Annotated in this window: 31 protein-coding genes and 2 pseudogenes (1 of these 33 running past the window's edge); 23 read left to right on the top strand and 10 right to left on the bottom strand. The window is 68.4% G+C overall.

Annotated features, from left to right (window positions below; translation table 11 throughout):
• Nucleotides 1–635 carry the beginning of a right-handed parallel beta-helix repeat-containing protein gene (locus AB0H83_RS32000; RefSeq protein ID WP_360101505.1) on the bottom strand. Its footprint begins 2704 nt before the window's first position, so only the first 635 of its 3339 coding nucleotides appear in the window; its start codon is at nt 633–635; its stop codon lies beyond the left edge, outside the window.
• Between the two features lie 164 nt (nt 636–799).
• On the opposite strand from AB0H83_RS32000, the gene AB0H83_RS31995 reads away from it, so the two are divergent.
• The 4 genes from AB0H83_RS31995 to AB0H83_RS31980 all read left to right on the top strand — a co-directional run bounded on the left by AB0H83_RS31995 (nt 800) and on the right by AB0H83_RS31980 (nt 5411).
• Nucleotides 800–1531 (top strand): response regulator transcription factor, encoded by a 732-nt coding sequence (locus AB0H83_RS31995; RefSeq protein ID WP_360101503.1) that lies wholly within the window; start codon nt 800–802, stop codon nt 1529–1531.
• A complete protein-coding gene (locus AB0H83_RS31990; protein ID WP_360101501.1) occupies nt 1528–2658 on the top strand; it encodes a HAMP domain-containing sensor histidine kinase in 1131 nt (376 codons plus the stop codon). The genes AB0H83_RS31995 and AB0H83_RS31990 overlap by 4 nt, the downstream gene beginning before the upstream one ends.
• 34 nt (nt 2659–2692) lie before the next feature.
• Entirely contained in the window at nt 2693–3424 is a 732-nt protein-coding gene (locus tag AB0H83_RS31985) for a hypothetical protein (RefSeq protein ID WP_360101499.1), read from the top strand.
• A 106-nt stretch (nt 3425–3530) separates the two neighbouring features.
• Nucleotides 3531–5411: a BTAD domain-containing putative transcriptional regulator gene (locus AB0H83_RS31980; RefSeq protein WP_360101497.1), complete on the top strand. Its 1881-nt coding sequence runs from the start codon at nt 3531–3533 to the stop codon at nt 5409–5411.
• Between the two features lie 402 nt (nt 5412–5813).
• On the opposite strand, the gene AB0H83_RS31975 is transcribed toward AB0H83_RS31980, so the two are convergent.
• A complete protein-coding gene (locus tag AB0H83_RS31975; protein WP_360101495.1) occupies nt 5814–7868 on the bottom strand; it encodes a PQQ-dependent sugar dehydrogenase in 2055 nt (684 codons plus the stop codon).
• 29 nt (nt 7869–7897) lie between these two features.
• Nucleotides 7898–9376 (bottom strand): SMP-30/gluconolactonase/LRE family protein, encoded by a 1479-nt coding sequence (locus tag AB0H83_RS31970; RefSeq protein WP_360101493.1) that lies wholly within the window; start codon nt 9374–9376, stop codon nt 7898–7900.
• Between the two features lie 297 nt (nt 9377–9673).
• On the opposite strand from AB0H83_RS31970, the gene AB0H83_RS31965 reads away from it, so the two are divergent.
• Nucleotides 9674–10087 (top strand): hypothetical protein, encoded by a 414-nt coding sequence (locus AB0H83_RS31965; protein WP_360101491.1) that lies wholly within the window; start codon nt 9674–9676, stop codon nt 10085–10087.
• 601 nt (nt 10088–10688) lie between these two features.
• Here AB0H83_RS31965 and AB0H83_RS31960 read toward each other — a convergent pair.
• The 3 genes from AB0H83_RS31960 to AB0H83_RS31950 all read right to left on the bottom strand — a co-directional run bounded on the left by AB0H83_RS31960 (nt 10689) and on the right by AB0H83_RS31950 (nt 14523).
• Nucleotides 10689–11837 (bottom strand): ABC transporter ATP-binding protein, encoded by a 1149-nt coding sequence (locus tag AB0H83_RS31960; protein WP_360101489.1) that lies wholly within the window; start codon nt 11835–11837, stop codon nt 10689–10691.
• The gene (locus AB0H83_RS31955; protein ID WP_360101487.1) at nt 11834–13366 is read right to left on the bottom strand and encodes an iron ABC transporter permease; all 1533 of its coding nucleotides are present in this window, start codon (nt 13364–13366) and stop codon (nt 11834–11836) included. The genes AB0H83_RS31960 and AB0H83_RS31955 overlap by 4 nt, the downstream gene beginning before the upstream one ends.
• 80 nt (nt 13367–13446) lie before the next feature.
• Entirely contained in the window at nt 13447–14523 is a 1077-nt protein-coding gene (locus tag AB0H83_RS31950; RefSeq protein WP_360101485.1) for an iron ABC transporter substrate-binding protein, read from the bottom strand.
• 195 nt (nt 14524–14718) lie between these two features.
• Here AB0H83_RS31950 and AB0H83_RS31945 point away from each other — a divergent pair, with 195 nt between their 5' ends.
• Nucleotides 14719–15165: a response regulator gene (locus tag AB0H83_RS31945; protein WP_360101483.1), complete on the top strand. Its 447-nt coding sequence runs from the start codon at nt 14719–14721 to the stop codon at nt 15163–15165.
• Here the strand turns inward: AB0H83_RS31945 and AB0H83_RS31940 are convergent.
• Nucleotides 15155–15325, bottom strand: a pseudogene (locus tag AB0H83_RS31940) (ISL3 family transposase); the annotation flags it as partial. The gene AB0H83_RS31945 and the pseudogene AB0H83_RS31940 overlap by 11 nt on opposite strands.
• A 570-nt stretch (nt 15326–15895) precedes the next feature.
• On the opposite strand from AB0H83_RS31940, the gene AB0H83_RS31935 reads away from it, so the two are divergent.
• The 4 genes from AB0H83_RS31935 (at nt 15896) to AB0H83_RS31920 (ending at nt 22905) form a co-directional block, all read left to right on the top strand.
• A complete protein-coding gene (locus tag AB0H83_RS31935; RefSeq protein ID WP_360101481.1) occupies nt 15896–17074 on the top strand; it encodes a hypothetical protein in 1179 nt (392 codons plus the stop codon).
• A gap of 125 nt (nt 17075–17199) precedes the next feature.
• Nucleotides 17200–17526 carry a transposase gene (locus tag AB0H83_RS31930; RefSeq protein ID WP_360101479.1) on the top strand — a complete coding sequence of 109 codons (327 nt, stop codon included), beginning with the start codon at nt 17200–17202 and terminating at the stop codon, nt 17524–17526.
• Between the two features lie 1528 nt (nt 17527–19054).
• On the top strand, nt 19055–20752 hold the full coding sequence (locus AB0H83_RS31925; RefSeq protein WP_360101477.1) for a hypothetical protein: 1698 nt from the start codon (nt 19055–19057) through the stop codon (nt 20750–20752).
• A gap of 38 nt (nt 20753–20790) precedes the next feature.
• Nucleotides 20791–22905 (top strand): hypothetical protein, encoded by a 2115-nt coding sequence (locus AB0H83_RS31920; RefSeq protein WP_360101475.1) that lies wholly within the window; start codon nt 20791–20793, stop codon nt 22903–22905.
• A 511-nt stretch (nt 22906–23416) separates the two neighbouring features.
• Here the strand turns inward: AB0H83_RS31920 and AB0H83_RS31915 are convergent.
• Nucleotides 23417–24073, bottom strand: coding sequence for a hypothetical protein (locus tag AB0H83_RS31915; protein ID WP_360101473.1), 657 nt, complete (start codon nt 24071–24073; stop codon nt 23417–23419).
• Between the two features lie 137 nt (nt 24074–24210).
• Here AB0H83_RS31915 and AB0H83_RS31910 point away from each other — a divergent pair, with 137 nt between their 5' ends.
• The 4 genes from AB0H83_RS31910 to AB0H83_RS31895 all read left to right on the top strand — a co-directional run bounded on the left by AB0H83_RS31910 (nt 24211) and on the right by AB0H83_RS31895 (nt 36240).
• The gene (locus AB0H83_RS31910; RefSeq protein ID WP_360101471.1) at nt 24211–27030 is read left to right on the top strand and encodes a DNRLRE domain-containing protein; all 2820 of its coding nucleotides are present in this window, start codon (nt 24211–24213) and stop codon (nt 27028–27030) included.
• 33 nt (nt 27031–27063) lie between these two features.
• The gene (locus AB0H83_RS31905) at nt 27064–27582 is read left to right on the top strand and encodes a winged helix-turn-helix domain-containing protein (protein ID WP_360101469.1); all 519 of its coding nucleotides are present in this window, start codon (nt 27064–27066) and stop codon (nt 27580–27582) included.
• Nucleotides 27507–28100: a transposase gene (locus AB0H83_RS31900; RefSeq protein WP_360101467.1), complete on the top strand. Its 594-nt coding sequence runs from the start codon at nt 27507–27509 to the stop codon at nt 28098–28100. The genes AB0H83_RS31905 and AB0H83_RS31900 overlap by 76 nt, the downstream gene beginning before the upstream one ends.
• Before the next feature lie 79 nt (nt 28101–28179).
• Entirely contained in the window at nt 28180–36240 is an 8061-nt protein-coding gene (locus AB0H83_RS31895) for a LamG-like jellyroll fold domain-containing protein (protein WP_360101465.1), read from the top strand.
• A 404-nt stretch (nt 36241–36644) separates the two neighbouring features.
• On the opposite strand, the pseudogene AB0H83_RS31890 reads toward AB0H83_RS31895, so the two are convergent.
• Nucleotides 36645–36884 (bottom strand): annotated as a pseudogene (locus AB0H83_RS31890) (ISAs1 family transposase); the annotation flags it as partial.
• A gap of 219 nt (nt 36885–37103) precedes the next feature.
• A complete protein-coding gene (locus tag AB0H83_RS31885) occupies nt 37104–37838 on the bottom strand; it encodes a group II intron maturase-specific domain-containing protein (protein WP_360101549.1) in 735 nt (244 codons plus the stop codon).
• Between the two features lie 707 nt (nt 37839–38545).
• On the opposite strand from AB0H83_RS31885, the gene AB0H83_RS31880 reads away from it, so the two are divergent.
• The 9 genes from AB0H83_RS31880 (at nt 38546) to AB0H83_RS31840 (ending at nt 57428) form a co-directional block, all read left to right on the top strand.
• Nucleotides 38546–39886 carry a hypothetical protein gene (locus AB0H83_RS31880; RefSeq protein ID WP_360101463.1) on the top strand — a complete coding sequence of 447 codons (1341 nt, stop codon included), beginning with the start codon at nt 38546–38548 and terminating at the stop codon, nt 39884–39886.
• Nucleotides 39883–42108, top strand: a complete 2226-nt coding sequence (locus tag AB0H83_RS31875; RefSeq protein WP_360101461.1) for a CHAT domain-containing protein — start codon at nt 39883–39885, stop codon at nt 42106–42108. The genes AB0H83_RS31880 and AB0H83_RS31875 overlap by 4 nt, the downstream gene beginning before the upstream one ends.
• A 4777-nt stretch (nt 42109–46885) precedes the next feature.
• The gene (locus AB0H83_RS31870; RefSeq protein WP_360101459.1) at nt 46886–47917 is read left to right on the top strand and encodes a hypothetical protein; all 1032 of its coding nucleotides are present in this window, start codon (nt 46886–46888) and stop codon (nt 47915–47917) included.
• A gap of 75 nt (nt 47918–47992) precedes the next feature.
• Nucleotides 47993–48694: a hypothetical protein gene (locus AB0H83_RS31865; RefSeq protein WP_360101457.1), complete on the top strand. Its 702-nt coding sequence runs from the start codon at nt 47993–47995 to the stop codon at nt 48692–48694.
• A gap of 39 nt (nt 48695–48733) precedes the next feature.
• The gene (locus tag AB0H83_RS31860; protein WP_360101455.1) at nt 48734–48931 is read left to right on the top strand and encodes a hypothetical protein; all 198 of its coding nucleotides are present in this window, start codon (nt 48734–48736) and stop codon (nt 48929–48931) included.
• Nucleotides 48932–49243: 312 nt separating this feature from the next.
• Complete coding sequence (locus AB0H83_RS31855) at nt 49244–49771, top strand: sigma-70 family RNA polymerase sigma factor (RefSeq protein WP_360101453.1); 528 nt, start codon at nt 49244–49246, stop codon at nt 49769–49771.
• Nucleotides 49755–50684 carry a hypothetical protein gene (locus tag AB0H83_RS31850; protein WP_360101451.1) on the top strand — a complete coding sequence of 310 codons (930 nt, stop codon included), beginning with the start codon at nt 49755–49757 and terminating at the stop codon, nt 50682–50684. The genes AB0H83_RS31855 and AB0H83_RS31850 overlap by 17 nt, the downstream gene beginning before the upstream one ends.
• 535 nt (nt 50685–51219) lie before the next feature.
• Nucleotides 51220–54573, top strand: coding sequence for a DUF4407 domain-containing protein (locus tag AB0H83_RS31845; protein ID WP_360101449.1), 3354 nt, complete (start codon nt 51220–51222; stop codon nt 54571–54573).
• Nucleotides 54574–55283: 710 nt separating this feature from the next.
• Nucleotides 55284–57428: a tetratricopeptide repeat protein gene (locus AB0H83_RS31840; protein ID WP_360101447.1), complete on the top strand. Its 2145-nt coding sequence runs from the start codon at nt 55284–55286 to the stop codon at nt 57426–57428.
• Nucleotides 57429–57671 lie beyond the last annotated feature (243 nt).

Here is a 57671-nt window from a genome sequence, read left to right as displayed (position 1 = left end):
CCGGCGTCCTCGATGGCGATGGCCGGTTTGGTGGTTCCGGAGACGTCGCAGTCCACCAGCCGACCGGCCGCCGCCCCGTTGGCGCAGAGGCCGTTGCCCTCGGCGTTGCGCAGGGTGCTCGAACGGATCGTGGGATTGGCCCGGTCGCCGAGCACCACGGCGGAGGTGGCCAGGTTCTCCACCACGCAGTCGGTGACCGTGGAGTCGACCGCGGAGGTGATCACGATGCCGGCGCCGCCGGGATTGGTCACCCGGCAGCCCCGCATCGCCAGCGACCCTCGCTCGCGCACCAGCACACCGGCCCAGCCGTCGCCGGCCACCACACAGTTGTCCATCTCGGCCTGGCCGACCGGCACGTCGACGACGGCGTCGTCGCCGTGCCCGGCGACCGTCACCCCGGCCAGTTTGACGCTCTCGGACAGCACGACGACCGCGCTGCCGTGGGCGGGGTGGATGCGCACGGTCTCCGGTCCCTCTTCCGAGGTGATGGTGACGACGGTGGAGATGCGCAGGTTTTCCTCGTAGCGGCCGGGCCAGACGGTGATGATCGCCCCGCTGCGAGCGTCGGCGAGTGCCGCGCCGATGGTCGGGTGGCAGTCCGGCCGGTCGGGACGGACGGTCAGCAGTTGGCGCACGGCGCCCATCCTGCCAGCCGGCGACGAGCAAATCCTGACGGACTCGGCCCGGACCGTCAGCGACTCGTCGGCGCCGGGTTGGCCGGCAATGACATCTGATGGTGCAAATATTTGTGGTGTCAAGGATCGCCGGAAGAACTGAGCGACGGCCTAGACTTCGCGCCATGGCGTTACCGGACCTTCCGCAGGCTGTGCGCCGCCGGCGGATTCTGGTCATCGAGGATGACCCGACGGTCGCCGAGGTGGTTGTCGGCTACCTGCACCGGGCAGACTTCACCGCGACCGTCGCGGCCGACGGTGACACCGGCCTCGAACTGGCCGAGACGCTCAACCCGGACCTGGTCGTCCTCGATCTCATGCTGCCGCGCATGGACGGCATGCGGGTGTGCCGCCGGCTGCGCGGGCGCAGCCAGGTTCCCATCATCATCCTGAGTTCGCTGTCGGCCGAGGAGAACCGGCTGCGGGGACTGACCGCGGGCGCCGACGACTACCTCACCAAACCGTTCAGCCCACGTGAGCTGGTGCTGCGGGTGCAGACGGTGCTGCGCCGGGTCCACACCACCGCGGCGGCGCCCACGGACGAACTGCGGGCCGGGCGCCTGGTCGTCGACCCGTCCGCCCGGGTGGCGAAGAAGGACGGTGTGCGGCTGGCGCTGACGGCCCGCGAGTTCGACCTGCTCGTCTACCTGATGCGCCGGCCCGGGCGGGTGCTGCGCCGGGACGAGTTGATGCGCGGGGTGTGGGCGTACGACTTCGGTGACGCGTCCCCGGTGACCGTCCAGGTGCGACGGTTGCGGGAGAAGATCGAGGACGACCCCGCGCACCCGTCGATACTGGTCACCGTCTGGGGAGTCGGGTACCGGTTCGACGCCGGTCCGTCGGAGGCCGGCGCGTGAGTCGGGACACCGTCGTGATTTTGCTGGTCGCGGCCTCCGACTCACTGGGCGTCGGCCTGCTCGGCATCCTGGTGGTCCGGCTGTTGCGCCGGCACTCGGTCCTGGTCCCGCTCGTCGGCGCGATCGTCATCACCGCGGGCGGGATGGCGGCGGCCACCATCGGCGTCGAGGTGGTGACCGCCCGATCCGGTACCGACCTGTCCACCGAACTGCTGGTCATGTGCGTAGCGATGATCGTGTCCATCGCCGCCGGGGTGGTGATGGGTCGCTCCCTGATCGCCGGCAACAGGCGGCTCACGCTGGCCACCCGGGCGTTACGGGACGACATCCGGTTCCGCGCGCCGGAGGACCCGCCCACCGCCGAGCTGGCCGAGCTGGGCCGGGAGCTGGCGATCACCAGCGCGAAGCTCGCCGCGGCGCAGCGGCGCGAGCGGGCCACCGAGGCGTCCCGGCGCCAGCTCGTCGCCTGGATCTCGCACGACCTGCGTACCCCGCTGGCCAGGCTGCGGGTGATGATCGAGTCCCTGGAGGACGGGGTGGTCGCCGATCCGGCCCGCTACTACGCGGCCATCCGCACCGACGCCGAGCTGCTGACCCACATGGTCGACGAACTGTTCGACCTGTCCCGCATCCAGGCCGGCACGCTGCACCTGACGCCCACCGTGGTGACCCTCGACGACCTGATCTCCGACGCGGTCGCCGGCCTGCACGTGCTCGCCGCCGAGGGCGGCGTGACCCTCGCTGCCCGGCGCCAGGAGCCGGTCGTGGTGCGAGCGGACAGCCGTGAGCTGGCCCGGGCCTTCACCAACCTGCTCAGCAACGCGATCCGGCACACCTCCGCCGGCGGCACGGTCATCGTGGACAGCCGTACCGATGACGACTGGGCGGTCGTGGCGATCTCCGACGGCTGCGGCGGCATCCCGGAGGAGGACCTGCCCGTGGTGTTCGAGGCGGGCTGGCACGGCACCACCGTCCGCACCCTGGAGGGGGTGCGCGGCGGCCTGGGCCTGGCGATCGTGCGTGGGGTCGTCTCCGCGCACGGCGGTACCGTGACGGTGCGTAACGTCGATGGCGGCTGTTGTTTCGAGGTCCGAATACCACGGGGGGTTCCGGCCGGGTATGAGTGATGATTGAAACCTCAACTGTCCAGAGGAGGCGTGCGTGGTCTACCCGTCCGACTGGGCCGATGACGACGATGCAGCTTCGGTTGAGCTCCCCGCCGGGCCGCGACCGCCGAGCATCGTTCTGATCGCCCTGTTGGCCGTCTCCGGAGTCACGCTGCTGCTGGCCCCGTTCGTCTACGCCGCCTTCGTCCCGCGCGAGCCGCTGCACGAGACGCCCGCCGCCATGGTGGCCGACGTCGGCCGATCCCATACCGAGACGTCACTCGCGACGTTCAGCGCCACCGCCGGGCCCGGCTGCCCGAACGCCAGGGCCGCCTCATACCACCGCGTCGGCAGCTTCTTCAAGGGTCAGGTGGGGTGGCTGCACTTCGGCAGCGGATGCGTGGGGCAGACCGACGCGCTCCCGCTCTCCGGAGACGCTCGCACGCCCAACCCCACGCTGTACGCCGAGTGGGACTTCCACACCGACCCGATCGTGCGCGGCTCCTGCCTCATCCAGGTCTACATCCCGGACGTCGACGACATCATCTTCAACGGCGGCGAACCGGCTCACTACCTCGTCTACAGCGCGATCCAGGGCGGCGATCCGGGCCGCCCGTTCGCCGTTGCCCAGCCCCGCAACCGCGGCAGTTGGGTGACACTGGGCGTTGCCCCGATCGTGCACGGGGAACTGCGGATCGTCATCACCAACCAAGGCGAGAACATGATCGGCTCGGTGCCCACCTATCGGCACGTCTCGGCGAGCGCCGTCAAAGTCACCTGTTCGTAATCACTCCGTTGCGCCGGCAGGATTATTTCTTGCGCAATCCTTTCAAGTACATTGCAGCGTTGCGCGTGTGATCTTTACCGGTATGCCATGCACCTAGCCTCGAGTAATGCGGCTCACATTGCTCGGCACCTTCGAGTTGCGGACCGACGACGATCGGCTGGTGCCGGTCGCCACCCGCAAACGCCGCGAGGTGCTGGCGGCGCTCGCCCTGGAACTCAACCGCGTGGTCCCCACCGAAACCCTGCTCACCGCCGTCTGGGGGCAGGAACCGCCGCCCGCCGCCCGCTCGGCCCTGCAGGGCCACATCGCGCAACTGCGCAAGGATTTCGGCGAGGGCATGCGGCTGATCACCCGCCCGCCGGGGTATGTCCTGCAGGCCGCCGACGACGCCATCGACGTGCACCGGTTCACCAACATGGTCCGGCAGGGCCTGGCCGCCGACCGGCGCACCGCGGTCGACCTGCTGGCCGGCGCGCTCGACCTGTGGCACGGGCCGGCACTGTCCGGGCTCGGCGGCGACCGGCTCGGCGAATGGGCGGCCGCGCTGCACGACACCCGGCTGAACGCGCTGGAGGTGCTCAGCGAGCACCTGGTCGCCCTCGGGCGCGGCGTCGAGCGGCTGGCCGAGCTGCGCGAGGCGGCGCGTCAGCAGCCGTTCCGCGAATCGTTGGTACGCCTGCTCATGATGGCCCTGTACCAGGACGGCCAGCAGGCCGAGGCGCTCGCGGTCTACCACCGCACCCGTGCTGCGCTCGCCGAGGAGCTCGGGGTGGACCCGGGGCCGGTGCTGCGCGGCGCGTACGAGGCGATCCTGCGCGGCGAGACCGGCGCCGGACCCGCGCGGGCGATTGCGGCGCCTGCGGTGTCCCCGGCCCCGGCGGAACGGACCCTGACCCAGTTGCCGGCCCCACCACGCGGATTCGCCGGCCGCGCCGCGGAGCTCACCGCCCTCGATGCCGCCGGTGACCTGGTGCTGATCACCGGCCCGGCCGGCGTGGGCAAGACCGCGCTGGCGCTGCAGTGGGCCCAGCGGCAGAGTTGCCCGGACGGCGTGCTCTTCGCCGATCTCCGTGGCTTCTCCACGGATGAACCGGCCGCTCCGGCCGAGGTCCTGGCCGGCTTCCTCACCGCGCTGGGCGCGGACGTACCCGCCGGCCTGGATGCCCGCGCCGCCGCGTACCGCAGCGCACTGGCGGGGCGCAGCATGCTGGTGGTGCTGGACAACGCGTCGTCCGCCGAGCAGGTGCGACCCCTGCTGCCCGGCGCCGGGGTACGCACCGTCGTGACCAGTCGATACCGGCTCGACAGCCTGGTCGTCGGGGAGGGCGCGACACCGGTGTCAGCGGGGCCGCTCGCCGCCGCGGACGCCACCGCGCTGCTGGCCGCGCTGGTCGGCACGCACCGGCTGGACCGCGAGCCGGACGCGGTGCGCCGCCTGCTCGCCGCCTGCGACGGCCTGCCGCTGGCCCTGCGCATCGCCGCCGCCCGGCTGGCGACCCGCCCCAACGAGCCGGTCTCGGCGCTCGCCGACCGGCTCGCCGACGAGTCCACCCGCCTCTCCGTGCTGCGCACCGACGACCAGGCGACGGGCGTGGCGGCCGCGCTCACCCTGACCAGCCGGCACCTGCCGCACGCCCCGGCCCACCTGCTGCGCTGCCTCGGCAGGCACACCACGACGACCATCACGCTGGTCGAGGCGACCATGCTGACCGGCCTGCCGGCGACCGACGTCCGTGAGGCATTCCGCACGCTGGAGGCCTGCCACCTGCTGACCGAACTGCCCGGCGACCGGTACGTCACCACCGGGCTGACCCATCTCTACGCCCGCGATCTGGCCCGCCGGCCGGAGGTGACCGATCTGCCGGTGCGCCGGATCCGCCTTGCCGGGCCGGCCGAGTCGCGCGAAGCCCGGGGGGAGATCCCGGCGCAGCGACCCGGCGTGCGGCGCGCGCACAACCGGCCGCCGGTGGGCGCCACCAGTTCCTGACGGCGCTCCTCCGCCCGCGGCGTCGCAGCGCCCGGGGTCGTGTCCGCGCTGGTGGTCCTGCCCCAGACAGCGGCCGAGCCGGCTCATCGCGGTGGATGGCAGGTGATCGCGCGCCTGCGGCAGCCGCCACCTCCACAAGAGGTAGAAGAATCGTTCCAGGGCACCGATTTCTCTACCCTTTGTCCTGCGGCCGCCGACCGTGCCCTTGCCGAAAATCTCATCCGTGCAGGTCAGGCGGCATGTTGGTATTCGTGGCGGATGCCGCTGAGGATGATGTCGATGCCCGCGTCGGCGAGGATGGCGTCGAACAGTTCGGGTACTTGCCGTCCCGGTCGCGGATCAGGTACCGGGCTCGGGAGCCGGTGTCTTCGAGGTCCATGACAGCGCCAGGGCCTGGCACGCTCATCCGCCGAGCGTCACCCGCAGGATCTTCTCGTTGCTGTTGTCCGGGATGCTGTCCTTGTCGCCGGTGTTGGAGGTGGTGAGCCACAGCGCGCCGTCGCGGGTCGGCTCGACGGTGCGCAGGCGGCCGTAGGTGCCCACGAAGTACTGCTGCTGGCCAGTCAGGCTGCCGGCGCTGGTGATCACCGAGCGGTACATGCGGGTGCCGCGCTGGCACGCGATGTAGAGGGCGTCGCCGACGACGGCGATGCCGCTGCACGAGCCCTGCGCCACGGGGTAGGTGGCCTTCGGGGCGATGTACCCGGCCGTGGCGCAGCTGCCGGTGGTCCCCTCGCAGGCCGGCCAGCCGTAGTTGCCGCCGCGGATGATGAGGTTGGTCTCGTCCATGACGCTGTTGCCGAACTCCTGCTCCCACAGCCGGCCCTGGGCGTCGAAGGCCAGGCCCTGCGGGTTGCGGTGCCCGTAGCTCCACACGGCGTTGCCGAACGGGTTGTCGGTCGGGACGGAGCCGTCGGGGTTGATGCGCAGCACCTTGCCGTTGAGGCCGTCGAGCTTCTGGGCGTTGTCGCCGTTCTGCGCGTCGCCGGTGCTGGCGTACAGCTTGCCGTCGGGGCCGAACCGCAGCCGCCCGCCGTTGTGGTACTTGTTGCGCAGGATGCCGGTCAGCAGCACCTGCGCGGTGCTGGTCACCAGCCGGTCGTTCTCCACCTTGATCCGCACGATGCGGTTGTCGGTCGCGGTGGTGTGGAAGATGTACAGCCAGTGGTCCGTGGCGAATGTCGGCGCGATCTCGATGCCGAGCACACCGCCCTCGCCGTCGGTGCCGGCCACGCCGGGCACGGTGCCGATGACGGTCTTGGCGCCGGTGACCGGGTCGAGGTGGACGATGTCGAACCGGTCCCGCCGCGTGTACAGCACGGTGCCGTCGGGCAGCGTGAGCAGCCCCCACGGCAGGTCCCGCTCGGTCGTGACCTGAGTGACGCCGCAGACGGGGTTCGCACACGACGCCCCGGTCGTCACGGTCACCGCCGCGCTCGGCGAGGACACGTTGCCCTGCGCGTCACGGGCGGTCACGGTGTACGTGTAGCTGGTGCCGGCGGCCAGGCCGCTGTCGGTGTACGTCACCGCGCCGTTGACCGTGGCGACCCGGGTGCCGTTGCGGTACACGTCGTAGCCGGTGACGCCGATGTTGTCGCTCGACGCGGTCCAGCCGAGCGTGACCGTCGTGCCGGCAACCGAGGAGCGCAGACCGGTCGGCGCGGTCGGCGGCTGGGTGTCGGCCTGGCACGGCGGCGGGGTGACCGGCACGGTCGCGCTCGCCTGCGACACGTTGCCGGCCGCGTCCCGGGCGTTGACGTACAGGCCCCAGGTCACGCCGGCCGGCAGGGTCAGACGCACCGAGAGCGTCGCCGGGCCGAGTGAGGTCATCAGCTGCCCGTCGTGGTACACGTCGTAGTAGGCGACGCCGACGTCGTCGGTGGCGGCGTCCCAGGCGAAGTCCACCGAGTTGCAGGTCAGGTTGCTGATCCGGGCGTTCGCCGGCGGGGTCGGTGGCCGGCTGTCGGTGGCGCCCATGCTCCACTGCTGGCTGCCGCGGCCGGTGCAGGTCGACAGGACCACCTGCGTGCCGTTGGCGGTGGCCCCGCCGCTGGTGTCGAGGCACAGGCCGGACTCGACACCGACGATGGTGCTGCCGCTGATCCGCCACTGTTGGTTGGCTCCGCCGTGACAGGTGTAGATCTGTACCTGCGTGCCCGGCCGGGTGCCGTGGGCGACCGCGTCGAGGCAGCGGGTGCCGTCGAACAGCCGCAGTTCCCCCGCCGCCGTCGACTGCCAGGCCTGGTTCGCCGCCCCGGTGCAGTCGCGGATCTGGACCAGGCTGTTGGTGCTGGTGCTGCCGCGTACCCCCAGGCACCGGTGAGACGTGGCGCCCACGATCGGTACACCGGTGGCCGCCGCCGCGTTCGAGGCGCCGGCCAGCAGCCCGGCCGAGGCCGCCACCAGCAGCGTGGCCGCCACCGCCCACCATCGGGTCGCCGTCAGACGTGCTGACATCTGTACCTCCGGTTCTGCACAGGTTCGGGTCAGTACGGGTTGCCGGGCAGGTTGAGGCGCACGCTGTAGATGCCGAAGCCCGCCGAGGGGGTGCCGGAGGTGATGAACAGCGTCCGGCCGTCGGGGCCACCGAAGGCAGCGTTGGTGGTGCTGCGACCGACGGTGATCACGCCCAGCTGCGCGCCGCTCGGCGCGAACACGTGGACCGTGCCCTCGGAGTTCGACGCCCAGTACAGGTTGCCGGCGCAGTCGATCGTCACCCCGTCGGGCCCGTTCATCGACGCGAAGACGCCGCGCTCGCCGATCGTGCCGTCGGTGCCGATGGGGTACCTGTAGATCTGGTTCGTGCCCATCGCCGCGACGTACAGGGTCCGGCCGTCGGGTGACAGGGCGATGCCGTTGGGCTGGCGCAGGCTGCCGTCGACGAGCTGCACCTGGCCGTTGCGGACACGGAAGACACCGGTCATGCCGTCCATCGCGTCGGGCCGGTTGCCCCGCTGGTACGTCGGGTCGGTGAAATAGACGGTGCCGTCGGCGGCGATGGTGACGTCGTTGGGGGAGTTGAAGAGCTGGCCGTTGTAGTTCGCCGCGACCGTGCTGCGGGACCGGTCGGCCAGGCTGTAGGCCGAGACGCTGCGCTGGTCGTGGGTCGCCGCGACGACCCGCGCGCCGTCGGGCGTGACGGCCAGGCCGTTACTGCCGGCGTTCTGGATGAACTGCTCGAAGCCCGCCTGCGGGGAGTAGCGCCAGATCGTCGACGGCTGCACACCCTGCGCCCCGGTGGCGCTCTGCATGTCGGAGAACAGCAGGTATCCGGGGTTGGCGACCCACGTCGGCCCCTCGGTGAAGGAGAACCCGCCCCGCACCAGGCTCGCCGCCACCGACGACGCCGGCAGCGGGTTGACCGACGTGGAGCACGCCGGCGTCGATGGGCTGGAGGAAGGGCTGGACGACGGGCTCGAAGGCGGCGCGGACGACGGTGTCGCCACCGGTGCGGTCCACCGCTGCTCGGCGCCGCCACCGCACGACCACAGCACGACCCTCGTGCCGTTGGCGGTGCCGGCGCTCCTGGCGCTCAGGCACAGCCCGGACTGCACGCCGCTGATCGTGCCGTCGGCGTTGACGTTCCACTGCTGGTTGCTCTGCCCGTTGCAGTCCCAGATCACGATCGACGTGCCGTTGGTGGTGCCCCGCCCGTAGGCGTCCAGGCACTTGTTGCCGTACACCTGCAACTGCCGGCCGGCGGTGTACGTCCAGCGCTGGTTCGCGCCGCCGGTGCAGTCCCACAGCTGGGCCTGCGCGCCGTTGGCGGTGCTCGCGCCGCTGACGTCCAGGCACCGGCCGGACTGCGCACCGACGATCGCCGTGGTTTGCCCCGGCGTGATCGTGGCGGCCAGTGCCGGCGCCCGGGTCGCCAGCACCACACCGGCGAACACCACCGCGGTGGCCAGGCCACCGACCGCGACCGCCCGCCGGGCGCGCCCCGCGTTCGGGTTCGAGCTGGTCATGGTGCTCCCCTTCGACCATGGAAAATGGCGCCGCGATACGGTTTCCGGCCCGCCTCATCCGACGATATTCGTCAATGCCACAGTCTGCTTCGGCGGCCCGGAGACCGTCAAATCGGGCCGGCAACCCCATCTCCGCCCCGGGCGGTATCACCAGCGGTCGACTGAAACTTTCCCCATACCGAGAAAACAAAGAATGCCGTCGGGAAAACCGTTATGCACGACCGTTCCGCAAGGTCAGATGGACGTCATCGCTTCGGGTGTGCTGGGCCGGACCCGCGCAGAAGGACGGAACCCGGCATGACGGCCCTTGCGTCACTGCTGTGCGACAGCATCCCCAATGCTGAACCGGCCACCGACATCGACGGCGTCTGGACCTGGTCTTTCTTCCACCTTCGATATGTGGCGGCATTGAGCGCCGACGGCGAATACTTCCACCGCATCAACGTGGTGGACGACTTCGATGCGACGCTTGTCCGGAACATGGTCCGGCTGCTGCGCGAGCGGCATCCCGGTCCGGCGGCCGCGCCCGTCACGGTGGTCGCAGGGCTGGACTCGCCGGGGTTCGCGTTCGACACGGTCGTCATAGCGGGGCAGGACGTCTGCAACCACGACGAGGTCGGAGTGTCTGAGATCGCGCCGTATTCGCCTTCCCGGCGTGCTCGTGCGAGTTCTCCGGGCGGGAGACGCGTGACGAGGCGTTCCAGCGGTTGATGAGATGACGTCGGTGGCGCAGCTGCGGCGGCCGCGTCGCCGTTCGTGAAACTGTCCCACCGCAACGACGTGCGCGGCAGCTGCACCGACGGCATGGCTCGGGTCTTCCAGCCGTACAGCGTCCTGGTCGCCGAGGTGACCGCGCTGGAAGGTAGCCCGGACGCGTTCGTCGCGTTCGAGAACGCCGCCGGGCGGGTGTGGCGGGTGACGTGGGACGGGCGGTTCACCGTGACCGGGGACGAGGCGGTCCGGCTGGCGTTCCAGCACCGTGATCTGATGGCGCAGGGCAAGGATTTCCACATCCTTATGCCGATCGCTCATCGGCAGCAGCCGCAGCACCGCGAACGCGTTCCGTCACAGCCAGGTAGGCCAGTCGCAGCAGCACGGCAGCCCATCATGCTGCATCGATCAAGCTACGCCCAGGCCCAGCAACCAGATCCACATCTCCGACACCCCACACCGGCCCTCACCAGGGCAGATGGGTTTTCGGCAAGCGCAGGCCCGACGAGCCGGCCGCGCCGAGTGCTCGGCTTCTCCTGGCCGGTGCTGATCGGCCTGGCGGCGCTGGCCGCGCCCAGGGTTGTGCCGCACGACCTCGGTGTCATCGAGGCCGAAGCCGGCGGCCGGCTGCCGTCGTCGGTGGAGTGGGCGTGGGTGGGTCGGGCTGAGTGGAAATCGGCACGTCGTCGGGACGCCAGCCCGGCGCCTGTCGTGCGTAGGCGTGCACGGGTCCGTGCACGGTGACGGTGATCGGTTGTCCTGGGTGGTATGTGGTGGTGCCGGCGGCGCGGGCGCGGATCGTCGCGCCACCGGCGAGTTGAACGGTGACGACCATGTCAGCGCCGAAGAATTCGCACCTGAGGACCGTGGCCGTGGCGTCGGCCGTGGCGCCGGCGTCGGACAACTGGAGCTGTTCGGGGCGGACGAGGATGGTGGCATCGCCGTCGGGGCAAGGCTGGGTGAGGGGCAGGGCACCGAGCGGGCAGATGGCCCGGCCGTTGTCGACCTTGCCGTCCAGGACGCTCGCCGGTCCGAGCAGGAGCGCGGCGTCCGCGGTGGCTGGCCGTGCGTAGAGCTGTTGCGGCGGCCCGGTCTGGGTGAACCTGCCGTCCGTCATGACGGCGATGTAATCGGCCATGGACAGCGCTTCGGCTTGGTCGTGGGTGACCAGGAGGGTGGAGACGTTCTCGGCCCTGAGCGCGGCGGTGACGGCGGTCCGGGTGGCTTCGCGGAGGCCGGCGTCCAGGGAGGAGAACGGCTCGTCGAGCAGGACGAGCGAGGGTTTGCGGGCGAGGGCGCGAGCGAGGGCGACGCGTTGTTGCTGGCCGCCGGAGAGCTGATGGGGGTACCGCCGGGCGAGGGCCGGATCGAGGCTGACCAGTTCCAGCAACGCCGCGGCTCGGTGTCGCCGCAGGTGCCTGCCGGTGGTCAGGTACGGCAGCCCGAAGGTGATGTTGGCCTGGACATCCAGGTGCGGGAAGAGTGCACCTTCCTGCGCGACGTAGCCGATGCCACGTTTGTTGGGCGGCAGGACGCCGCGGCCGCTGGACACGTCCGTGCCGTTGAGGGTGATGGTGCCCGCGTCGGCACGGTCGAATCCGGCGACGATCCGCAGCAGGGTGGTCTTTCCGCAGCCGGACGGGCCGAGGATCGCGGTGACGGATCCTCGGGCGACGTCGAGGTCGATGCCGTTGAGGACAGGTACCCGGCCGTAGCGTTTGAACAGCCCGTGCACGGACAGGGCGGTCATCTTGTGACTCCTCGGACGGATTGGCGCAGCAGCAGGTAGGCCGACGGGAGCGACAGGACGATCATGCAGACGGCGTACGGCGCGGCGGCGGGGTAGTCGATCTCGGCGGCGGCAGACCAGAACTCGGTGGCCAGGGTGTGGGTTCCGGTTGGTGCGAGCAGGATCGTGGCGGTCAGTTCGGTGGTGACGGCGAGTGACACCAAGGCCGCCGCGGACAGCACGCCCGGTGCGGTGAGCGGGACGACGACGCGGCGGAACGTGGCGAACGCGGACTGGCCGAGGCCGCGCGACGCCTCCTCGAGCACCGGGGGTGCCTGGCCGATCGCGGAGCGCAGGTTCACCATCGCCCTGGGCAGGAACAGCATCACATATGCGGCGACCACGAGGATGGTGGTCTGGTAGAGCGGCCGGGCGTAGCGGATCGACACGGTCACCAGGGCGAGGCCGACGACGACGCCGGGGACAGCGCTGGCCAGGTAGGTGCTGCGTTCCAGCACGGTGGTCATCAGACTTCGGTGCCGCACCGACAGCCACGCCAGCGGAAACCCGGCGGCGACGGTGACGGCCGCGGCGAGTGCGGCGAGTTTGGCGGTGGTCGCGAGCACCGGAAGCAGGGCGGAAGGGTCGAACCCGGCGGCGCCGGTGTAGCCGAGCCAGTGGGTGACGCTGTAGACGGGTACGCCGACGGCCAGAACGACCACGGTGAGCGGCACCGCGACGGCCGGCGCGGTGAGGCGGCCGAGCCGGATCGGTGTGGCCGCACGGGCGGCACCGGATCCCAGCCGGGCGGTTCGTGCGCGGCCGCGGGTCAGGACCTCCAGCGTGATGAACAGCAGGCAGCAGGCGATGAGCACGGCCGCGAGCGCGTTCGCCGCCGTGGACGCGAACGTCGACTCGTACTGGGCGATGATCGCGGTGGCGAAGGTGGCGTACCGCAGCTGCTCGATGGCGCCGAACTCGGCGAGCAGGTGCAGCGCGACGAGCAGTGACCCCCCGAGCATCGCGGGTCGCAGCTGCGGCAGCACGACCCGCACCCACATCCTGGCCGGGCCGAGGCCGAGGCTGCGGCCCGTCTCCTCGAGCGCCGGGTCGAGACCGCGCAGAGCCGCGGCGACCGGCAGCAACACGAACGGGTAGTAGGACAGGGTGGTGATCATCGTGGCTGCCCAGAGCCCGTGCAGCTCGGGGGCGAGGCTGATCCACGCGTAGCTGTTCACGAACGCGGGGATCGCCAGCGGGCTGGCCAGCAACGCCAGCCACACACCCCGGCCCGGGAGGTTGGTGCGCTCGACCAGCCACGCCAGGGCCACACCGGCCGTCAGGCAGCAGGTGGTCGTGGTGGCGCACAGCAGGATCGTGTTGGCCAGCAGCTCGCCGATGAGCGGCCGGAACACCAGCGGTTCGACGACGGCCCAGCCGACGTCGAAGCAGTAGTAGACGATGACGACGAGCGGGATCGCGGCGAAACCCGCGATCAGCAGGCACGGCACGAGCAGGCGCAGCGGAGGCAGCGATCGGAGTCGCCGCATGGCTGCGCCTGCTGCCGGCCCGGCAGGGGTCGTGGCTGGAGTCACGGCTGGAGCGTGCGTTTCCGGATTCGGGCGATGCGTCAGATGAGCCCGGCGGCGGTCATCAGGTCGACGACCTTCTTGCTGTTGAGCTTCGACGGGTCGACCTTCGGCGCGCCGAGCTCGGCGAGCGGCTTCAGCGCGGGGTTGGACGGCACGTCCTTGCCGACGCAATACTCGAACGCGGTGCTGTCGGCCAGCAGCTTCTGACCGTCCTTGCCGGTGATGTACTGCAGCAGCGCCTGCGCCTCGGCCGGGTGCTTGCTGGACTTGAGCACTCCTCCACCGGACACGGACACGAACGCGCCCGGGTCCTGGCCACCGAAGAAGTGCAGCTTGACGTTGTTGCTGTTCTCCTTCGTCTTGGCCTGGTCGCCGTACCAGTAGTAGTGGTAGATGACGGCGGTCGTGGACGTGCCGGCGTTGACGGCCTTCATGGCCGCGCTGTTGCCGGTGTGCGCCTGCCCGCCGGTCTTGAGTGCGGCCAGCCACGTCTTCGTGGCCGCTTCGCCCTTGAGTTCGAGCATCGCCGAGACGATGGCCTGGAAGTCCGCGCCCTTCGGAGCGGCGCCGAACTTGCCGCTCCACTTCGGGTCCTGCAGATCCATGATCGACTTCGGCAGTTCCGCCTCGGTGACCTTGGTGGGGTTGTAGGCCAGCACCGTACTGCGGGCGGCGATGCCCACCCAGTTGCCGGTCGACGGGGAGTACTCGGCGGGTACCTGCGCCAAGGTGGCCTTGTCGACCTGTGCGAACAGGCCGGCGTTCTCGACCAGCGACATGGCGGGGGAGTTCTCGGTCAGGAACACGTCGGCCGGTGACGAGGCGCCCTCTGCGGCCAGCTGGTTGGCCATGGTCAGGTCGCTGCCCTGCCGGATCTCGACCTTGATTCCGGTCTTGGCGGTGAACGCCTCCACCCACGCCTTGGTCAGCGTGTCGTGCTGCGCGTTGTACAGCGTCAATGTTGCGTTCCGATCCAGCACCGGGGCGGACGAGCCGGTGGGGGCCGGCGCACCGCTGTCCGTGTCGGTGCTGCCGCATGCGGCCAGCGCCGCCACTGGAATGGTCAGCAGCGCTGCAAGCGCCCGCCGCCGGGTCAAGGTATACGTGATCGACATCAAAGTGGTCCTTCGCTAAGGAGGTCGTGCGAGGCTTACGTTAGGCTAACCTAAATAAGTACGGTAGGGCTGGGTCGCCCCCGGCTGAGCCCCAAATTTGGGGGGTTGTCCGCGGAAGGGGCTGATAGCGCGATGAGCACGGCAACCATGCCTGCCGTATCCGGCGCGTGCCCCGCAGGGCGAGAGCCGCGGACGGTGCTGCTCATCGACGACCACCGGGTCTTCACCGATGCGCTCGCCTTCGCGCTCGACGCCCAACCAGACCTGCGGTGTGTCGCGGTGGCCAATTCGGCGCGGGACGGGCTGGCCAAGGCCGCCGTCTACGACTTCGACGTCGCCATTGTCGACCTGTACCTACCCAATGCCGGTGGCCTGGCCGTCGTCGATGAGCTGCGGGCGATGCGTCCGGCGGCGCTGCTGGTCGTCCTGACCGGGCATCCGCGTGCGGATCTGGCCGCCGCCGCGCACCGTGCCGGTGCGGATGCGTTCCTGGCCAAGGACGACACCCTGAATGCCGTGCTCGGCGTCCTCCGCGGTGCGCCAACGCCCCGACGGCGCCTCGTCGACGCCGCCCGGACCGCAACTGGATCTGGCCCACTTTGGTTGATCGAAGTTAGTCCCTGCTCGGTGTTCAGTGGGTGAGGAGGACGCGTTTGCGGAGCAGGTCGAGTTTGGCGCGGCCGAACATCTGCCTTTTGGTCATTTTGATGCGGTTGACGTGGCCTTCGACAGCACCGGAGCTATGCGGCAGGGTGAGGCGGTTACGGACGGCGTCGTAGTCGCGTCGGAGGCCGTTGGCGTAGGAGTGCAGTTCGGGCAGGTCGCCGGCCTGGACGACGGCGATCCAGGCGTCGAGGCGCCGCCATCACCGATCCGGAATGACCGCAGCAACGGGCAACCGCCAATTCTGACAGCGAAGGACGAGGCTGCTATTCGTGCGGAGCTCAGACGCCTGTGGGCGGATATCAATTATCCGCGGATGCCGGAAAAGCTCGTGGCATGGTCGAATAGTAGTCCTGAAAAATGGCAAACTACCAAGAATCAAGTTAAGGCATTGAGTAATAAGCCGTACATTGCGGACATTACTGGAGCTGAAGTCGATGTGAAGATCTATGGAGGTAAAGAGCGGGTTCGGAAGGTGGTTCCTGGTGGTGGTGAAGCGAGGTTGCAGGGCGCTGCCAAATTTATCGTGGCCCTCGATGTCATCGCGTTTGGTTTGGCAGTCCAGCAATATGGCCTGAAGAAGGCGATCAGCGGGTATATTTACCTGATGATCGGTGACCTCATTTACACGCCACTATGCCCTCCGCCCCCCGGCTATGTGGGCGGGAACTGCGCCGCTTGACACGGACGCGTCAACGGGGGAGTGAGATTGGACCGCATCGAGGCGTTGTTGGTCGCCGTCGACTGGAGCCGAGTTGACGGCGGTCAACTCGGCGACAATATCGGGCCCGTACCCTCGGTGCCCCGAATGGTGCGTGATCTCTGGCACGCCGATCCGGATCGGCGTTGGACCGCTGTCGACTTCCTGGAGAGGGCGGGTCTGCAGTTCGGGCAGTCTCATCCGGCGACGGTGCCTTTGATTCCAGTGATCGTCGCGGTGCTCACCGATGCGCGGTCCGCTAACGTAGGGGTCGCGAGTTCATTCGATCCGCAGTTGCCGTTGCGGGCCCGGCTACTGGAGATGTTGGGCAACGCAGCGACGGCGCCGGCATGGGGAGGCACTGATGAGGAATTGCGGGCGAAGGCAGCGGCTGTCGTTGCCGGTGCCGAGGATCTGCTCTTGGCAGATCTGATCGCCGGGGAAGAGGCGTCTGCGCGACTCGGGGTGCGGGCGATGGCTGGCGACGTGATCGACGCCGTCGTGTCATACATCGATGATCAGGACGTGCGGACTGTCCACGCCGCAATTTTCGCGGTAACCCGATTTGTCCAGTTGCTACTGCCGGAATGCCGTGGCGCCGTTACAGGCGCTGGGGCGGCGGATCGCGTTGCGGTTGTGGTCCAGAGACTGCGGGCGGTCGCCGGTCGCGGTAGCGGTGTGGTGAGTGTCTCGGCTGCGGCAGCGTTCGCGTTGGCTGAGTTGGGTGCTGACACGACAGCCCTCCTCGGCGAGCCAGAGTTGGCCGTGCGGGCATGCGCGGCACTGTCGCCGTCGACTGCTGACGACACTCGTGCGCTAATGGCTTTGGAACATGCATTGCGATGCACCCCGAACAACGACACGTGGCTTTCCCCGGGCTCGAAGTTGGAACGGATGCGGCTATACATCGACTTCGCGCGCGCCGCCAGTTCGCGTGCGCGCAGTTTCAACGAGCTTTGTCCTGGCGCGCTCGTGGTCGCCACGCCCGAAGCGGAGTCAACGGAGGCCGGATGGGGACCGCTGCTGCGCGTGGCATTCTCGCCAGGTTGGCGAAACCGTCCACTAGTTCAGCCACGCCACCGAGATCGCCGCCCGCGGCGGCGAACTGCTCATCCCGGTCAAGCGGAACCAGCCGACCCTGTTCGCCCAGCTCAAGGCCCTGCCCTGGGCCAAGGTCCCGGTCGGTGACCAGGGTCGCACCCGTGGCCACGGCCGTCGGGAGACCCGCACGGTCAAGGCCGTCACCGTGGCCACCCCGGTGGCCTGCTGTTCCCGCACGCCCAGCAGCCGTACGAATCACCCGCACCCGGACCGTGAAGGGCAAGACCAGCCGGGAGACCGCCTACTACACCGTCTCCCTGCCCGCCGGGGACGCCCAGCCCGCCGACCTGCAGGAGTGGATCCGCCGCGAATGGCACGTCGAGGCGCTCCACCACATCAGGGATGTGACGTTCCGTGAGGATCTGCGCCAGGCCCGGACCGACAACGGGCCAGCAGTCCTCGCCACGCTCCGTAACACCGCGATCGGCTTCCACCACATCAACGGCGACACCAACATCGCCCGTGCCACCAGACGCGCCAGCCACCGCCCACACGACCTCATCACGGATATGACCAGCAGCTATCCCAGAACGCAATGACCCTGGCCGGCTCATCGCGGTGGATGGCAGGTGATCGTGCGCCTGCGGCAGCCGCCGCCTCCACAAGAGGTAGAAGAATCGTTCCAGGGCACCGATTTCTCTACCCTTTGTCCTGGCGGCCGCAGACCGGCTGTGTCTGCCGAGCTGCCTTGTTGCTGTAGTTATTACAGTGTCTTGAATTGTCTTTCGTTTCCTATCTAGCCGATTGGAGATATCATTTCGCCGTGGCGAGTCCTGGACCGGCTGGCTCCCATGAGCTCCGGCTCCGCCAGCCGGCCTGATCACGGCTGATCTGGTCGCCGAGGCGATCGACGTTCTCGGCGAGCAGGGCCGGCGCTCGGCCGTCCGCTGGTGGATCGGCTTGAGGTCAGCCAGTGCCACAACATGAAGAATTGCGTCCCGGCTCGGTCGGCACGACTGAAGTTCGGACGATCTTTGCATTCGATCCTGCGCGGCCGCCGATCCGGCTTGGGACAGTGCTGAGCGGATCGCCCGTCGCCGGGAGATGCGTGAACAGACCTCGGCGGTCATCTCGATATCGTTGCTCGCATCGGCAACATTCAGCTCCGCGTCGCCTGAGCCCCGACGGACGCCGCAGCCGGCGTCATGCACGACAGGAGCGCCCCGCGATGGGGTTGAGGGGGTGTGGGTGGAGCGAAGCTCCCCCACCGGGGAGCGCCGGCGGAGCCGGTGCGCGGGGAATCGGGATTTTCAACGGCGAGAGGCCCCCGCCGCGAAGCAGGGGCCTCCCAAAAATCCCGTACGCCGCGTAGGACTTGAACCTACAACCCGCAGATTAAGAGCTAGATTCCGCGCAATTGTCTCGTGATGTCCAGTCCAAACGATCGACTATTTGTCCATTTTATGCGTTTCTTGTTAGTCGGCCGTGCTGGTTGCTGCGTCCGGCCGCCGGTGGGTCCATTGGCGGCCGATCACCCGGGGAGCACCCATATTGCCGTGACGGCGCATAGGTCGGCACCGCCGCGGTCGTCTCGAGGGTCGCGGCGGCAGGCGTTCTGGTGCGCCTGTTCTTGACTTTCTTGTGGGGAAGCGTTGCCGAGGCCGGACGGCTGATTGCGCCCAAGGATGATGATCACTACCGTGTGGCCGTTGTTGCACCGTGATCCACATTTCAACGGGGAGTACAGTGCGCCTTTTGCGCAAATTTGGTGCTGTCCTCACAGCGGCGACCCTCGCCGTGACGGGATTGTCCGGGGTGGCGGTTGCTGCCGAGCCGACCGCTCCGTACGACGCCTTCACCCTCAACGGGTCGGCCTGGAACTACAGCTTCGATAGCAGCAACGCCACCGTCACCTTGGACGGGTGGGGTACGGGTTTCATCATCACGGCGTACACCCTTGGCCATGAACACCTGTTCCGTGCCTTGGTAAGCCCGCCGTCAGGGCAGACACTCGGCGTCGGCACGTTCGCCACCGTCGGGACGGGCGGCGATGGACGCTACAGGCTGGACGTGGGTGGCGATGGTAGGGGGTGCGGCGAAGCAACGGGCTCGTTGACGATCCATGCGTTGACGCGGGACCCGGCGACCGGCGGTATCACGTCGCTCGCCGCCAGCTACTTCCAGGACTGTTATGACGTGTCCGGCGAGATTCGCTGGCATTCGGACCGGCCCTACGTGAACGGTATGCAGTCGGCGGTCAACCGGTTCTTCAATCCGGTCGATCTCGGGCACAGTTCGCCGGTGCAGACGGTGACGATCACGTCGTCGGGCAGTTCGGCGCTGCAGTTGGGCGCCGTCGTGCTCGGCGGGGCCACGCCGGAGGCCTTCACGATTACCGGCGACACCTGCACCGGTGCCAGGTTGACGTATGGGCAGAGTTGCGTGATCAGTGTGATCGGCCGGCCGACGGCGATTGGTGACCAGTACGCGACGCTTTCGCTGACGGACAACACGGTGTCGGGGAAGCGGGCGGTCGAGCTGCGGGTGACCGGGCGCTCCGGCGGCGAAGGCACCTACGTGTCGCTGTTCAGCTCGTCCCGCCTGCTTGACACCAGGGAGGGCAACGGCGCGCCGAAGGCGCCGCTCGGCGGCGGCAAGACGATCCACCTGCAGGTGGCCGGGCGCGGTGGCGTGCCGACGAGCAAGGTGTCGGCGGTCGTGTTGAACATGACGGTGACCAGTCCGACGTCGGCGGGTTACCTGACGGTCTATCCCGGCGGTATCGCCCGTCCGACGGCGTCGAACCTGAACTTCCCGGCAGGGTGGACGGGGGCGAACTCGGTCACCGTGCCGGTCGGCGCCAACGGTCAGGTCGACATCTACAACGCCGCCGGCAACGTGCACGTCATCGCCGATCTGCTGGGCTACTACCTGGCCTACGACGACTCCCACACGCAGGAGCCCGCCGGGCAGTACTGGCCGACGGTGCCGCAGCGTCTGCTGGACAGCCGCGACCCGGCGTTCGGTGGGCCGCTGGGTCCGTTCGAGTCCGTGACGATCCCGGTCGCCTACGGCCCGACGTTCAACTCGCACATCCGGGCTCTGGCCGTGAACATCACCGCGGTCACCCCGACCCAGGGCGGGTACGTGATGGCATGGACCGGGTACGGTCAGCCACCGACCGCTTCGACGCTGAACTTCACCAAGGGTTCGGTGGTACCGAACTTCGCCGTCGTCAAGACAGCGTGGTGCTCCGAGTGCGGTGAACACCCGGCGATCGTCGTCAGCAACTACTCCGGCGGCAGCACGCACATCGTCGTGGACATCTTCGGCTTCTACGACGACGGTCAGGTCCCGGGTGGTCTACGGTTCCGGCCGCTGAACCCGACACGGATCGTCGACACCCGCGACGGGCTGGGCGCGGGCGCGTTCACCGGCACCGGGACAGTCACGGTCACCGCCCCGGCAGCGGTCGCCGGCGACAACACCTACGCGCTGGTGACCAACGTGACCGGGGTCAACCCGGCGAACTCGACCTACCTGAGCCTGTGGGCGACCGGCGAAGACCGGCCGACGGTGAGCAACCTGAACCTGACCCCGCACGAGGTCCGGCCCAACGCCGCCTTCGTCAACGTCGGCCCCGGCAACACCTTCAACATGTTCAACGCGGCATGGAATGTCGACGTCGTCGTCGACGTGTCCGGCACGTTCGAGTTCCTGCCCGGGTCGATCCCATCGGCCCGGACCGCAACCCTCGGCCGGCAGCATTCGCTGCGCTCCGGCCCGACCGGCACACCGCTGCGGCAGACGATGCGGCAGCCGTGACACGCCGCTCAAATCCCCCGACGGACCCCAGGAGTCCCATGCGCTTCTTCCGGACGGCCATGGCCGTGCTCGCGGCGATCGCGCTCGGCGCGGTCACGCTGCCGGCGCGGGCGATCGCGCAGCCGGTCGCCCCATACAACGCGTTCACCGTCAACGGCTACTACAGCATCGCTGTCGACTCCAACATGACAGATGACGTCGTCGGTGTCTGGCTCACCCAGTCCGTGTCGAGCCAGGGAGGCGAGTGGGTCAAGTTCAACGTAAATTGGATGCTGGGTTCCCCGTACGTCGTCATCATCAGCCCGCCGGGGCAGAAGATCGCGCCCGGTACGTATCCGACGTCGCCGAACGGTGACACGCCCGGCACGTACGGCCTGGATCTGCGGGTCTGGAGTCAGCCGTGCGGCGGTGACCATGGAACGCTCACGGTGCTGTCGGTCGGCCGCGACGACGAGGACAACATCACCTCGCTCGCGGCGTCGTACCGCACCTCGGGCTGCGGCCTCCGTGGGTCGGGTTCGTGGGGCGAGATGCGGTTGAACTCGACGGTCGGCTACGCCGACGCAAAACAGGACTACACCGAAATGCCGGGCAGCGGAACGGGTGTGGGGCTCGGCCAGCGGGGCACCACGCAGACCGTCACGTTCACCGGCGTCGGCAGCGAGCCGCTGGAGTTCGGCGCGGTCTCGTTCGAAGGCGAGGGAGCACGCTCCTTCGGCGTCGACACCAACACCTGCACCGGCCGGGCCATCACCTACCAGCAAACGTGCTCGGTCACCGTGTACTCCAAGCCCACCGTGCTCGGCCACCAGCCGGCACTGTTCAAGATCGCCGACAGCAGCGCCATGGGATTCCACGTGATGGCGGTGAACGAGTTCGGCCGCAACACGTCGGCGGGCAACTTCTTCCCGAACGAGCCCACCCGCATCCTCGACACGCGGCTGGGCGTCGGCGCTCCGAAAGGCGCGCTGGGGACGCAGAAGACCGTGTCACTGCAGATCCCACGGATCGGCCGCGTCGCCGAATCCGGCGTGTCGGCGGTGGTGCTCAACATGACCGTCACTAACCCGACGTCCGGGTCGTACCTGACGGTGTACCCGTCGGGGACCACCCGGCCCACCGTGTCGAACCTGAACTTCACCGCCGGCTGGACCGGCGCGAACTCGGTGACAGTACCGGTGGGCGAGAACGGCAAGATCGACATCTACAACGCGGGCGGCTCCGTGGACGTCATCGCCGACATGCTGGGCGTCTACCAGAGCCACGACACCATCGCCTACGGCCTCGGCGGGCAGTACCAACTACACCAGACGACCCGGGTGGTCGACACCCGCGATCCGGGATGGGGTGGGCCGCTGCCCGGCAAATGGTCCCTGACGTCGCTCGTCGACTACGGCACGACCATCAACCAGCACGTGCGGGCCCTCGCCGTCAACATCACCGCCGTCACCCCGACCTCGTCCGGGTACCTGACCACGTGGGCCGGCGGCGGCCCTCCACCGCTGGCCTCGACGCTGAACTTCACGCCGAACTCGATCGTGCCGAACTTCGCCGTGGTCCCGATCATGTACTGCGAACGGACCCCGAGCTGCGCCGGCATACCGCAGATCGGCGTCTACAACGGGTCCTCCGGGGCGGTCCATGTGGTGATCGACGTCCTGGGGTTCTTCGACGACGCCCAGATGGGTCCGGGCTTCCGGTTCCATCCGCTCACCCCGACGCGCATCGCCGACACCCGCGAGAACCTGGGCGGCGCCGGGACGCTGGGACCGAACGGCACCGCCACGTTCACCGCACCGGCACCGGCCGCCCTGGAGGAGACCGGCGCGCTGGTCGCCAACATCACCGGCGTCAACAACGGCAACGGGGGCACGTACCTGACCGCATGGGCCAACGGCACCGCCCGGCCGACGGCCAGCAACCTGAACCTGGCCCCCCGCGAGGTCCGGCCGAACGCGGCATTCATCCTGCTCGGACCGGGCAACAAGTACAACGTGTACAACGCCGGGTCGAACGTCGACGTCATCGTCGACGTTGCCGGACGCTTCGACTACTTCCCCTACCCGCTGCAGCCGGGCGTCATGGCCAGCAGCGCGCCGGCCGAGAACAAGCCCCCGGTCGCCCGGCCGTCGTACCAGTACAGCCGGCAGTAGCGCTGTACCGGACCTGCGAGCCTCCGCCGTCGCCGACGGCGGAGGCCTGCGTCCCGGATGAGTTCGGCGAACTTGTGCCGCAGCGCGACGAGCGTGATGTCGCGCCGGCCGGTGGTCCGCGCGACGAGCTCCGGCAGCGGCGACCGCACCAGGTAACCGAACCGCCCGGGGGTCGGCGGCCGCCCCTTCATAGACGGCCGTCGATGCCTGTACGAAAGCGCGATGGGCTCGGGTCCGGCCGAGACGCTGCCGAAGGGTCGCTGGGCGTTGCACGGCTACTCCTGGGTCACCATCCTGCCCGAGGAGATCGGCCGATTTGGTGTCGCCCTTGCGGCGTACCCCTGCCGTTGGTGCTCATACCGCACCTGCAGCCCCGCCGCGTCTGGCGGCGAATGAGCGAGGTCAGGCCCAGATGCCCGGTACTTGTGGGACGCGTTGCAAGTCGACCATATGTGTGGACCTGCGAGACGCTGAGCAGGGTTGATGCCGGAGGTTTCGCTGCCCGGTGCGTTCAGGCTGCGGACGAGACCGCCGCGCGTGCGCCAGCTTGAATGGTCTGTGGCGAGGTGGCATCGACAACGGTGACGGTGCTGCCTTTGGTGTCGCCGTTGACGGCGAAGTGTCTGATGTTCGGGAATGACGGGAGTCCGTCGATCATTGCGGCGACCGGGATGGGGCCGGCGGCGATGATGATGCTGCACTTCTGGACGCCGAGGGTGTTGTAGTAGGTGACGCCGTTGGCGGGTGTCTGCGGTCCGGTGATGGCGAGGTGCTGGACCTTGACGAGGGTCTCGACGGAGGCCTCCTGCATGCCGGCCCAGACCGCTTTGGCGGTGTCCCCGTTGAGGCCTTGGTCGTCGGTGAGGAGGCAGGCGGTCGTCGCCTTGTACTGGCGTTCGCGTGGTGGTGGCGGTGGTGAGTCGTCGGGCCACAGCAGCCAGATAGTCCCGAGGAGCAGCAGTAGGCAGCCTGCTGCCGCGGCGATGCGTTGCCTGCGGGTCCATGAGTGGATTGCGGCCAGCATCCGGGTGATGGCGTGTGCGATCACGGCTTCACCTCCCCGTTGGGCGCGGCTCGCGGCACGAACATAGCGTGTCGCGTCGATCTCCGGAAGGGTCACGCGATGGATCGCTGAGGTTCGAAACGGACATTCGAGCATCAAGGTCACCGATATTTACGTGCATCTTGTGTTCGCGCGTTCACGCCCCGCAGACTGCTGGCGCCTGCTTGGGCGCCTTTGGTTTACGGGGGAGGCTGGCCGTGCGCGGTCGTCATGCTGTGCCTGTCGGTCGGTTCGCCCGCCGGATGAGCGTCGTTACGGTCGTCGTGTTGGCGCTCAGCGTCGGCCTGCCGTCGGCGTTGGTGCCGTCCGGGCATGGTCTGGTCGGCTGGTCGATGGTGCGGGACTGGCTGGTGGCCGCGCCGTCGTGGGCCAAGGAAGACCCGAAGGTGCCGCAGCAGCAGCGCGGCAAAGGCGTCAACGGGCACTACGTCACCGCGCCGCTGGCGCGCAACGGCGAGTCGAAGCACAAGGTCAAGGGTGAACTCGCCAAGTATCAGGCGTTCCAGCCGACGGTGACGAACAAGAGCACCGGCCCGGCTCGGAAGGGCTTCGACTCGGGGACGAGCAAGCGCGTCGCGGCGATGGGCAACGCCAAGACAGACGTGTTCCAGAACGCGGACGGTTCCTACACCCGGCGGGTCTACAAGAGCCCGGTGAACTTCAAGGCCGCGGATGGTTCGTGGCAGCCGATCGACAGCGTCCTCAAGGTTGGCGGCGACCGCCGGCTGGAGACCACCGCGAACTCGTTCAAGGTGAGTTTCGCCGCTGGCACGGCGAGGAAAGTCGACTCGGAGGGCCTCGAGATCCCGTCCGCTGCCGGTGCTGCCTCCCTGGTGAACGAGGATCTGGTGCGGATGACCCTCCGGCCGGGCGTGGAGCTGGCGTACTCGCTGTCGGGGGCGTCGCTGAACAAGGCGACGACCGAGCGGTCTGTGGCCAGGTACCGCAACGTCTTTCCTGACGTGGACCTGGAGCTCGGCGCGAAGGCGTCCGGCACCAAGGAGAATCTGGTCCTGCGTTCGGCGAACGTGCCGACGGAGTACGTGTATCCGTTGAAATTGAAAGGATTGACGCCGCGACTGACCGCGGCGGGTGAGGTCGAGTTCGTGTCCGCTGGGGGCGTGGTCGAGCTGACGATGCCGGCCGGGTTCATGGAGGACGCGTCCAACAGCCACGCCGGCGCGGGCGAGGTCTCCTACGGGGTCGGGTATGAACTGGTCCAGGTCGACGGCGCTCCGGCGTTGAAGGTGACGATCGACGGTGCCTGGCTGCGGGACCCGGAGCGGAAGTTCCCTGTCGTCCTGGACCCGCAGACCACGCGGACCACCCTCGCCGACACGTATGTGATTAGCACTGACGCGACCGGCACTCGGCACAACGAGCCGACGCTGGCGGTCGGGTCGCACAACGGCACCGAGAAGGCGCGTTCGTTTCTGAACTTCGACAACTTCCCGGCGATGATGGGCGGGTTCAGGCTCGGTTCGGCGCGGTTGTGGCTGTTCATGAGCTACCAGGGCGACGGCGACGCCGTTCCGTGTACCGCCCTGCCGTACAACGTCTACCCGATCACCAGCGCGTGGAACGCGTCGACGGCGACGTGGAACAACCCGCCGGCGTACAGCACCGACGTGAACAAACAGCTCGCGACCGACTCACCGAGTTCCTCCGCGGCGTGCAACAACGACGAGCAGGTCCGCAACGTCGGCGTGTGGTCCACACCGTGGTTGAACACCGAGCGCATGATCGACTGGGCGGCGACCGGCGGTACGTACGGGCTGGCGTTGACGGCCTCGGAGACTGACACCTCGGCGTGGAAGCGGTTCACCTCGTCGAACACGAGCCTGATCTGCCCCAGCTTCTTCGGCAACACCGAATGCGACCCGTTCCTGGAGATCAACTACTCGGACAACGTGGCACCGCAGCTGGACGCGCGCTACCCGGCGAACAATACCGCGGTGAACACGTTGACGCCGGAGCTGTCGGCGAAGGGCAGCGACCCTGACAACTACCCGAACCGGGGTCTGCGGTACAAGTTCCTGTTGTACGACGACCAGGGCCAGCCCCTTGCGACGAACCCGTCCTCGCCGTGGACGGACGGGTTCTGGAAGGTCCCGGCCGGGACGCTGGTGTGGGGCAAGGTCTACCTGTACCAGGTGCAGGTCGACGATCGTTCATCGATCGGCCCGGCGAACCCGGTGCCGTACGCGTTCAGCACCGCCGTGCCGCAGCAGATGGTGAGCTCGTCGCTGGCGCAGAACGGCGGTAAGGGTTTCGAGGGCAGCGTCGGCAACTACACCACCCGGGACGTCGACGCGCAGGTGACGACCGTCGGTCCGGCGTTGTCGATTGCCCGGGAGTACAACAGCTTGGACCTGCGTAAGTCGGCGTTCGGGCAGGGCTGGTCGTCGCTCGTGGACATGCAGGTCCGCGAGGGCAAGGACGCTGACAACGCGTTGCAGACCGCGGCGATCCGGTACCCGAACGGGCAGGAGGTCACCTTCGGCCGGAACAACGACGGGACGTGGACCCCGCCGCCGGGCCGGTTTTCGGTGTTCAAGGCGATCACCGGTGGCTACTCGCTGACCGACAAGGACAGCACGGTCTACGAGTTCACCCAGGGCGCCGGCACCGGCGTGTACGGCCTCACGAAGATCAGCGACCCGAACGGCCGGGCACTGACCGTGCACTACGACGCGAACGGCCGCGCCGACCAGATCAAGTCCCTCGCCTCCAACCGTACGCTGAACCTCACGTGGTCCACGCCGGCCGGCGCCTCCGTCGCGCACGTCGCGACGGTGACCACCGACCCGACCGATCCGCTGGTGCCGTCCAGCACCCTGACCTACACGTACACGTACACCGGTGACCAGCTGACGAAGGTGTGCCCGCCGGGCACCACCACTGACTGCGCCAGATACGAGTACCAGACTGTCAACCAGCACAACAGCACGGTGCTCAACACGGGCCCGTACTCGTTCTGGCGGTTTACTGATGTTCAAGGGTCAGGGTCCGGCGTCGGGCTGCCTTGGTGCCTGTGCGGTATAACGCCCGGTCTGGGGTAGGGCCCGCTCATGAGGTACGGAGATGGCGGCGGGGTGAACCAGGCCGGACGTACCCGCCGCGAACAGATCCGCCAGCAGGCAGCGGCGATGTTCGCCGAAGGGACACCCGCCCCAGAGGTGGCCGCGGCGTTGGAGGTATCCACCAAAGCCGCATACACATGGCGACGGATCTGGGCCGCCGGCGGGATACAAGCTCTGGCGTCCAAAGGCCCGCCCGGCCCCGACCCCAGCCTGTCCGATGCGCAGGTCGAACGGCTCGAACGCAGGCTGGAACAAGGCGCGGCCGCGGCCGGCTACCGCGACCAGCGCTGGACTCTGACCCGGGTGGCGGCGCTGACCGCGACCATGTTCGGCCACCGGCTGAGCCTGCAGACCGTCTCGGTGCTGCTGCACCGCATGGGCTACAGCCCGCAGCAGCCGGTACACCGGGCCGTCGAGCGTGACGAGCGGGCCATCGCCGGCTGGCGGCGCTGGCGATGGCCGGCGGTAAAAGGGTCGCGCGCAGGCTGGGCGCGTGGATCTGCTTCGCCGACGAGTCCGGCCTCACGCTGAGACCAGCCAAGGCCCGCACCTGGGCCCCGCGCGGGCACACCCCGGTGCTCACCGTCGCCGGCCGCGGCGGGCGACGGATCTCCATCGCCAGCCTGGCGTGCTACCGGCCCGGCCACCACGGCCGGCTGATCTACCGCACAATGCGCCACCACGGCCGCCGCGGCGAACCGAAGAGTTTCCGCGCACCGGCCTTCGCCGCCCTGCTCGACGCCGCCCACCAGCAGCTCGGCGCCCCGATCGTGCTGGTGTGGGACCAACTGCCCGGGCACACCTCGACCGCGATGCGCCAGCTGACCGCCACCCGTAGCTGGCTTCGCGTCTACTACCTGCCCGGTTACGCACCCGAGCTCAACCCGGTGGAGAACGTGTGGTCCAACCTGCGCCGCGGGCTGGCCAACCTCACCCCCGGCACCGTCACCGACCTGGCCCGCACCGCCAAGAACCGGCTCAAACGCATGCAGTACCGGCCAGGCCTGGTCGACGGGTTCCTCGCCGCCACCGGACTGTCACCACCCTGACCTCCACATCGGACCCAGACCCTGACCCCTGAACATCAGTAACGACCCCGCGGCCGGCGGCACCCAGGCCCGCAGCGGGGTGCTGTCCAACGACGGCATCGACAACGGCATCTACAGCAACGTCACCCTCGACCAGCCCGCGGCGCTGCCGCTCTCGACATCGAAGTCGGCGGGGTTCAACGGTACGAACGCGTCGGTGAAGCTGCCGGAGAAACTCGCCACGGAGAGCTCCTATCAGTCGATCAGCATGTGGTTCAAAACCACCGCGACGACCGGGGTCCTGTTCTCCTACCAGAAGGACCTGGTCACTCAGGGCGGCACGACGCCGGGCTACTACAACCCGGTGCTGTACGTGGACCAGGACGGCAAGCTGCGCGGCTCGCTGTGGAACGGCACCGTCGGCACGATCACGTCCGGGTCGACGGTCAACAACGGCCAGTGGCATCACGTCGTCCTGGCCGGCAACGGCGGCAGCCAGCAGATGTACCTCGACGGGGCACTGGTCGGCAGTCTGGCCGGTGTCATCCAGCTGCACAACACGGGCCAGGACAAGGTGTACATCGGCGCCGGATACATCGGCGGCGGCTGGCCCGGCCAGCCGAACACGGGCACCGCCACCGCGAACTTCTTCAACGGCTCGATCGCCGACGTCGCCTACTACAACAAGCCCCTGACCCAGGACGTCGTGACGTCGCTGTACACGTCCGGCCAGAACCCGTCGTCGGTGATGACGAAGGTGACCAGCAACGCCGGCCGGGTCCGCGCCGTCGTCGGCTACGACACCGTCTCCGGCCGGGTCAACCAGGTCACCGACGAGGTCGGCGGGGTCTGGCAGGTCGGCCAGCACACCGTCTCCGGGTCCAGCCAGGTCTACGCCTCCACCGTGCTGGGTTCGCAGCCGAGGGAGTACTTCCGGCTCAATGACGTCAGCCTCCCCGTCCACCCGAAGAACCAGGCCGCCTCCTGGTTCAAGACGACGTACAACAACGTCACCTTCGACACCACGCAGCCGAACACGACGAGCCCGTTCAGCGACTCGTACGGCGCCATCTTCAACGGCACCAGCTCCTACGTCCGCTACGACAACGGCGAGGACGACATCGTCGCCTTCCCGTCCATGGGGCGCGCCGCCGTCGAGATGTGGTTCAGGATCCCGGCCGGCTATGCGAGCAGCGGCGTGCTGTTCGGATACCAGGACACGGCCGTGGACGGCTCCACCGCTGCCACGAGCTGGGTACCGGCGCTGTATGTCGGTAGCGACGGCAAGTTGCGTGGCAAGTTCTGGGACGACGGCGCGCCGATCACGACGACGGCGAGCGTCAACGACGGCAACTGGCACCATGTCGTGCTGTCCGCCGAGGACGTGGACTCGTCCGGGCTGGACCGGCAGTCCCTCTACCTGGACAACCTGTTGGCCGGCAGCCGGACCGGTCAGATGACTTCCGCCATGGCCCCGTTCGGCTACATCGGTGCCGGCACCACCAAGGACTGGCCGGGGTCATCCGGAAACGTCAGCTACTTCAAGGGCAACATCGCCGAGTTCGCCTACTACGACCACGGGCTGAGCACCGCTCAGGTCGACGCGCACTTCAAGGCATCGAAGAGCGCGCTGGCGCCGGCGGCCACGCCGACCCTGACGCCCGTCACCTCGGTTGCCGTCACGGACCCGGGCGGCAAGACGGCGCAGCGGGTCTTCGACCTGCTCAACGGCAACCGGCTCATCGCGTCCACCGACACGCTCGGCAACACCACCTCCTACGGCTACGACGTCGGCGGGTTTGTCAACGTCGTGTACGACCCGCTCGGGCAGAAGACCGAGACCGCCAAGGACGTCCGCGGCAACACCGTGCGCACCACGACATGCCGCAACGAGGACTTCTCGATGGGCTGTCAGGACACGCTGTACACGTTCTGGCCGGACGCGACCACCACGATCCTCACACCGAACCCGAAGAATGACCAGCTGATCGAGGTGATCACGCCAAACGCCTCCGGCTCGACAGGCGAGGCGAAAACCACGTTCATGTATGACCCGGTGACCGGCAACCGGCTGTCCATGACCGGCCCGCCGGTGCCCGGCTATCCCGCCGGTCGCACGACCTCAACGGAGTACACGACCGCGTCCACGCCCGCGGTCGGCGGTGGTGTGACACCTGCTGGACTTCCGAAGAAGGTCACCTCAGCAGGTGGGGCGATACAGCTCACCGAATACAACACCGCCGGCGACGCGGTGCGGGTCACCGACCCAGCCGGCCTCGTCACCGAGTTCACGTATGACGGTATCGGTCGAATGTCGCAGCGGAAGGTCCTCGCCCCCGGGTACCCGGCCGGTCTGATCACGGTGTACAGCTACGACGCCGACGGACAACTGGTGCAGACGACCGAGCCGCCAGTGACCAACGCCGTCACCAGCGCGGTGCATACGACCCGCACCATCGACGTGTTCGACGCCGACGGCAACGTCACGTCCCGGACCGTCAGCGACCTGACAGGCGGCGACAGCTCCCGAGTCGTCACCAGCGCATACAACGCCTATGGGCAGCTGGTCAAGAGCGTCGATCCGGTCGGTGCGGTGACCCTGTACGGCTACGACGCGTACGGCCGTCAGAACAGCATGACGTCCTGCGACAGCGACCCCGCGCCAGGGTCGCCATGCCCGACCGGCGACCGGCTGCAGGTCGTGAACCAAACCTTCGACTCCGAGGGAAACCTGCTCACCAGCGCCACGACCGGCAAGGACGGCACCACCGTCCAGGAGACGTCGAACGCGTACTACGCCAACGGCACACTCGCCTCGACGACCGACGCGATGGACTGGGTCACCAGGTACGAGTACTACGACGACAGCAAGGTCAAGCGGGTCAGCAGGACCGACGGTGTCAAGACCACCGTACTGCGAGAACTCCAGTACGACTGGGCCGGCAACCCGATGACCAGCCGCACAAACAACGGCGCCACCTGGACAGCCTTCAAGATGGACAACGCCGGCCGCCTCGAATCGCAGTGGACCACCCTGCAGGACGGCGTCTCGCGGTTCACCAACTACGTGTACGACGCCGACGACCACGTCACCCTGACCCGAAACACGGCAGGTGTCTCGACGTTCCAGCCCATCCGCGACGTCCGTAACACCTACGACGCCATGGGCCGCGTGACGTCGGAAAAGGTGTCCGTCGACGCCGCCGGAGCCCCGGTCGGCTGGTGGGAGCTCAACGACACCACCACCCCGGGCTCCGCCGTCACAGCCGCCGACTCCTCAGGCTCCGACCACCTGATGTACGGCTCCAACGACGTCTCCCTGACCGGAGGAGCCGCGACCTTCTCAGGAGGAGGAACCGGCCTCTCCAACGGACTCGAAGGGCCCGTCCTCAACACCACGCAGTCGTACTCGGTGTCGGCGTGGGTGAAGGCCAACACGCTCACCGGGTACCAGACCGCGGTCGGACAGAGCGGCAACGCCACCGGGTCGTTCTACCTGCAGTACAGCCAGGCCTACGGCAAGTGGGCGTTCGTGTCGCCCAACATCGACTCCGCCACGCCGACCGCCTACAACGCCGCCACCTCGTCCAACGCGCTCGCCGCGAACACCTGGGTGCACCTGGTGGCGGTGTTCGACGCGAACACGAAACGGATGTCGCTGTACTCGAACAACGTCCGGGGCACCGACGCCACCAACCCAACCCCGTTCAACTCCGCCTTCGACACGACCACGGGCATCGGCGGGCTGTTGACCGGCACCGGCAACAACACCTTCGCCGGCTCGATCGACAACGTGCAGCTGTACCAGCGCGCACTCACCGACGCGGACGTCGCGGCACTGTGGTCGGGTGGCAACGGCCGCACCGGCACTGTCACCGCCACGACCGGTGAGCTGACCACCACGTACACCGTCGACCAGCGTGGCCTGACCACCGAGATGATCGACCCGAACGGCAACACCACCTCCTACGTCTACGACGAGGACGGCAACCTCACCAAAACCCTCGCACCGACGGTCACCACCGAGACCTACGGCACGACCGCGGTGTCGGTGCGCCCGACGACGACGATCGGTTACAACGCCTTTGGTGAGCCGGTCGAGCAGCAGGACCCGCTCGGCAACGTCACCCAGGCCCGGTACGACGCGGCCGGCCGCCCGTGGAAGACCATCCTGCCGAGCTACACCCCGCCGGGCGGTTCGCCGATCGTCGATGCCAGCAGCACCGTGGTGTACGACAAGCTGGGCCGTACGACGTCGACGACGGATCCGCGGGGGAAGACGACGTCGTACGAGTACGACACCCTCGGCAGCGTCACGAAGGTGACCGGCCCGACCGGGAAGATCACCACGGCGCAGTACAACGCGGTCGGTCAGCTCACCGAGGCGATCGACCCGACCGGCGCAAAGTCCACCGCGACGTACGACTACCTGGGCCGCACGCTGACCAGCACGCAGGTCGTGCGGCAGCCGTCGCCGGCGTCCAACACCACCACCTACGACTACGGCACTGGTGTCTACGGCGTCGACGATCCCGCGGCCGGGCCGTGGTTGCGGAAGGTCACCTCGCCGGGTGGTGTGACCGCCGAGATGACGTACAACACCCAGGGTGAGGTGCTGACGCAGAAGGACGGCGCCGGCAACATCACCAGCACCGCCTACGACGGTCTCGGCCGGCCGGTCCTCGTCACGAACCCGGACAACACGAAGACGAGCACCGTGTACGACGGTGCCGGGCGGGTGGTGCAGAGGTCGCAGCTCGACGCGGCGAGTGCGGTGCTGACGACTCGTTCGGCGACGTACGACAACAATGGCAACCTGGTCACGTCGACGGATCCGCGTGGACACACGACGACGTTGACGTATGACCCGCTGGGTCAGGTCGTGAACGAGTCGCAGCCGGTGACGGCGACGCTGTCGGTCAACACGTCGTTCGGGTACGACGCGGCGGGGAACCAGACGCGGTTCACGGACGGGCGGGGCAACAAGTTCTGGAGCACGTACAACACGTGGGGTCTGCCCGAGTCGCAGATCGAGCCGTCCACGACTGCGCACACGGCGTTGGCGGACCGTAGGGCGACGAACGTGTACGACCTCGGCGGGCGGCTCACGTCCCGGCAACTGCAGTCTGGTGTGCAGATCGATTACGCCTATGACGACCTGGGTCAGGTGATCGGGCAGACCGGTAGCGGTACATCCGTGGCGACGGCGGCGCGGACGTTCGGGTACGACGACGCCGGCCGGATCACGTCGCTGTCGGTGCCGGGTGGCACGAACACGATCACATACGACGACCGTGGTCTGCCGTTGAGCATCACCGGGCCGGCGGACAACACGTCGTACACATACAACAGCGACGGCAACCTGACGTCGCGGACCGACGCGGCGGGCACGACGAACTTCACCTACGACACCGCGGGCCGGCTGCAGACGATGGCGAACGCGACGACGAACATCAACCTCAGCGTCGCCTACAACACCCTGAACCAGCCGACGACCATCACGTACGGCGCGAGCAACAAGAAACGCACGTTCGAGTACGACACGTTGCACCGGCTGAAAACGGACACGGTGACGTCGTTTGACGGGTCGGTCATCCAGGGTGCGATCGCGTACGGGTACGACAAGAACAGCAACCTGACGTCGAAGGTGACGACCGGCTTCGCGGGCGCGTCGAGCAACACCTACACATACGACTGGGCGGACCGGATCCAGACCTGGACGACCGGGTCGACGACCACGAACTACTCCTATGACGCGTCCGGCAACCGCACCGAGAACGGTGCGAAGACGTTCACCTACGACCAGCGCAACCGGCTGACCGGGCAGAGCGGCGGCATCTCGTACTCCTACACCGGCCGCGGCACCCTGAAGCAGGTCAGCGGGCCGGCAGGTGTCTACAACACGGCCGCGGACGCCTACGGACAGGTGATCACCCAGCAGTCCGCGAGCGGCACCACGACGTACGCCTACGACGCGCTCGGTCGTGCGGTGAAGCCCGGGTTCAAGTACAGCGGCCTCAGTAATGACCTTGCCGACGACGGTACGACCGTGTACACGCGTGACCCCGCCGGCGGCGTGCTGGCCGCCGGTACGGGCACCGGCGCGAACTCGGCCTACGTTTGGACCGACCTGCACACCGACGTGGTCGGGCAGTTCACCGCGACGGGGTCGAGCCTGACCGGGTCGGCGAGCTACGACCCGCTCGGCGTGGTGCTGGCCAGCGCGGGGTTGGTCGGTAGCCTCGGCTACCAGTCGGAGTTCACGGAGCAGGCGACCGGCCGGGTGAACATGCACGCCCGCTGGTACAACACCGACACCGGCCAGTTCGACACCCGCGACACCGCGAGCAACAGCCCGATCCCGGCGTCGATCAACGCCAACCGCTACCAGTACGGCGACGGCAACCCACTCACCACCACCGACCCGACCGGCCACTGGGGCCTGTCGTCGCTGCGGAAGGCGTGGAACAGCACCGTCTCCACGGTCGCCAATACGGTCGCCAATACCTACAACTACGTCGCATCCGGCCAGGCGTACCAGGACGCGCACAAGGCCTGGAACTACGTCGTGGACAAGGCCAAAGCTGCGACGAAGGTTGTGGTCGAGTCCACGAAGACGTTCGTCAAGAAAAAGGTCCAGTCCGTCAAGGACAAGTACAACTCCGTCAAGAAGTGCGTGTCCGGCGGCGTCTCGAAGTGTGTCAACGACACGTACAAGGCGGCGAAAAAGTACGCCGAAGACACCATCGACACGATCAAGAAAGACCCGTGGAAGTTCGTCGCCACCGCCGCGGTCGGCATCGTGGCAGCGGTCGCGGTCGGCGCACTGTGCGCCACCGGCGTCGGCTGCCTGATCCTGGCCGGCGCGGTCGCGGGCGCGATGTCCGCCGGCGCCGGATACATGGTCGACGTCAAACGCGGCGACGCCGAGTTCTCCTGGAGCGGCCTCGCCGACACCATGATCCAGGGCGGCCTCGACGGCGCCCTCAGTGCCGGCGTCGGCAAGTTCACCGGCGGCGCCACCAAGTACATGGGCAAAGCCGCCAGCGGCATGATGGGCGGCGCCGCACCCAGGCTCCTCGGCGGCGGCAGCCGGGCCGGCCTGCCCAGCCCGGGCCGCAGCAGCAGTGGCGGCGGCAGCCCCGCCGCGAGCCGGCCCTCCACCTCCAGCAGCAGCCAGGGCGGCCACCGCGCCGCGGGTGGCAGCACTGACGGAGGCCGCAACGGCGGAGGCGGAAACTCCACCGCAAGGCAGTCAGACCGAGGCGACGGAGGTGGCAGCGGCTGCCACAGCTTCGATCCCGCCACGCTTGTGCTGCTCGGGGACGGGACCACGAAGGCGATCGCAGACATCGCCGTCGGCGATCGGGTCATTGCCACCGAACCGCTGACCGGCGAGACACGCGCTGAAACGGTCGAAGCGCTTCACCGCAACGACGACACTGACCTTACCGACCTCACTATCGCCACTGCACGCGGCACGGTTGATGACACCACCGTACTGAAAACGACCTGGCATCATCCGTTCTGGAACGAGGACACCGACACCTGGACGGACGCCCAGGACCTGAGAGCCGGCGACCACCTCCGCACCACCGACGGGGCGACTACCACAGTCATGGCGGTACGCAACTACGTCGGCGTTGCCGAGATGCGGGACCTTACAGTTGCTGACCTCCACACGTACTATGTGATTGCCGGTGACGCGCCGGTGCTCGTACATAACTGCGGCACCTTCGAGCTCGGTGGTAGAAGGTGGGTAAACGGCTACGGAGGAAATCTACGCAATCAGGGAATCTCGGCAACCCTTGATAGGGATGGAATATTGGAGATGGTAGTCCGCGCACCGAAAGGTATCCCCGGACTTCCCCGAGGGTCGGCAATGATCACTGATGCGATTAATGCTTTCGAGGGCGCGGGTAGACAAATTAACGGCATCCGCGGTGTCTGGAACAAAGGCCCCTTGGGCGATAACCTGGACTCCTTTAACGCGGCCGTGCGTCGCGGAACGGACCCACTAGAGGCGGTATGGGAGACTTTTACGGGAAAGTTTGCCCAAAGAAATGGGTTTACGGAGGCGTCGATCGACTGGGACAGCGTGGCGGGCGACCTCGGTAGCCATACGGAAATTGTTGTGAATTTTCTGCGACCGATGGGATGAAATGAGTCCGGAGGAATCTGTAGCGGAGAGAGACGAAATTGCTCGAATTCTCCGAGAATACTGGATGCGGGAGGGTTCGATTATTGGAGTCCTGCGTTTGTTGGTGGCGGAACTCAGTCCAACAGGTGACCTTGAACAGATGGCTTTCGGTGTGGTCATCTGCATGGAGACCGCATTTGATATGTCTTTGGGGGATGCAAAGCGAATCACGCGATGGCATGCAATCGGAGGAGATCTATCGGATGCAGAAATCGAGCGACGGATCGGCACCCTCGTGCCGCGTGAGTCGGAGTCTTGATGCAATGCCGTTCAGATAAGGCATCGGTGCTGGTGAGCGTGGTGAGCTGACGAGGTCTCGTCTGGCCGGCAGGGCCTCTGCAAGGTAGGGATTTGACCGCTTTGCCCTACGGCAGTAGGCCGAGGAGTCGTAGTGGTCGGCGTGGGTCTCTGGCGTTGGAACGCAACGCTTTGGCGATCGTGGTGGTGCCGGTCAGCCGGAGCACGCTGATCGCGGTGTCGCGGAGGGTGGCCATGGCTCGTGGGGCGTTTCGGGTACGGATCTGGCTGGCGTCTTCGGCGAAGGTCACGTCGCGCACGTGGTGGAGCACTTCGATGCTCCAGTGTCCGCGGAGCCAGTCGGCGAGCAGGGCGATTGCGTAGTCGGGCGATGAGGCTTTGAGCAGGCGTTTATGCCGCGAGGTGGCGCCATCAGGGCCGAAGAAGCGGGCGAGGCCGTATCGGTGAGCCAAGTCGGCATGGAGCGCGGTGCCGGGATTACTCCCGGTCCGTTTCCCCATGCCGCTCGCCGAACCCGCCGTGCGATTCTCACCGCAACGGGCTCTCCACGGAGTCTGCCGTTGGTGTCAGGCAGTTGCAGCCCACAAGCTGGGGATCTTGTCGCCCCGGTACTGGCACCGCGTGATCGGCACCTTCGCCAGGTTGAACAGCTCGATCCCGTCCGCGGTCACTGGTTTCCACCGCCCGCTTGGGGTGGTGAAGTGCCGCCGAACGTCCTTCCGTCTCCAGCGGTGCCGCTGACTCAGCCACCGGATCACCCGTTGCCAGACGAACCTGGCGAGGGTGGACAGGGTGTGCTTGCACACGGCGTGCCGGAAGTAGTTGGCCCAGCCGCGCATGACCTGGTTCAACCTGGTCAGCACGAACCCGGGGTTGCGCTGCGTGGTCCGGTTTGTCAGAGCCCGGACCTTGTCCTTCAACGACCGGACCGGACGGTCGGCGATGAAGGTGTAGACATACCAGTTCCTCGTGCCGTACTTGCGGCGCCACTGGATGCGGAACCCCAAGAAGTCAAACCCGTCGCTCATGTGCACGATCCGGGTTTTGGCCGGTGACAGCCGCAACCCGAGCGGTTCGAGCACTCGCGCGACGTGTTCCTGCAACGCCTCGACGTCGCCACGGACACCATGCACGAGCACGACGAAGTCGTCGCAGTAGCGGACGACTCGCCAGGTCGGCTGGCCCTTGCCACGACGTCCGGCACGGCGGCTGGCTGTACTCATCGTCCCGCCGGGCCGCCATGGCCCGTGCAGGTCTTCGTCCAGCGCCGTCATGGCGATATTGAAGATCAACGGTGACAGGATCCCGCCTTATGAACAGTGCTGGGTTATGCGCAGCGTCGGCCTGTTGGCCCTGGTCAGGGCGGAGCTGGGGTCGAGCGCTGCGCATAACGCGTGGGTTTCGGGTCAGAGGTTGGTGAGCCAGTCGAGCAGTCCGGGGTCTTGGTTCAACGCCTATTTTCAAGGACTAGGACTGCCATCCATCTGTGGAACCCGGGGGAAGGGCAGGACCAACTTGACGGTCATGTGTTCGGATCGAGCTCTGTCTCATGTCAACTGCGGAGCGTCGGCGCGATCTGTGCGGCCTCGCACATAACTGGGCTTCTGGTGTGCCGCAAGCGCTGCCGCTTGTCGATGCGGCACGGATCACAACGTAGACCTTCGACCAGAACGGCACCCGGGTCGGCCACCAGGCGACCGCCGAGATGGCCTGGTCGCACACTTCACCGAGGCGACCATCGCGACTGCCATCCATGGACGTCACGGCGCCGGTCGTGCAGTCCGTGCGACGGCACCGCAGATCGGCCGGTCTGGCTACGGTTCAGAGTCCAGTCAGGACCGGCAGTACCGGGTTCGGGTCGGGTCAGGATTGCACGTCGATCCGCCGATCGTGCCGGTCCGGCGCAGGTGCGGCCATGGAGTGGCCAGACGATCGTTCCGGTCAGCTATCGCGCATCACCCGATCGACCTAATGGGCGAATCGATCACTTCCGTTACGCTTCCGGACCATGACCCTTCGATACGCGCGCAGCACGCAGCGTGTCGAAGACGTCGCCATCGAGCTGCGCGATCTGCGCGAGACGGTGACGGACTGGACCGACCGCCGAGCCGTCGAGCTGCCCATCTTCGCGCGCCACTGCGCCATTCTGGCGAGGCTGATCGGGGACATGCTCGCTGCTCTCGACCAGGACCTCGCGGCTGCGCCGCTCGAAGACACCGGCGCAACATATGAGGCGTGCCGGGCGATCGAGCAAGGCATCGCCGTCGTCCGGCGGCTGTTCGACTGGTATCGGATGCGCTACGACCAGCGTGACGATCCGGCATTGCGCGACGTGCTTCACGCCGCCGACCGGGTGGTGCGCTCCTGCTGGGCGCCGGCGTTCGGGCACCTGCCCGAGCCGCCGCCCGGTCCACTGCCGTACGTCGACGCGCGGTTCGACGCGATGGCGACCGTGCGCGAGACCGTACCCGTCGACCTGATGGGACCAGCCGATTCGGTGGTGGCCGACTTCGTCAGAATCCTGCCGGTGCCGACGATCGCCTTGCCGTTCGCGGTGCGCCATGCCTCCTGGTGGCTCGCGGTGATCGCCCATGAGACCGGCCATCACGTCGAGTTCGACGCTGATCCGGCACTTCGGGAGCAGCGGGACGCGGCGATTGCGGCGGTCGTCACCGACGCGCGGTGGCTGAAGTGGTCGAACGAAGTGTTCGCCGACGTGTACTCGAGCCTGGCCCTCGGTCCTGCCGCCGCGTGGACGGTGGAGGAGCTGGTGCACGCCACTGAGGCCAGGCGGATGATCCCGACCGACCGGTACCCGCCGCCGGCGGTCCGGCTAGCCCTGCTCGCCCACGCCGGCCGGGACGGTGCGCCGCAAGAGTCCTGGCCGGCGTACGAGGCGGCCACGGACGACGTGACCGTGCGGGACTGGTTCGCCGCGGTGCCCGCGGTCAGCGTCGCGCTCGCCGGCCTGCCCGTCGCCGACCGGGCGCTGGATCGCGTGCTGGTGCCGCGTCCCGACTGGTTCGGCCAGGGCGGACGGGTCCAGGAGTGGGCGACGCAGCTCCTGCGGGCGCAGCCCGTCTTCATACCCCGCACCGACGTACGTCCGGCCCCTCGACTGCTCGTCGCATCGGGGGTCATGGCGTACCGCCACCTAGCCGCCACCGCGGATGGGCCGGTTGCGGAGGCCGACCGCCGCCGGCTGCACGACAATCTGCTCGAGGCGCTGCTCACCGCCGGCGAACTCGGCACGCTCGAAGAGGCGCCCGACGCGACGCGGCCGGATCTGACCGTGCTGTCCAGGTCGTTGGTGGCGCGCCTGCGCGAGCACCTGGTGGCTGCCTCATGACGCTGCCGCGCCTGCTCGTCACGTTCGTCCCTTGGTCACCGACGCCGGGCTGGACGGTGTCGCTGCGGTTCGCCGGTACCGACGCCGATGTCGGCGAGCCCTTCGACGTGCCCGCCGTCGATATCGACGGTGCGTCGGTGCCGGCAGGCGGCCGGAGCGCCGCGGAGATCCAGGTGCTCCTCGACGCGGTGATCGACCCGGACGGCGACGCGGATCCGGTCGGCTATGGCCGCTGGCTGTTCGACGTGCTGTTCGGCGACGGCCGGTGGGCCGTGGTCCTCGAGCGCCCCGAGGTCCGTGCGGCCCGCGGCGTCGAGCTGGCGCTGCGCTGGCCGTCCGGCGCAGCCGCACTCCACCGGCTGATCTGGGAGGCGATGCACGATGGCGACGGACCACTGGCGGCGCATCCGACGCTGTTGGTGGCGGTGACCCGTCTGGTGATCGCGCGCCGGCCGCCGGATTCTCCGCTGGAGTCGGTGACGGCGGTGCCGACCCTGCTCCTTGCCGCCGGGGCCAAGCTTTCGGACAAGGTGATCCGGCCCGGGGCGATGTTCATGGGCCTGGTGCGGGCGTTCGAGTCCGACAGCGTGTGCAGCGTGCACGTGTCGCACGAGGTCACCGCCAGCCGTCTGGCGGCGGACTGCCGGCGCCTGCGACCACACATCGTGCACCTCGTCGCGCACGGCCGGCCGGGTGTGGTGATGCTGGCACCGGAGGGCCCGCACAACGGTCAGATTACTGCCGACGTCCTGGTCCGCACGATTGCCGGCGGTCAGGCGATGCCCTCGGCGCTTATTCTCAGCGCCTGCCACACCGCCGAGCCCCCGTTCCTCGCCGACCGGACCAGCGCTGACGGGCCGATGCCGTTTGCGCCGTTCGCCGCCCAGGCCGTCGAGGCCGGCCTGCCTGTCGTCGTGGCCATGAACGGCGCGGTGAGCGAGCAGGCCAGCCGCCTGTACACCCGACGGCTGCTGCACGCGATCCACCGTGGGGAGCCGATCGTGGAGGCGGCCGCGCACGGACGCCGCGCCGCGCTTCTCGGGCTGTCCGACCCGCTGCGCCGGCTCGACTGGGCGATGCCGGTGCTATTCATGGCCGAGCACGCACCAGCGGATTACGCCCCCATCAGCCCGGCATCGACGGACCGAATCGCCGACCTTGCCGACAGTTTCAAGTTCCGGCAACGGCCGGTGTTCATCGGCTACTTCGACCTGCTGGCCATGACCGATCAGCTGTTCGCCGCCGAGTCGCACGACCGGCTCGGCTTCATCGGCATACACCGTGAGGGGCCGATCGATCGCCTCGGCGGCACCCGCGTGCTGCAGGAGATGGGGTACCGGCTGCTCCAACAGGGCCACCTGCCGATCATGATCGGACCGTACCAGGAACAGTCCGGGCCACAGGACCTGCGCGCCTGGATCGCCGCGGTGCACCGGGTCGCCGTACGCTACAGCAACAAGTTCGACCTGCCGCCGGTGCCGCCGAGTGTGTTGCACGCCGACGGCGGACGCTGGCCGGACGTTGCGGCGTTCGCGGCCGCCGTCGCGATGCTGCCGTTGCCGTTGGCCCGGAAGCGGATCATCGAGGCAGTCGGGGAGTTCGCTCGCCCGATCGACCCGATCGACCCGATCGACCGGCGTGACCCGCTCGATCCGACGGTGGCCCTCGACCTGTTGTGCGATGACCTGAACCGGCTCGCGACCGCGGTCGGTAGCACCGGCGCGCCGTTCGGCCCGCACACCCGGCCGGTCCTGCTGGGCGACCGGGTGCACGACTGGGGCAGTGCGCTGGACGATCTGCTGTCGGTCATCGACGCTGACGGCATCGGCCGGCCCGGCCGGCCGGTCCCGGTTGTCGTCACCGCGTCGACCGTCGGCGGCCGGGGCGCGATCTTCAAGGCGTGGCGCGACGAGGAGGCCGGGCCGCGCAAGTTCGCCTTTCCCCGGCTGGAGCCGCTGCCGGAGCACGAGGCCGCTCTGGGCTTTTTGTGGGTACTGCTGCACCCGTGGCGGACCACCGACGAAAGCTTCCTGCCGGTGTACACCCCGATGCCGAAATGCGAGGAGGGCGTGCTCAACGGGTTGGCTGGTGGGCTGCGCGGCTATCCGGCAAAGGTCCGCGCCGAGCTGTACCTGTCGGCGGCCACACTCGTCGGCAGCGGACAGATGCGCACCGACGACGACAGCGGCCAGTACCTGGCATATCGGGCTGGCCACCCGTGACCACCGGGACCGGCCTAGCCGCCTTCACGCCCCAGACCCTGGTCTGGCTCGCCGCGGTGCCGGAGTGGACCGACGTGCTCGCCGTGCAGGTGGGCCTCGCCCAAGCGGGCCAGCTGCCCGCCCTGCTGGATCGGCTGGAGGACGCCGGCTTGGTCGAGCGCCGCGACGATCTCACTGCCGATGGTGAGCCGTGCGAGGTGTTCTGGCTTCGCTCCCGGATGCGCGCCACGGTCATCCAGCACACGGCGGACCGGCTTCGATCCCGGATGCTCGAAACGGTGACTCAGGACTCGGCAGAACGGGGCGTGTACACCGCCGTCACCCAGTGGGTCGACGACCTGCGCCGGGCCGTCGACCCCAACGCGCCCGGCGACTCATCGCTGGCGTCGTGGGCGTACGTCGCCACGCTGATGCGCGGTGACGGTGATGGTGCCGGGCTGCGGCTGCTGCGGGAGCTGGACCGGCTGCTGCGCACCCGCCAGGCGAGCCTCGCGGCCCGCCATGTGGGCGCGGCACAGGCGCTCGCCATGGTCCTGGGCACGGTCGGCGCGCTCGACACGGCACGGCTGGCGCGGTGGCGGCTAGACCGGGCCAACCGCGAGGCGGAAGACGCCCGGCTGCTGCGGCACTACACCCGCCGCTCCGACGCGGAAGCGGCGTTCGAGGCGCTGCTCAGCGCCGACGACGGCCGCTGGGTCTTGCACTACCGCGGTGACGGCGGGGTCGGCAAGACGATGCTCGTGCGTTACCTCGCGTCGGGTCGCTTCGCTGCCGACCGCTTCCGGCCGGCCTTCCCGGTCGCCCGGGTGGACTTCGACCATCTCGACCCGCGGTACCCCGACGACCGGCCGGCCGAGATCCTGCTCCGCCTCGCCGACGATCTGGTGACGTTCGTCGGAGGATACGACCTGACCAAGCGTTACCAGCGCTTCCACGGCACCACTGTCCGCCTCCATGAGGAACTGTCCCGCCGGGCACCGGTCCGCGCCAACGTCGACAGGCTGCTCGGCGAGGTGGTCGCCCAGTTCGGACGGATGGTTCGCGAGCTGCCAGGCCCGGTGGTCCTGGTGCTCGACACGTGCGAGGAACTCGCGAAACTCTACGCGCCCGGCGTCCCCGCGCCAGCGATCGACCGCACGTTCCAGGTCCTGGAGAGCATCCACGCCTATGCACCGAACGTTCGCGTCGTGCTCGCCGGGCGGCGTCCCCTCGTGGTCGAGCCGGACAGCGCTGTGTCCGGACCGTTGCTGCGCGAGCGGCCCTACGTGGATGTGCATCCGCTCACCGGGTACACCCGGAAGGAGGCCGAGGCGTATCTCGAGCGGCTGGCAACGCCGCTGTCAGTGCCGCTGCGGGACGCGGTACTGGAGCGGGTCGTCGGTGCGGCCGACAGCACCTACAACCCGTTCGAGCTGACCAGCTACGCCGAGTGGGCCGCAACCGATACAAGCCTCACACCGGAGGCGCTGCGAGCGGAGCCGGGCGACCTGTACGTCGACCGTCGGATCATCGGGCGGCTGGAGCCGATCGTGCGCGACTCGCTGCCGGCCGCCGCGGCTTTCGGCCGCTTCGACCTCGAACTGCTCGCCCCGGAGCTGCGCCGGCGGCATTTGGACCCCCAGGCCGCGTTCGACGCGCTTTGCGGGCACGAGTGGGTCCGCACGCTGTCGGTGACGGCGGCCGGCCGACCCGCCGTGGTACAAATCGATCCGCACCTCCTGGATCGGATCCGCCGCGCCGCCGCGCACGTAGACCCGCACCGGCTCGGCAAGGACGCAGCCGAAGTCGTCGAGGGCACCGCCCTGACCGACCTGCCCGCGGAAACGATCGAGGCGGCGGTGGCCCTGCTGCCCGCTGCCGATGCGGCGCGGTTGTGGCAGGGACTCGACGAGCGGATCCTTGCCGAGCGCGCCTGGGGCTGGGCGGCGCAGGTCACGGTGCGGGTGGCCGCTGTCGCGGCGGCCGCACGTACGAACATTCTGGCCGCGATCCTCGCCACCCAGGCGTCGGCAAACCTGCACACCGGGGCGGTCGCCACCCTGCCGACGCTATGGGTGCAGGTGGCGGCGCTGGCCGACCGGCACCCGACGCCGGACATCGCCCGGGAGCTTGCCATGCGAGCCGCGCTCGGCCTTGACACGCCGTTGTGGAGAGTGCCGGCGGACTTGGCGGACCGGCTCGCGGACGCGGCCATCGCCGCGGCGGAACGCAGCCTGGACGGCGGACGTCCGTTGCACGGCGCGGCCGTCGACCTGGTGTCGCATCTTGCGTTGACGCACCCGTCGACCACCATCCGGGTGGCGGCTGCCCTCATCCTGGCCGGCCACCACCGCGATTCGGCGGCCCGGCACGCTGGCCGTGCAGCAGAGCAGTGCGTGAACCTGCCGGCGGAGCCGGACGTACTGCGCGATTGGCTGCCACCGGCCCGGTTGGCCGACCGCTGTGCGCTGGCGCTCATGGTGACAAACCTCCCGACGGCTGCGGGCGAGGTCGGCCCATCGCCGGACGATCTGCACGATCTGCACGGTGTGGACGCCGAGCGTCGCGTCGCGGCCTGGCTCGGAACCCGGCTCGCTCACGGGTCGGTGCCTGCCCACGAACTCGATGCGATCGAGCAGCAGGACGTCTACGTTCCCGGCCGACGGGCGACGAGCTGGATCCACTACCGCAGCCGTCCTCTGCGAGTCGTGCTCGCGGAGGCGTGGGGCGCCCTCGGCAGACCGGGTCGGGCGGCTGCCGCGCTCGATGCCCGGATCGAAGAGGCGGTCGCCGCCGGTGACGACCCAGAGACCGTCGAGGCGTGCCAGCTTGCCCTGCTCCGGCTGTGCCGCCGGTACCGCACCACCGCGTACGCGTCCTCGGTGCACCGCCTAGCCCGCGACGGCTCGCAGGCGATCAGGGCCGAGGCGTGGCTGGTACTCACGCTGGTCGACGGCGAGCGGCCGGCGGACCCGGCCGAAGCCGGTAGCCACCACGGTTGGTGGCGCTGCCTCGACGCCGCGGCGGCGATCACGTTCGCCCAGCACGACGTGCCGGTCGATGGCAGCGCCGCCTCGCATGCGGACCGCCTGGAACATCAGGTGCTCCACAGCCGGCTCAGAACCGGCGGTGACGCCGCCGCACCACCACCCCGGCTGTGGCCTGAGGACCTGGCCGATGACGTCCGCGCGGCGATCGCGTCCGGGTTTAACGTTGGCATCGCCCTCGATGGAATACCGGCCGGTCTCGCGGGGCGGGCGGCCCTCGAAGCGGGTGAGGTGGCTGCACTGCGCCTGCCCCACCTGGCATCGGCTGCATTGAGGTTCGCCAGTGCGGCGCTCGAACGCGCTGGCTTCGCCGCGGACGCCGCCCGCGCGATGGTGCTCGCCATACTCGCCGACCGCCGGATCGCCGAAACCGCACTGCCGTCGCAGCCGCTCGGCCACCTTGTCGACGGCATAGCGGCCGAGGCGTGGCCGGACGGCTGGCAGGAGCGAGCCGATGCCGCAGCTGGAACACCGCCTGGTCCAGACGCCCGAGGCCGGTCGCCGGAGCTGCCGCCGAGGGGACGAGAAAGCCGGGCGGATGTGCCACGACTTGTGCGCGCCCTCCTGCGTCCGGCGGTGCGAGCGGTCCTGCACGCGGCGGACGGGCACGGGGTGCCCGTCGTGGCAGGCGTGGCCTTAATCGTGAGCGCCACGGGTGCCAATTACCAAGTGTGGCAGAACGTTCTCGTGCTTCTGCCTGTTCTCGGCTTTGTCACGACGATGACGTGGGCCATCTATCGCACGTTTGCATTAGTCCGCTCGTTCGGCCCCTCGTACCTGGTCGACCTGCGCCAGGTTGGGAACCGGTGGTTCCTGAACGCGCGGCCGATGCGCCACGCCGTCGACCTTTCCCCGGATCGACTCGGCCGCTGGTTCGGTGCCGAACGGTACGGCAACCAGGTGCCACCATCCGCCCGGTACATGATGCTGGCCGAGCGCGGCTACGAGGCGGCGGCGCTGACCGCGATCTGCCGGGCGGTCCGACCGGGCCGGGAGCGCTTTGTCACCGACTCGCCGCTGCTCAACCGGCGCCGGACCGCGTCGTCGGAACGCAAGCCGTCCGTCGTCGCGCTGCACTTGGACCAGGCTGCCTCCACAGTCGCCTGGGAGCAGCGGCTGGGTCTTGCCGTTCCCCGGGAGCGGCAGGCCGCGGTGCTGTGGTTTCGCCGCCAGCTCGGCCGGTTCGACGCACCACACATCGACCAGTGGCAGCAGGCCCCGCTCGGGGTCGGCTCGGAAGTGCACGCCATGGCGTCCGGCCCGGCATGGCCGACCGTTCAGACTGTGCGCGTACTGCGGCTGCGCGGTGCAGCGGTGCCGACCTCCGCCGGGTGGCGGCTGCGCATGACCGATGCTGTTCCGAGCGCCGACCTGCTCGACCTGTCCCGCCTGCGGAAGGTCCGTGCCGGCCTGGTGGTGCTGCAGGCCGAGCTGACCGCAGGCAACGCAAAGCCGCTCGAAGACCAGCACGCCGGCCTTCTTGCCCTGGCACAGGACGCGGCGGACGCCGGTGCACCAGCGGTGCTCGTAGTGCCGCATCTCACCCACCGGCTGGACCACGAGCTGCATGTCGAGCTCGAGAAGTTCGCAGCGCACCGCTGGCCGCCGACGCCGACGCGGGTGCTGCAACTGGTCCGACGGCTCAAGGCCAAGATCGACCACGGCAACTACCCCGCCCCACACACCGGCCACGTCGCCGCCCTCGACGTCATCCTGCTGATGCGCACCCATGAGTAGCGAGGAGTAAGTCCATGTGGCAGCACGTGCGGTCATGGTTCGCTAAGGAGGCCGAGCACGTCACCGTCGAGTTCATCCCCCTCGACGGCGCCTCACCGATCTACCCTGAGCGGGGATACCTGCGGCTGTGGCTCAACGAGGGCTTCCTGGCCCGGGCACGCACCTGGGGCAACGACCACTTTCCGGCGCTGCACGGCGGGGTATCGCTCACGTTCGGCGGTATCGAGGGCACGACATTCACGAAGTTCGCCAAGTCTGCACCGCTGGCGAAGGCGCCCGGCGCGCAGCTGAACGTCCCGATCACGGCCCTGCTGCCGTTCCGGGGCGGCAACGTCGAAGTGCAGGCCGCGATGTACCAGGCGTCGACCAGCGGGCCGCTGGCCACCGCCGTGCAGCTCGTCGGTGGTTTCGCGAGCCTGCTCGGGCCGCCGCTGGCGACCGCTGCGACGATCGCCAGCAAGATGTCGGCCGGTCTCGACGCGGTGCTGGACGCGAGCAATGATCAGCCGGTGCTCGGCGTGCACTGGTCGATGGTGAGTCCGGGTGGTGGTCTCCCCGTCCTGCGCAGCGGGCACTTGGTGGTGGTCAACACGCCCCGGGAGAAGCTCGGCGGTGCGCTGTGCATCGTGGACGGGCTGCTTCACGTGAACGACGGGTCTGGTCCCCGCCGCCTCACCGGCGCGGACTATCTGGTGACCCAGGTGGAGTGCCGGACGGAGCGCGACGACTGGCCGTCGTTCCAGCAGCTCTTCACGCTGATCAACGAGGCGCGGGCGGCGTATCTGCGCAGGCACGAGTCAGTCTATGTGGAGAAGGCGACCGAGGCGACGATCCTGGTGTGGACGTCGCCGGACCTCGTCAATAGCGACCGGCCCCGGATCGCGCTGGAGGTCGAGGCGGAGATCAACGCGGTGAAGCGCAACGGGATCGTGCCACCGGCAGAGGAGTCGTTCGTCGAGCGCATCTCGACCGGGCTGGTGCACCGCGACGCGCCCGAGCTGGCCGGGCTCCGCCTGATCGACCTGCTGGCGCGGTACCGCACCTGAGCGTCCCGGTCCACGACGGCCGAACCTATTACTACCTGGTGGAGTCGGCCCGCGTCGAGGGCAAGCCCCCGAATCGTGTCGCAACAGTACCTGGGCAGTGCTGCGGAGATCGCCGAGAAGCTGGCCGGCGGGCCGGCCGCCGCACCGGTGCGCAGCCGGCACAAACGGTTCGGAGACGTCGCCGCGGTCTGGTCGGTGATCGAGCGGATTGGCGTGATCGAGGTGATCGATGAGGTCGTGCCCCGCCGGGCGGACGCGGCCGCGTCGGTCGGCACCTACCTGGCCCTGACGACGGCGAACCGTGTCGTGGACCCGTGTTCGAAGCTGGGCTTCGCCGACTGGTGGGCCACCACGGCTGGGCCACGGTGGGTGAGGTTGCCGGCGGCGGCGACCGACCACCGCCGCTTCTGGGAGGCGATGGACCGCCTCGGCGAGACCGACCTGGCCACGATCGAGACCGAGTTGGGTCGACGCATCGTCGCCGAGTACAGCCTGGACCTGTCAGGTCTGGTCCTGGACATGACCAACTTCGCCACCTACATCGACTCCGGCAACGACAAAGCGCCGATCGCGCAGCGGGGCAAGGCCAAGCAGAAACGGGTGGACCTGCGGCTGGTCGGCCTGGGACTGGTGGTCACCCGCGACGGTGGCATCCCGCTGCTGTCGCACGCCTACCCCGGCGACCGGCCCGACGTCACCCAGTTCCCGGGTCGCATCGTGTGGTCCAGAAGTCGGGAAAGCGCCAACTTTGCACGGGAACCCAGCCGCGTGCCTTGAAGGTATCGAGGCGAACGCATGGTGCGTCCCAGGTGCAAGGTGGGTGAGCAGATGAGTCAGGTGAAGATCCTGCTGGTGGTGATCGCGATCCTGGTCGGGATCATCGCCGGTCTGGTCGCCGCGGTGTTGTCCCGTATGAACGGCGACCGGACGGCGGCGGCCATCAGCAAGGGCGGAATCGCGTTCGGTGGGACGGTCCCGCTCGTCCTGCTGATCGAGAACACGCTCGCATCGTGACGGCGGCGGCCGGGGCAGCCAGCAGCTGCCCCGGCCGCCGCCGGGCTCGTTCTAAAAATCTTGGCGGACTTTTGCACACCCTGCGGGGCGTGACGCTTGAGGTAAGTAGGCCCGCGCAGAAGCAGGCGCTCACAAGGCGTCCAGCAGCAAGCCGGCTACTCAACCTCTTCCAAGTTTCTGGGGGTCAGAACATGGATACGTCACGATCGCCTCGTTTCGGGAACCTCGTTGGCCACCGCATCGGCTGAGCCAGCAGCGCCCGGGGGCTTAACGGGCGAGTTCGACGACTACTACCGCGAAGACGCACCGAGGGTGACCGCCTTCCTCCTGAAGGTCGGTGCCTCGCTACCCGAGGCGCAAGACAGCGCCCAGCACGCGCTGACAGCAGTGTTCACCCGATGGGAGCAGCTGCGCAGCACCAAGCCTGCCGCGTACGCCCGCACGGTGGCCCTGCGCCACTACCTGGCCAGCCGCGCTCGCAGCGTCAAGGACGACGAGAAACTCGCGTTGTCGGACTGGGCAAGCGAGCGGGCCGCTGCTGCCGCCGCTGAACATTCGGTGATCATCAAGGCCGAGCAGCGTCGCCTCATCGAGATGATGCAGGAACTGCCGTTCGGGCAGCGCCGCGTGCTCGCCCTGTACATCGATGGGTTCAGCACGGCCGAGATCGCCGACATCACCAGGGTCGACGAGGGCACTGTCAGATCCCATCTGCGACATGCCAGGGCAAAGGTCAAGACACTCATGACCGACAGACAACCGAACGCCACGACCACAGCAACCACGACGGCAGCGACCACGAGCAAGGGAAGGAGGACCGACGATGAACGAGCACGATGACGAAATCGACGCCTGGCTGCACGACATCAACGAGGGCATCGTCGAGTCCCTCACCGCAACCGTCGACACCGAGGCTGCGCTGTTGCAGCTGAAGCAGAACGCCGCCAAGGAAGCCGTCGCCGTCGCCCACAACCGCGGCAGCGACGAGCCCGACCGGGCGATCCGAGAGGTGCTGGCCGTGAAGTTCACGGCCGGCACCACCTCTCTGACGGACGAGGACCAGGGCCCGCACGGCGACACCGTGCGGGCCCCCGGGCCAGCTCCGGCAACGACACGGCCACCGTGGTGGCGACGCCGGTTCGGCAGACTGCTTGCCCTGCTTTCTGCGCTGGCCGTATTTGGCGTGCTTGCTGCAATGCAGCTCGTGTCAGGTTCGTGGCTATCGCCGCCTCCGCTTCCCGACCTGCTGCAGTGGGTGAGTTCCACCGCTGCGGTCGTCGGGGCGCTGCTGGTCGGCGTTGTGGCCCCGGTGCGGAGACGGCTGCAGCGTAGACGGCTACAACGGTGCATGACGGGATTGCCATACTGGACGCGGTCAGGACCGTTAGCGACTGAGGACGCGAGAAAGATCGCCCAATGGGTGCTCGAATGCGGTCAGTGGACGCCACCGGATAGCATTCATCGTCTGCGTCCGATCTTTGCTGCCTACGGGCAATTCCACCCATGGCCGGATCGATTCCTGGTGCCTGAGAGCGATTCGGACGGTAAGCCTGACGATGCCGTCGACGACGCTGCTGACATGGATCAAACTGCTCTAGTTGGTCCTGACGATGAGTCAGATTCGCCTCCGACGGTGAGCAACGGTCCCAGCAACGTGCTGATCAGGGCTCAGGACCGGCACCGCCGAAAAAGGACCGGGACAACGGCTCGCCGCGGATTAAGGCTGCGCCCGCGAACACCACGGCGGCGCTGACCAGCGCGACGTGACGTATCCATGTTCTGACCCCCAGAAGCCATGGAACAGGTTCTGACTCCAGAAACCATGGAACAGCTGAACCGGGGAGGCCCCAGGCCTCCCCGGTTCGTTTGCTGATGGGTGCGGCGAGCGCCGCACAGCATGATCGGCGCTCAGCCGCAGCTGACTACACCCACCGACAGGTACTGACGGTGCAGCAGGGTGGCGGGCGCTCTGCAGCGGCCGAGGAGGCTTTGGCCGCTGCCGACGTCCGTCATAGATCAAGTCGAGTAGCCGGCAGCCGAACGCGAGCGGGCAGCACCCGGTGATCTTGATTCATTCCCAAGGGATCGACCGAAGGGCTGATGCCGCGTCAATCCTTCGATTCTTGTGAGAGCGCTGGCACCAACTACTTCCAGACTCTTAGCCGTATGGATCTCGCCGGGTGGGTCAGGCATTCAAGCCGGTTATTCGCTGTCGCCCGAGATCATCGGCGCTTAGCGTGCACACGCGGGCCTGGCCCAGACTTGAACACCGGTGTATGGGGGCGTCTATGAAGCTGCAGAGCCGGATCGCTGTGCTGGGTGGCGCGGATCCAGCGAACCCGCTGGATTCCGACAACAAGGTGCGGCACACTGCGGTCGGAATGCTGCTGCTCGCCGTCGGCGCATGGGCGTTCACCGCCGCAACGGCGGCGTTCCACAGCAACCTGCACGCCTCGTGGCCGCTGGCGCTGCTCGGCGGTGCGTTGATCGCAGTGGTCGTCTTCAGCATCGACCTGCTGGTAACCGCGACGCCGCTCAAAGACACGAACCTCGGCTCACGACTTCGGCTCGTGCTCATCCGGGGCATGGTGTCGTTGGCGATGGGGCTGGTGATTTCCCACGCCACGATCCTGTTCATGTACCGCGACACACTTGCGCAGATGGTTTCGGCGAAAAACACGGCGATCGCCGCTGAAACGACCGAGCGGATCACCCACACGTCCAAGTACACGCCGGCCATCGACCAGGCGACGCAACGCGTCGATGACGATCGGAAGCAGATCACAGCGGAGAACCAGACCCTCAGCGAGGCACAGCAGAAGCTGGCGCAACTGCAGAAGGCGTGGTCCGACGACACGGTCTGCGTCAACGGCAACCGCGCCGCAAACGGCGACCGATGCGGGCCGGGACCGAGCTCGAACGCATTGAAGGCCGAACTCGACGCCTACAGGACGGTTACGCTGCCCGCCGTCGTGAAGAACCACGACGAGCAGGTGGCCGCGCTTACCAAGGACATCGAGCTGCAGAGCGCCACCATCACCGCCGCGACCGAACAACGCAACCAGGAGATCAAGGACGGGGTCGCCGCCACGCTGGCGAATGTGGGCCTCGCCGCCCAGACCGACGCCCTAGTCGAGCTGTTGCGTCATGACCTGTTCGCATGGCTGTGGCCGGCCTTCTTCATCGTCATCGACCTCGCCGTGGCGCTGATGAAGGGCGTACTACCGGAGTCTGACTTCGACAGGGCACGCCGAACCCGGCGTGCCCTGGCGAGCAAGGTCGACGACGCGATCGCCGCATCGCAAACGTTCAAGGATCTCGTGGATCACGCCGCCGCCCAGCAGGCCCTGGTGATGAAAGCCCGCATCGACCACGACGTCGACAGGCAACTCGCCGCGCTGCAACAGGGCGCCGGCCGAGCAAACACCCCACCGGCGGCAGGCCGCAGACGTGCGGTTTTCGCCGGACTAACCGTCCTCGTCGTGGCTCTCAGCTTGAGCATGGCCGCGTCCAGCGGTCGCGGAGGCTCCGCAACCGCAGCGTCAGGGATGCAGGCCAGAGGCGGACAGTCGATCACGCTGCGAGACGGCCTGACGCTGCACGTGCCGGAACGCGCGATCAGCGGCGACGCGCCGGTCACCGCGCGGTACCGCGAGTCCCGCCCGTGGGCTGGTCACATCCCCCGGTCTGCGACCGTTGAACTGACCACCAGCGGCGCCCTCACCGGCCGACCCCAGCTCCGGTTGACGGTTCCGCCCGGGCAGGAACAGGCCGCACAGGCCGGCGACCTGCAGCTGGCGTTCCAGTCCGACGACCCGAGCGGTTGGACACAGTATCCGGTCTCGTATGACCCAGCGACCAACACCGTCGTCGGTGAGCTGACCCATTTCTCCACATGGCAGTTCTGGGAATGGGACTGGGCTGGTATCGGCGCGAGCGTCAGTCAGACGATCGGCCAATGGACCGGCCGTCGCTCCGACGACGTGCCGCAGTGCGACCCGAAGAAGAAGACGCCGGCCTGGTTCAACTTCGACGCCGGCATCACCAACGAACCGGCGATGGTGGTGCGGTCCTGCCTACAGGGCCATGACGGCGACGACGTGCTGGACGTCCAAATCGTCAACAACCGCCCGTACGGCCTGATGCTGCACTACAACGGTGCAGCGGTGAAGTACGGGTGGCATGAGGAGGCCGATTCGCTGCCTGGCGCGTTCCGCGACGTCGTCGGCGACCTCACGGCCGGCTCCAAGGGCCTCTACCTGCCACCACTGTCGCGGGCAGCGGTCGGCATCATGAAGATCGGCAGCGGCAAGCAGCACAAGTTCCCTATCACCCCGACAGCGGGGACCGTCACCGCCGACCTCACCTCCATGCTCGCCCAGCAACTTCTCGACGTCGCCATCGGCGCGGCCGGCAGGAAGTGGGTACAGGATGTGAAGGGCGCCGCCGCGGCCGGCTCGTGCTCCAAGATGGTGATTAATACCAACATCCCAGACCGGGACACGGTGTACCGGATTCTCACCGGTGATGGCCCGCAGTGCATCAAGGACATCCTCGTCATCGCTGCGCGCAACGAGATCCGCCAGGGGGCGGGTATGGATCTCAAGACCATCGGAAAGCTCAGCGACGGCATCAGCAAGATGACCGGCGTCATAACTAAAGCACCTGGATACCTCAACAAGATGGGCGACCTGCTCGACTTCGGCGTCGACCAGTGGGCCGCGTCCGTGCCAGAGCTCGGCTTCGGTTTCAGCATCCTGGCGCGGTCCGTCGACACCGGCGGCCAGAACGGCAACGGCGGTGGGAAAAACGATGGCGGCCAGAGCGGTAGTCAAAACCCGGGCACAGGGACCCTGATGTTTGCCGTCACCGGATCGTGCACCACCGTCGGCGGCACACTCTCAAGCACCTCGTCCGGCTTCACCCCCGGCGGCCGGTACGCCATCGAGGTCCGCCGTCCGGACGGCAATGCCTACACCGGCTTCACCGCTACCGGCACCGTCCGCCCCGGCGGCAACATCATGTGGACCTGGCCCTGCGCAGGTGATCCCGTCGGCACCTACACCACCCGGATCACCGACAACAGCACCGGACGCGTAACCCCATGGACGCCGTTCACCATCGGTGCCGCACCGGGCACTCAACCACCGGTACCCCCGACACCGGCGGCAACCGCAGTCAAGGCGTACGACAACTACGGCCCTGTCACCACCGCTGGCATCCCGATGTGCGCCGGCAACCCAGGCCGGCCGGAATCAATGCCCGGCGGCTCCGTGTCACAGACGTTCGCGGTGCCCAACGGTGTTGCCTATCTCGACGCCGCACTGGTGCAGATCGACTTCAACGCCGACATGACCGTCCATGCGACGCTTTCGGTCAACGGGACCGCAAAAGCGTCGAACGACCAAACGCCCAACAACGATACGACCTTCAGGTTCCCGCGGGTCCCCGTGCGTGCCGGAGACACCGTGACCCTCACGCTCACCTGGACGGGGAGAAAAGGCAAGCTCGACACCATCTACATGACCGGCAATCCGCCCACCTCGCACCTCGTGATCACTAACACCTGCTCGGACGGAGCGCCCAGCCTCAACAGGACGGACACCGGACTCCGAGCCGTCATCAGCGGATGGTCGGCCTGACCTCTCGGTAACCCTGCGCATAAGTGGCATTATGTGCGTTCTGTAACAAAATTCAGTCCATGTACACCGCCTCAGCAGGCTGGTTGTGCCGCCGACCCGGCCCGCTTGAAGCGGGCCGGGTCGGCGTGGGCGTTCAGTGCTCGAGGATCCAGGTGATGAGGGCGTGGATGGTGCCGGACATGGTGCCGCGGACGGCGGCGAGGGTGAGCTTCTCGCGCCAGGTAGGGTTGGTGGGCTCGTTGGGCATCGGTGGCTCCCCGCATGTTGACGGTGGGAGCCGGCCGGTCTCCCGCGTTGACGCCTTGAGAGAAGCGCCTGGTGGCGGGGTTCGGCAGCGGGTGCGAAGGAAGCCGAACAGCGCTGCGGGTCGCCGGTCTTGGTGACCTTGGCGGTCGCGCCGAAGGTGGTGGCGGGTCTACGGTGGTCCGTCAGTGTTCGGTGCGACCGCCGAACAGCCGGGAGGCGCCCGAATGGCCGACAACGACCCCGTCGCCGATCCATCAGGGATCCGCTTGGACGCGGTGCAGTCTCTGGACGCGTTCGCCCGGGCATGTTGTCAGCTGCGCGCTGGCCGCTCCTACGCCGACCTGCGGCGCAAGGCTCGGCCACGGTCACTGCCGCCAGCGACGTTGAGCGATTTGCTCAACGCAAAGGGGACCCCGACCCGCGACACGGTGATCACCTTCCTAGCCGCATGCGACCTCGACGACATGGCACAGCGACCTTGGTTGGCCGCGTGGGAGCGGGTGGCAACGGCTCACCAGCCGCGCCCGGCCGGTGCGGTCCGGGTCGGAGAGGCCCGACCACGGCTGCTCGGCGTACACGCCGCCATCCAGATCCCCGGCACCACCGAGGAGCTGCCGCCGTACGTGCCGCGCGACCTGGACGCCGACCTACGCGTCGCCCTCACCGCCGCAGCGGCGCGGGGCGGGTTCGTGCTGCTCATCGGTGGGTCATCGGTCGGCAAGACCAGAGCCCTGTACGAGGCCGTCCGCGCCGAACTGCGGGAATGGTGGCTCCTGCACCCAGCCGACGCTCCAGCGATCACCGCACACGCCGAGGACTCGACGCCACGGACTGTGGTGTGGCTGGACGAGCTACAGCGCTACCTCAACCACCCAACCGGACTCCCCGCCGGCACCCTCCGCCAGCTGATCACCGCGGGAACCGTCGTGGTCGCGACGCTGTGGCCCGACGAGTGCGGCCTGCGCACCGCCCGCCCCCCAGCGGGGCAGCCCGACCCGTACGCCAACGACCGCCAGCTACTCGGCCTCGCCCGGCTCATCGAGGTGCCCGAGACATTCAGCCCGGCCGAACGACGCCGCGGCGAAACCCTCGCCAGCACCGACCAGCGCATCCGTATCGCGCTCGGCACCACCGACGCCGGCTTCACCCAAGTCCTCGCCGCCGGCCCCGCCCTCATCCAACGCTGGGAACACGCCCCCACCGCCGACTGCTACGGCAAGGCCGTCATCACCGCCGCGCTCGACGCCCGCCGCGTCGGCGCCGAACACCCCACCACCCGCGACTTCCTCGAAAACGCCGCCCCCGCCTACCTCACGCCAGCCCAACAAGCCACCGCACCCCCGGGCTGGCTCGACCACGCCCTGACCTACGCCACCGCCCCCGTCCACGGCGCCGCCGCCTGCCTCACGCCGATCCCCGCCGGCATGGGCTCGATCGCCGGCTACACCCCCGCCGACTACCTCCACCAACACGCCCAATACACCCGCCGCACCACCGCCCTACCCGATCTTGTATGGACAACGCTCACCACCCACCACCACCCCGACGACACCCTCCAGCTCGCCCACAGCGCCGAAAGCCGCGGCCAGCCCGAGCACGCCATCGCCCTCTACCAGCGCGCCACGGATACGGACGACGGGTTCGCCGCCCGCCAGTTGGCCGGGCTGCTGGCCGAGCAGGGCCGCGTCGACGAGCTGCGCGACCTCGCTGCTACCGGCGACTGGCGCGCCACCCACCGGCTGGTCGACGTGCTGACCGAGCAGGGCCGCGTCGAGGAGGCGCTGCAGGTGCTGCGCGACCTCGCTGCCACCGGCGACTTGTCCGCCGCCCAACGGCTGGCCGACATTCTGGCCGAGCAGGGCCGCGTCGACGAACTGCGCGACCTCGCTGCCACCGGCGACGGGTACGTCCGCCACCGGCTGGCCGACGTGCTGGCCGAGCAGGGTCGCGTTGACGAGCTGCGCGACCGCGCTGCCACGGGCGACGAGTTCGCTGCCGCACGGCTGGCCGACGTGCTGGCCGAGCAGGGCCGCGTCGAGGAGGCGCTGCAAATGCTGCGCGACCTCGCTGCCACCGGCGACGAGTTCGACGAGGGCGACGGGTCGGTCGCCGAACGGCTGGCCGACATTCTGGCCGAGCAGGGCCGCGTCGACGAACTGCGCGACCTCGCTGCCACCGGCGACGGGCACGCCGCCCGCCGGCTGGCCGACGTGCTGGCCGAGCAGGGCCGTGTCGAGGAGGCGCTGCAGATCCTGCGCGACCGCGCTGCCACCGGCGACTGGTTCGCCGCCTTCGGGCTGGCCGACGTGCTGGCCGAGCAGGGCCGTGTCGAGGAGGCGCTGCAGATCCTGCGCGACCGCGCTGCCACCGGCGACTTGGACGCAGCCAACCGGCTGGCCAACATGCTGGCCGAGCAGGGCCGCCTCGAGGAGGCGCTGCAGGTGCTGCGCGACCGCGCTGCCGCCGACGACTTTCTCGCCGGGTTCGCCAGCCTGCCGCTGGTCAAGATGCTGGCCGAGCACGGACGCATCGACGAGCTTCGGGATGAAGTGGCGGCAGGCACGTTGGACGCCGTGGAAAGCCTTCGCCGCCTTGAGCAGGCGTGCTGATAACACATTGAACGAGTGCTGGTAATGACCCCGAAGATTAACGCAGCTCAGAGCCCTCGCCAGCGGCGTTTTACCGGAGTGGCGTCCCTGATAGTGGTGTAACGCGGTTGGCGTGATCGGCGGACGGCCCGTCTGGGGGCTGGACGCAGGCGCGGTCATCGCGTGATCTTTCGAGTGAACCTCTCACAGCACTCTCGAAAGGGCTCTATCGCGATGACCGCACCTCACATCATCGACCCTGCC

It is taken from the genome of Dactylosporangium sp. NPDC050688 (assembly GCF_040654515.1).
GTDB lineage: Bacteria > Actinomycetota > Actinomycetes > Mycobacteriales > Micromonosporaceae > Dactylosporangium.
Note: the sequence above shows the minus strand (reverse complement) of the source record. Positions and strands in the feature narration are given on the sequence as shown.

Bases quoted from the DNA above. Each gene is read 5' to 3' on its own strand.
- AB0H83_RS31995 (WP_360101503.1), top strand. From the start codon at position 800: ATGGCGTTACCGGACCTTCCGCAGGCTGTGCGCCGCCGGCGGATTCTG.
- AB0H83_RS31980 (WP_360101497.1), top strand. From the start codon at position 3,531: ATGCGGCTCACATTGCTCGGCACCTTCGAGTTGCGGACCGACGACGAT.
- AB0H83_RS31975 (WP_360101495.1), bottom strand. From the start codon at position 7,868: ATGTCAGCACGTCTGACGGCGACCCGATGGTGGGCGGTGGCGGCCACG.
- AB0H83_RS31970 (WP_360101493.1), bottom strand. From the start codon at position 9,376: ATGACCAGCTCGAACCCGAACGCGGGGCGCGCCCGGCGGGCGGTCGCG.
- AB0H83_RS31965 (WP_360101491.1), top strand. From the start codon at position 9,674: ATGACGGCCCTTGCGTCACTGCTGTGCGACAGCATCCCCAATGCTGAA.
- AB0H83_RS31960 (WP_360101489.1), bottom strand. From the start codon at position 11,837: ATGACCGCCCTGTCCGTGCACGGGCTGTTCAAACGCTACGGCCGGGTA.
- AB0H83_RS31955 (WP_360101487.1), bottom strand. From the start codon at position 13,366: ATGCGGCGACTCCGATCGCTGCCTCCGCTGCGCCTGCTCGTGCCGTGC.
- AB0H83_RS31950 (WP_360101485.1), bottom strand. From the start codon at position 14,523: ATGTCGATCACGTATACCTTGACCCGGCGGCGGGCGCTTGCAGCGCTG.
- AB0H83_RS31920 (WP_360101475.1), top strand. From the start codon at position 20,791: ATGCGCTTCTTCCGGACGGCCATGGCCGTGCTCGCGGCGATCGCGCTC.
- AB0H83_RS31910 (WP_360101471.1), top strand. From the start codon at position 24,211: ATGAGCGTCGTTACGGTCGTCGTGTTGGCGCTCAGCGTCGGCCTGCCG.
- AB0H83_RS31900 (WP_360101467.1), top strand. From the start codon at position 27,507: ATGGCCGGCGGTAAAAGGGTCGCGCGCAGGCTGGGCGCGTGGATCTGC.
- AB0H83_RS31880 (WP_360101463.1), top strand. From the start codon at position 38,546: ATGACCCTTCGATACGCGCGCAGCACGCAGCGTGTCGAAGACGTCGCC.
- AB0H83_RS31875 (WP_360101461.1), top strand. From the start codon at position 39,883: ATGACGCTGCCGCGCCTGCTCGTCACGTTCGTCCCTTGGTCACCGACG.
- AB0H83_RS31870 (WP_360101459.1), top strand. From the start codon at position 46,886: ATGTGGCAGCACGTGCGGTCATGGTTCGCTAAGGAGGCCGAGCACGTC.
- AB0H83_RS31850 (WP_360101451.1), top strand. From the start codon at position 49,755: ATGAACGAGCACGATGACGAAATCGACGCCTGGCTGCACGACATCAAC.
- AB0H83_RS31845 (WP_360101449.1), top strand. From the start codon at position 51,220: ATGAAGCTGCAGAGCCGGATCGCTGTGCTGGGTGGCGCGGATCCAGCG.
- AB0H83_RS31840 (WP_360101447.1), top strand. From the start codon at position 55,284: ATGGCACAGCGACCTTGGTTGGCCGCGTGGGAGCGGGTGGCAACGGCT.